Annotated in this window: 50 protein-coding genes and 1 other RNA gene (2 of these 51 running past the window's edge); 34 read left to right on the forward strand and 17 right to left on the reverse strand. The window is 71.6% G+C overall.

The genetic code is table 11. The features are described from left to right. The 3 genes from R9Z33_RS20145 to R9Z33_RS20155 form a co-directional block, all read right to left on the reverse strand. A protein-coding gene (locus tag R9Z33_RS20145; protein ID WP_318648354.1) for a M20/M25/M40 family metallo-hydrolase crosses the window boundary here: on the reverse strand, positions 1 to 593 show its start. Its footprint begins 835 nt before the window's first position; 593 of the gene's 1428 nt are visible here — the first part of the coding sequence; it begins with the start codon at positions 591 to 593; the stop codon falls past the left edge of the window. A 123-nt stretch (positions 594 to 716) separates the two neighbouring features. Next, entirely contained in the window at positions 717 to 3524 is a 2808-nt protein-coding gene (locus tag R9Z33_RS20150; protein ID WP_318648356.1) for an AsmA family protein, read from the reverse strand. After that, positions 3521 to 7135 (reverse strand): hydantoinase B/oxoprolinase family protein, encoded by a 3615-nt coding sequence (locus R9Z33_RS20155; RefSeq protein WP_318648357.1) that lies wholly within the window; start codon positions 7133 to 7135, stop codon positions 3521 to 3523. The genes R9Z33_RS20150 and R9Z33_RS20155 overlap by 4 nt, the downstream gene beginning before the upstream one ends. 137 nt (positions 7136 to 7272) lie before the next feature. Here R9Z33_RS20155 and R9Z33_RS20160 point away from each other — a divergent pair, with 137 nt between their 5' ends. From R9Z33_RS20160 to ftsZ, 20 genes are all read left to right on the forward strand, one after another. Next, positions 7273 to 8034 carry a TerB family tellurite resistance protein gene (locus R9Z33_RS20160; protein WP_318648358.1) on the forward strand — a complete coding sequence of 254 codons (762 nt, stop codon included), beginning with the start codon at positions 7273 to 7275 and terminating at the stop codon, positions 8032 to 8034. A gap of 586 nt (positions 8035 to 8620) precedes the next feature. Further along, on the forward strand, positions 8621 to 10123 hold the full coding sequence (locus R9Z33_RS20165) for a flavin-containing monooxygenase (protein ID WP_318648359.1): 1503 nt from the start codon (positions 8621 to 8623) through the stop codon (positions 10121 to 10123). Further along, on the forward strand, positions 10120 to 10800 hold the full coding sequence (locus tag R9Z33_RS20170; RefSeq protein WP_318648360.1) for an N-acetylmuramoyl-L-alanine amidase: 681 nt from the start codon (positions 10120 to 10122) through the stop codon (positions 10798 to 10800). Before R9Z33_RS20165 ends, R9Z33_RS20170 begins: the two co-directional genes overlap by 4 nt. A gap of 36 nt (positions 10801 to 10836) precedes the next feature. Further along, positions 10837 to 11254: RNase P RNA component class A (gene rnpB, locus R9Z33_RS20175), an RNA gene on the forward strand. Positions 11255 to 11665: 411 nt separating this feature from the next. Continuing rightward, a complete protein-coding gene (locus R9Z33_RS20180; protein ID WP_318648361.1) occupies positions 11666 to 12106 on the forward strand; it encodes a division/cell wall cluster transcriptional repressor MraZ in 441 nt (146 codons plus the stop codon). Next, positions 12103 to 13044 carry a 16S rRNA (cytosine(1402)-N(4))-methyltransferase RsmH gene (gene rsmH / locus R9Z33_RS20185; RefSeq protein ID WP_318648362.1) on the forward strand — a complete coding sequence of 314 codons (942 nt, stop codon included), beginning with the start codon at positions 12103 to 12105 and terminating at the stop codon, positions 13042 to 13044. The genes R9Z33_RS20180 and rsmH overlap by 4 nt, the downstream gene beginning before the upstream one ends. Continuing rightward, complete coding sequence (gene ftsL / locus R9Z33_RS20190; RefSeq protein ID WP_318648363.1) at positions 13041 to 13841, forward strand: cell division protein FtsL; 801 nt, start codon at positions 13041 to 13043, stop codon at positions 13839 to 13841. The genes rsmH and ftsL overlap by 4 nt, the downstream gene beginning before the upstream one ends. Then, the gene (locus R9Z33_RS20195) at positions 13838 to 15796 is read left to right on the forward strand and encodes a peptidoglycan D,D-transpeptidase FtsI family protein (RefSeq protein ID WP_318648364.1); all 1959 of its coding nucleotides are present in this window, start codon (positions 13838 to 13840) and stop codon (positions 15794 to 15796) included. Before ftsL ends, R9Z33_RS20195 begins: the two co-directional genes overlap by 4 nt. Next, complete coding sequence (locus tag R9Z33_RS20200) at positions 15783 to 17240, forward strand: UDP-N-acetylmuramoyl-L-alanyl-D-glutamate--2,6-diaminopimelate ligase (RefSeq protein ID WP_318648365.1); 1458 nt, start codon at positions 15783 to 15785, stop codon at positions 17238 to 17240. The genes R9Z33_RS20195 and R9Z33_RS20200 overlap by 14 nt, the downstream gene beginning before the upstream one ends. Next, positions 17237 to 18622 carry a UDP-N-acetylmuramoyl-tripeptide--D-alanyl-D-alanine ligase gene (locus R9Z33_RS20205; protein WP_318648366.1) on the forward strand — a complete coding sequence of 462 codons (1386 nt, stop codon included), beginning with the start codon at positions 17237 to 17239 and terminating at the stop codon, positions 18620 to 18622. Before R9Z33_RS20200 ends, R9Z33_RS20205 begins: the two co-directional genes overlap by 4 nt. Continuing rightward, positions 18619 to 19707, forward strand: a complete 1089-nt coding sequence (gene mraY / locus R9Z33_RS20210; RefSeq protein WP_318648367.1) for a phospho-N-acetylmuramoyl-pentapeptide-transferase — start codon at positions 18619 to 18621, stop codon at positions 19705 to 19707. The genes R9Z33_RS20205 and mraY overlap by 4 nt, the downstream gene beginning before the upstream one ends. After that, complete coding sequence (gene murD / locus R9Z33_RS20215) at positions 19704 to 21059, forward strand: UDP-N-acetylmuramoyl-L-alanine--D-glutamate ligase (protein WP_318648368.1); 1356 nt, start codon at positions 19704 to 19706, stop codon at positions 21057 to 21059. Before mraY ends, murD begins: the two co-directional genes overlap by 4 nt. Further along, the gene (locus R9Z33_RS20220; RefSeq protein WP_404830693.1) at positions 21056 to 22210 is read left to right on the forward strand and encodes an FtsW/RodA/SpoVE family cell cycle protein; all 1155 of its coding nucleotides are present in this window, start codon (positions 21056 to 21058) and stop codon (positions 22208 to 22210) included. Before murD ends, R9Z33_RS20220 begins: the two co-directional genes overlap by 4 nt. Positions 22211 to 22221: 11 nt before the next feature. Beyond that, the gene (gene murG / locus R9Z33_RS20225; protein WP_318648370.1) at positions 22222 to 23337 is read left to right on the forward strand and encodes an undecaprenyldiphospho-muramoylpentapeptide beta-N-acetylglucosaminyltransferase; all 1116 of its coding nucleotides are present in this window, start codon (positions 22222 to 22224) and stop codon (positions 23335 to 23337) included. Further along, a complete protein-coding gene (murC, locus tag R9Z33_RS20230; protein WP_318648371.1) occupies positions 23337 to 24779 on the forward strand; it encodes a UDP-N-acetylmuramate--L-alanine ligase in 1443 nt (480 codons plus the stop codon). Before murG ends, murC begins: the two co-directional genes overlap by 1 nt. Further along, positions 24776 to 25693 (forward strand): UDP-N-acetylmuramate dehydrogenase, encoded by a 918-nt coding sequence (gene murB / locus R9Z33_RS20235; RefSeq protein WP_318648373.1) that lies wholly within the window; start codon positions 24776 to 24778, stop codon positions 25691 to 25693. The genes murC and murB overlap by 4 nt, the downstream gene beginning before the upstream one ends. Beyond that, complete coding sequence (locus R9Z33_RS20240) at positions 25690 to 26643, forward strand: D-alanine--D-alanine ligase (protein ID WP_318648374.1); 954 nt, start codon at positions 25690 to 25692, stop codon at positions 26641 to 26643. Before murB ends, R9Z33_RS20240 begins: the two co-directional genes overlap by 4 nt. Next, positions 26633 to 27514, forward strand: a complete 882-nt coding sequence (locus R9Z33_RS20245) for a cell division protein FtsQ/DivIB (protein WP_318648375.1) — start codon at positions 26633 to 26635, stop codon at positions 27512 to 27514. The genes R9Z33_RS20240 and R9Z33_RS20245 overlap by 11 nt, the downstream gene beginning before the upstream one ends. After that, positions 27511 to 28815, forward strand: coding sequence for a cell division protein FtsA (ftsA, locus tag R9Z33_RS20250; protein ID WP_318648376.1), 1305 nt, complete (start codon positions 27511 to 27513; stop codon positions 28813 to 28815). The genes R9Z33_RS20245 and ftsA overlap by 4 nt, the downstream gene beginning before the upstream one ends. A gap of 104 nt (positions 28816 to 28919) precedes the next feature. Continuing rightward, the gene (gene ftsZ / locus R9Z33_RS20255) at positions 28920 to 30476 is read left to right on the forward strand and encodes a cell division protein FtsZ (RefSeq protein ID WP_318648377.1); all 1557 of its coding nucleotides are present in this window, start codon (positions 28920 to 28922) and stop codon (positions 30474 to 30476) included. A 60-nt stretch (positions 30477 to 30536) separates the two neighbouring features. Here the strand turns inward: ftsZ and nth are convergent, their stop codons facing one another. Further along, positions 30537 to 31178, reverse strand: a complete 642-nt coding sequence (nth, locus tag R9Z33_RS20260) for an endonuclease III (protein ID WP_318651680.1) — start codon at positions 31176 to 31178, stop codon at positions 30537 to 30539. Between the two features lie 100 nt (positions 31179 to 31278). Between nth and R9Z33_RS20265 the strand changes: the two genes are divergently transcribed. Genes R9Z33_RS20265 through R9Z33_RS20280 form a run of 4 tightly spaced genes read left to right on the forward strand, consistent with a single transcriptional unit; the run spans position 31279 to position 35720 of the window. Then, positions 31279 to 31758: a DUF2244 domain-containing protein gene (locus tag R9Z33_RS20265; protein WP_318648378.1), complete on the forward strand. Its 480-nt coding sequence runs from the start codon at positions 31279 to 31281 to the stop codon at positions 31756 to 31758. A 53-nt stretch (positions 31759 to 31811) separates the two neighbouring features. After that, entirely contained in the window at positions 31812 to 33332 is a 1521-nt protein-coding gene (gene gpmI, locus R9Z33_RS20270; protein ID WP_318648379.1) for a 2,3-bisphosphoglycerate-independent phosphoglycerate mutase, read from the forward strand. After that, positions 33329 to 34282: a glutathione synthase gene (gene gshB, locus R9Z33_RS20275; protein WP_450104030.1), complete on the forward strand. Its 954-nt coding sequence runs from the start codon at positions 33329 to 33331 to the stop codon at positions 34280 to 34282. The genes gpmI and gshB overlap by 4 nt, the downstream gene beginning before the upstream one ends. A gap of 1 nt (position 34283) precedes the next feature. Next, on the forward strand, positions 34284 to 35720 hold the full coding sequence (locus R9Z33_RS20280) for a DUF294 nucleotidyltransferase-like domain-containing protein (protein ID WP_318648381.1): 1437 nt from the start codon (positions 34284 to 34286) through the stop codon (positions 35718 to 35720). 47 nt (positions 35721 to 35767) lie between these two features. On the opposite strand, the gene R9Z33_RS20285 is transcribed toward R9Z33_RS20280, so the two are convergent. The 3 genes from R9Z33_RS20285 to R9Z33_RS20295 all read right to left on the reverse strand — a co-directional run bounded on the left by R9Z33_RS20285 (position 35768) and on the right by R9Z33_RS20295 (position 37754). Then, complete coding sequence (locus R9Z33_RS20285; RefSeq protein ID WP_318648382.1) at positions 35768 to 36466, reverse strand: 3'-5' exonuclease; 699 nt, start codon at positions 36464 to 36466, stop codon at positions 35768 to 35770. Positions 36467 to 36476: 10 nt separating this feature from the next. Beyond that, complete coding sequence (locus R9Z33_RS20290; RefSeq protein WP_318648383.1) at positions 36477 to 36758, reverse strand: hypothetical protein; 282 nt, start codon at positions 36756 to 36758, stop codon at positions 36477 to 36479. A 66-nt stretch (positions 36759 to 36824) separates the two neighbouring features. Further along, positions 36825 to 37754 (reverse strand): fatty acid desaturase, encoded by a 930-nt coding sequence (locus R9Z33_RS20295; protein WP_318648384.1) that lies wholly within the window; start codon positions 37752 to 37754, stop codon positions 36825 to 36827. Positions 37755 to 37831: 77 nt separating this feature from the next. On the opposite strand from R9Z33_RS20295, the gene R9Z33_RS20300 reads away from it, so the two are divergent. Next, a complete protein-coding gene (locus R9Z33_RS20300) occupies positions 37832 to 39262 on the forward strand; it encodes an NAD(P)/FAD-dependent oxidoreductase (protein WP_318648385.1) in 1431 nt (476 codons plus the stop codon). A 35-nt stretch (positions 39263 to 39297) separates the two neighbouring features. Continuing rightward, positions 39298 to 40131: a DMT family transporter gene (locus tag R9Z33_RS20305; protein ID WP_318651681.1), complete on the forward strand. Its 834-nt coding sequence runs from the start codon at positions 39298 to 39300 to the stop codon at positions 40129 to 40131. Here R9Z33_RS20305 and R9Z33_RS20310 read toward each other — a convergent pair. Beyond that, positions 40128 to 41096, reverse strand: a complete 969-nt coding sequence (locus tag R9Z33_RS20310; protein ID WP_318648386.1) for a Bug family tripartite tricarboxylate transporter substrate binding protein — start codon at positions 41094 to 41096, stop codon at positions 40128 to 40130. The two genes, R9Z33_RS20305 and R9Z33_RS20310, sit on opposite strands and share 4 nt — an antisense overlap. 163 nt (positions 41097 to 41259) lie before the next feature. Here R9Z33_RS20310 and R9Z33_RS20315 point away from each other — a divergent pair, with 163 nt between their 5' ends. Further along, positions 41260 to 42552, forward strand: a complete 1293-nt coding sequence (locus tag R9Z33_RS20315; RefSeq protein WP_318648387.1) for an LLM class flavin-dependent oxidoreductase — start codon at positions 41260 to 41262, stop codon at positions 42550 to 42552. Here R9Z33_RS20315 and R9Z33_RS20320 read toward each other — a convergent pair. Beyond that, the gene (locus tag R9Z33_RS20320) at positions 42549 to 43280 is read right to left on the reverse strand and encodes an aspartate/glutamate racemase family protein (protein WP_318648388.1); all 732 of its coding nucleotides are present in this window, start codon (positions 43278 to 43280) and stop codon (positions 42549 to 42551) included. The two genes, R9Z33_RS20315 and R9Z33_RS20320, sit on opposite strands and share 4 nt — an antisense overlap. 62 nt (positions 43281 to 43342) lie before the next feature. Here R9Z33_RS20320 and R9Z33_RS20325 point away from each other — a divergent pair, with 62 nt between their 5' ends. The 3 genes from R9Z33_RS20325 to R9Z33_RS20335 all read left to right on the forward strand — a co-directional run bounded on the left by R9Z33_RS20325 (position 43343) and on the right by R9Z33_RS20335 (position 45432). Then, the gene (locus R9Z33_RS20325; RefSeq protein WP_318648389.1) at positions 43343 to 44473 is read left to right on the forward strand and encodes a M20/M25/M40 family metallo-hydrolase; all 1131 of its coding nucleotides are present in this window, start codon (positions 43343 to 43345) and stop codon (positions 44471 to 44473) included. 120 nt (positions 44474 to 44593) lie between these two features. Beyond that, positions 44594 to 44854: a hypothetical protein gene (locus tag R9Z33_RS20330; RefSeq protein ID WP_318648390.1), complete on the forward strand. Its 261-nt coding sequence runs from the start codon at positions 44594 to 44596 to the stop codon at positions 44852 to 44854. Positions 44855 to 44952: 98 nt separating this feature from the next. Beyond that, the gene (locus tag R9Z33_RS20335) at positions 44953 to 45432 is read left to right on the forward strand and encodes a hypothetical protein (RefSeq protein ID WP_318648391.1); all 480 of its coding nucleotides are present in this window, start codon (positions 44953 to 44955) and stop codon (positions 45430 to 45432) included. On the opposite strand, the gene R9Z33_RS20340 is transcribed toward R9Z33_RS20335, so the two are convergent. Continuing rightward, positions 45387 to 46343, reverse strand: coding sequence for a TAXI family TRAP transporter solute-binding subunit (locus R9Z33_RS20340; protein ID WP_318648392.1), 957 nt, complete (start codon positions 46341 to 46343; stop codon positions 45387 to 45389). The genes R9Z33_RS20335 and R9Z33_RS20340 overlap by 46 nt on opposite strands. A gap of 106 nt (positions 46344 to 46449) precedes the next feature. Here R9Z33_RS20340 and R9Z33_RS20345 point away from each other — a divergent pair, with 106 nt between their 5' ends. Beyond that, the gene (locus tag R9Z33_RS20345) at positions 46450 to 47904 is read left to right on the forward strand and encodes a M81 family metallopeptidase (protein ID WP_318648393.1); all 1455 of its coding nucleotides are present in this window, start codon (positions 46450 to 46452) and stop codon (positions 47902 to 47904) included. 6 nt (positions 47905 to 47910) lie between these two features. Here the strand turns inward: R9Z33_RS20345 and R9Z33_RS20350 are convergent, their stop codons facing one another. Together R9Z33_RS20350 and R9Z33_RS20355 are read right to left on the reverse strand one after the other, a co-directional pair. Continuing rightward, on the reverse strand, positions 47911 to 48717 hold the full coding sequence (locus tag R9Z33_RS20350) for a transglutaminase-like domain-containing protein (RefSeq protein ID WP_318648394.1): 807 nt from the start codon (positions 48715 to 48717) through the stop codon (positions 47911 to 47913). 61 nt (positions 48718 to 48778) lie between these two features. Continuing rightward, complete coding sequence (locus tag R9Z33_RS20355) at positions 48779 to 50026, reverse strand: DUF3422 family protein (RefSeq protein WP_318648395.1); 1248 nt, start codon at positions 50024 to 50026, stop codon at positions 48779 to 48781. A gap of 76 nt (positions 50027 to 50102) precedes the next feature. On the opposite strand from R9Z33_RS20355, the gene R9Z33_RS20360 reads away from it, so the two are divergent. After that, positions 50103 to 50579, forward strand: coding sequence for a GNAT family N-acetyltransferase (locus R9Z33_RS20360; protein WP_318648396.1), 477 nt, complete (start codon positions 50103 to 50105; stop codon positions 50577 to 50579). Between the two features lie 24 nt (positions 50580 to 50603). On the opposite strand, the gene R9Z33_RS20365 is transcribed toward R9Z33_RS20360, so the two are convergent. Then, on the reverse strand, positions 50604 to 51137 hold the full coding sequence (locus R9Z33_RS20365; protein WP_318648397.1) for a TetR/AcrR family transcriptional regulator: 534 nt from the start codon (positions 51135 to 51137) through the stop codon (positions 50604 to 50606). A gap of 53 nt (positions 51138 to 51190) precedes the next feature. Between R9Z33_RS20365 and R9Z33_RS20370 the strand changes: the two genes are divergently transcribed. Beyond that, the gene (locus R9Z33_RS20370; RefSeq protein ID WP_318648398.1) at positions 51191 to 51544 is read left to right on the forward strand and encodes a DUF2306 domain-containing protein; all 354 of its coding nucleotides are present in this window, start codon (positions 51191 to 51193) and stop codon (positions 51542 to 51544) included. Here the strand turns inward: R9Z33_RS20370 and R9Z33_RS20375 are convergent. The 3 genes from R9Z33_RS20375 to gmd form a co-directional block, all read right to left on the reverse strand. Then, complete coding sequence (locus tag R9Z33_RS20375) at positions 51523 to 52377, reverse strand: ion transporter (RefSeq protein WP_318648399.1); 855 nt, start codon at positions 52375 to 52377, stop codon at positions 51523 to 51525. The two genes, R9Z33_RS20370 and R9Z33_RS20375, sit on opposite strands and share 22 nt — an antisense overlap. Before the next feature lie 79 nt (positions 52378 to 52456). Then, positions 52457 to 53131, reverse strand: coding sequence for an NnrU family protein (locus R9Z33_RS20380; RefSeq protein WP_318648400.1), 675 nt, complete (start codon positions 53129 to 53131; stop codon positions 52457 to 52459). Positions 53132 to 53183: 52 nt separating this feature from the next. Beyond that, positions 53184 to 54218 carry a GDP-mannose 4,6-dehydratase gene (gene gmd / locus R9Z33_RS20385; RefSeq protein WP_318648401.1) on the reverse strand — a complete coding sequence of 345 codons (1035 nt, stop codon included), beginning with the start codon at positions 54216 to 54218 and terminating at the stop codon, positions 53184 to 53186. A gap of 202 nt (positions 54219 to 54420) precedes the next feature. Here gmd and R9Z33_RS20390 point away from each other — a divergent pair, with 202 nt between their 5' ends. Further along, positions 54421 to 54675 (forward strand): hypothetical protein, encoded by a 255-nt coding sequence (locus R9Z33_RS20390; protein WP_318648402.1) that lies wholly within the window; start codon positions 54421 to 54423, stop codon positions 54673 to 54675. A gap of 81 nt (positions 54676 to 54756) precedes the next feature. Here R9Z33_RS20390 and R9Z33_RS20395 read toward each other — a convergent pair whose 3' ends face one another. Continuing rightward, positions 54757 to 55729: the 3' portion of an MFS transporter gene (locus R9Z33_RS20395; protein ID WP_318648403.1), read on the reverse strand. 719 nt of this gene lie beyond the right edge of the window; the window shows 973 of its 1692 coding nt (coding positions 720–1692); its start codon lies off the right edge, out of view; its stop codon occupies positions 54757 to 54759.

The following is a 55729-nucleotide window of genomic DNA, read 5'->3' on the forward strand; positions in this document are numbered from 1 at the left end:
GCATCGGCCGCCAGCAGCTTCGCGTTCGCGGCGACGAATTCGCGCAGCCCCTTGCTGCCGCGCTCCTCGGCCATCTCCAGCACCAGCTTCACATTGCCGCCGAGCTTGCCGCCACGGGCCTCCAGCACCGCTTCCAGCGCCATCAGGTTGATGATGTGCTGGCCCTTGTTGTCCGCCGTGCCGCGCCCGTACCAGAGGCCGTCGCGCTCGGTCACCGTCCAGGGCGTGAGGCCCGGGCTCCATTGCTCATCCATGCCGCGCACCGTGTCGCCATGGCCATAGAGCAGCACGGTCGGCCGCGCCGGGTCCTCGATGCGCTCGGCGGTGAGGATAGGGCCGAAGCCCTCCAGCGGGTTCGGATGAATGGTGACGGTGAAGCCCAGCCGCTCGACCCAGGGGCGGATCGCCTGGTCCAGATACTGGTGCAGCGCGGCGTCAAAGGCGGGGTCCTGCGCGGTGGAGGGGATGGCAACGAATTCCGTGAGCCGGGCCTTCAGCGCGCCCGTGTCGAACATTTCCGCCGCGCGGGCCAAGGCCCCCGCGCGGGAGGCCGCAGCGCGTGAGGCGGCGGGGCGGGTCTCAGTCTCGGTCATTCTGGATCACTCTCGGGGTTCTGGAACAAGCCGGCGCAGCCTGCCCCGGCCCGCGCCCGCCGTCCACGGGCTGCCAGGGCTGAGGGCCCAGGGGCTTAGAGCTTAGGGCTCAGAGCTCTGGGTTCAGGGCGGGTTCGCCGCCCGCCAGGCGCGCCAGGGCGCGAGGTCGGCGGCGCGGCGCGGGTTCAGGCTCGGCCCCGTGACCTCCAGCGCCACGGGCGGCGCGCCCTCCGGCACGGGCAGGGCAAGGCGCAGCGCCACGCGGTCCTCCGGGAGGTCCACCGTGCCGGAGAGGCCGAGGGCAAGGCCCGCCTCGGCCCCCAGCGCTGCCTCGGTGATGGTGAGCCGCCCCTCGGCCAGGGTGAAGGCGACGCGCCCGCGCTCGATCGGCGTCGCCCCGGATTCCAGCGCAGCGCCGAGCGCGGTGCCGGGGTCGGCCCAGCCGAGTGCCGCGGCGGCGGCGGGCGCGTCGAAGCCCTGCACCACACCGTCGCGCAGCGTCAGGCTGCCCTCGCCCGCGGCGCTGCGCAGCCAGGCGGCGGGCGTGGCGCCGCCCGCCTCCAGCCGCAACTCGCCCGAGAGCCGCCCCGCCGCGATGTCGAGCGGCCGGCCGGTGAGAGGCGCGGCGAGCACGATGTCGGTCATGCTGCCTTCCAGGGCGAGCCGCGGCCCCGCGCGCTCCAGGCGCAGCGCCGCCGCGAGGTTGCCACCCGCAAGGCTTGCGCGCCCGTCTTCCAGCCGCAGCGTGGCGGCATCGGCGCGCAGCCGCGCGGATGCCGCCTCCAGCAGCGGCAGCCCGCGCGGCGCCACGCGATCGGCCGTCACGGCGAGGTCAAGATCCAGCCCGGGCCAGGCGGTGAGGTCCAGGCCGCGCCAATCCGGCAGCGGCAGGCGCTCCAGCGCCAGGCGCCCGGCGATCGCCGGGCGTTCCCCCGCGAGGGTGACCTGCCCGCGCCCGCGCAGCTCGCCCGCCACCAGCTCGAAGCTCTCGGCGTTCCAGGCGCCCCGTCCATCGGCCAGGCGCCAGCCGAGATTGGCGATGAGCGAGAAGGATCCCTCGCCGATCCAGTCCGGCGGCGGGATGGCCAGCGCCTGGCTGAGCAGACGCGCCGCACCCGGATGCCGCGCGGTCAGCCGCGCCTGCACCCGGTCCTGCGGGACATCCACGGTGAGCTGCGCCTCCAGCCGCGCCTCGGCCAGGTCGATCTCCAGGCGCAGCGCCAGCGCATCGAGCGGCCCGGCGCCCGAGAGGCGGAGGCGCAGTGGCGCGGTGGCGAGGTCGGGCCGCACCACGCCGAGGCGGCCGAGCAGGGGGCCGGCGGGGCCTTCGGCCTCCAGCGTCATCTCGCTGAGACGGGCGGCAGAGCCGGTGCCCGAGAGCGTGCCGGCCAGCACCACATCAAGGCCGAGATGACGGCCGGCGAGGCGCCGCAGCAGGATGCGCCCGCCCTCCGTCGCGCCATCGAACGCGAGCCGCTCCCAGACGTCATCGCGCAGGCGGAGCCGGGCGAAGGAAAGGCGCAGTTGCAGGTCGGCCTCGCCCGCCGCCTCGCGCAGGGCGGCGGCCAGTTCCGCCTGGGATTGCGGCAGCGCCAGCTCGTCGAATTCCAGGCCGAGGGCGAGGTTGGGCCGTGCCCCGGGACGCCAGACGAAGCCGCCGCTGACCCGGCTCTGGCCGAGTTGCGCCGCGAGTTCCGTCACCGCGAAGGCGCCGCCCTCCCAGGAGAGGCGCAGGCTGCCGAGTGCCGGGCCCTCGGGCGGGGCAAGGCGCGGGGCAAGGCCCGCCGCCGCCAGCCATTCCGCCGGGCGGGCCGAGCGCCAGCGCAGGCCGAGCTCCAGCCGCGCGGCACCGCCGCCGCCGGACAGCTCCAGCGTCGTCTCGCCCGCCATGGCGGCGCTGACGCGGCCAAGCGTGAGATGCTCGTTCTGGAGATTGGCGGTGGCGCGCAGGTCGGTCATGCGCAGCGGGCCGAATTGCGCCGCCTCGGCCGAGAGGTCGAGCGAGACCGGCACGGCCTGCGCGCCGGCGCCGCGCAGCGCGGCGAGCCAGGGCTCCAGGTCGAGGCTGGGGGCGGTCAGCGTCAGTTCGAAGCGCGGCTCGGGCACCAGGCGCAGCAGGGCGCCCCCGCGCACGGCATCCGCGCCGAGGGTGAGTTCGAGCTGGTTCGCCACGATCAGCTCTGCCCCGGCGGCAAGGTTGGCGGTGGCGCGGAAGGCGGCGGCGGGGGCCGGGATCAGCGCGGAGAGATCCGGCCCCGCCGCCTCCAGCCGGCCGGCGAAGCCGCCCTCGGTCAGCAGCACGCCGCGCGCGCGCAGATTGGCCCCGGCGGCCGAGGCCGTAACGTCGAGCGGCGCCACGCCGGCATCGCCCGCACGGCCCAGCACGGCCTGGAAGCGCATGGGCCGGCCGCGCCAGGCGAGGCTGCCTTCCGCCGTCAGCGCCTCGCCGATCTCGCCCGCCATGAGGCGCGCATTCACGCCCTCGACGACCGCGCCGCCGATCTGGATGCGGCTTTCCTCCAGCCGCGCATCCAGCGCCGTCAGCCAGGGTGGCGGCGTGAGGCCCGGCAGGGAGGTGGGCGGCCAGGGCAGGCGGATATCGGCGCCGACAAGGGCGAGTTCGCGCACCTCCAGCCTGCCCAGCAGCAGCGCCCAGAGATCCAGCCGGAGGCGCAGGGCGCGGGCCGACATCTGGATCTCATCCGCCGCCTGGCCGATGACGATGCGCGATGCCTCCAGCCGCGGCTGCGGCAGCAGGACGAGCGCCACCTGGCCTTCGAGCGCGACGGGCCTGCCCAGCCGCTCGGAGGCGATTTCAGCAAGTGCGCCGCGGTGCCGGTCCCAGTCGAGCCACCGCGGCAGCAACCAGGCCGAAGCGCCGGCCAGCAGGAGCAGGCCGGCGGCGAGCGTGAGGAGAAGAAGCCGCCTCACCCTTCTCCCCAGCCACCGCCGCCGGGGGTTTCCACCACCAGCACGTCACCCACCGCGAGATCGGCCTTGCCGGCATTGCCGGGAATGGGCGTGATGCGGCCATCGGCGCGCTCCACCCATTGCCGCCCGGGCGCGCCATCGCCGCCGCCATGCAGGCCATGCGGGGCAACGTTGCGGCGGGAGGCGACCACCACCGCCTGCATGGGGCGCAGGAAGCGGATGCGCCGGCGCGAGCCGTCACCGCCATGCCACTTCCCCGTCCCGCCCGAGCCGCGCCGGATGGCGAATTCCTCGAGCCGCACCGGGTAGCGCATCTCCAGGATCTCAGGGTCGGTCATGCGCGTATTGGTCATGTGGGTCTGCACGGCGGAGGTGCCGTGGAAGCCCGGGCCGGCGCCGGTGCCGCCGCAGATGGTTTCGTAATACTGATAGGTATCATCGCCGAAGAGGCTGTTGTTCATCGTCGCCTGCGCGCTGGCGCAGGCGTCCAGCGCGGCCAGCAGCGCGTTGCAGGTCATCTGGCTGACCTCGGTGTTCCCGGCGACGACCGCGTGGCCGAAGGTGGGGGCGAGGAAGCTTGCCGGCGGGACGATGATCTCGATGGGCTTCAGGCAGCCGTCGTTGAGCGGGATGTCCTCGCCCACCAGCGAGCGGAAGCAGTAGAGCACCACGGCGCGGCAGACCGCCGTGGGGGCGTTGAAATTGTCCGGCCGCTCGGGCCCCGTGCCGGTGAAGTCAATCACGGCGCGGCGGTTCTCTCGGTCCACACGGACGGCGACGACGAGCGGCGTGCCATCATCCGTGGTGGTGGCGAAGGCGCCATCCTTCAGCGTGGCGAGCACGCGGCGGACGCTTTCCTCCGCATTGTCCATCACATGGCCCATATAGGCGCGGACGGTGGCCAGGCCGAATTCGCGCACGGCGCGGCGAAGTTCCTGCACGCCCATCTCATTGGCGGCGATCTGCGCCTTGATGTCGGCCACGTTCACATCGGGGCTGCGGGCCGGATATTTCGCGCCGGCCAGCAGGGCGCGGAACTCCGCCTCGCGGAAATGCCCGCCATCCACCAGCAGGAAATCGTCGATGACGACGCCCTCTTCCTCCAGCGTCGCGGAGCCCGGCGGCGTGGAGCCGGGGGTCAGGCCGCCGATATCGGCATGGTGACCGCGGCTGCCCACGTAGAAGAGGATATCCTTCCCGGTCGCCTCATCGAAGACGGGCGTGATGACCGTGACATCCGGCAAATGCGTGCCGCCATTATAGGGGTTGTTCAGCGCCACCACGTCGCCCGGCTTCAGCGTCTGGCCGCGCAGGCGGATCACGGTGCGCACGCTCTCGCCCATCGCGCCCAGATGCACCGGCACATGCGGCGCATTGGCGATGAGCTGGCCCTCGGCATCGAAGATCGCACAGGAGAAGTCGAGCCGCTCCTTGATGTTCACGGAGAGGCTGGTGTTCTGCAGCACCACGCCGGTCTGCTCGGCGATGGACATGAAGAGGCTGTTGAACAGCTCAAGCATCACCGGGTCCACGCGGCCGGTCTCGGCGGTGCGGGCGGCGGCGCGCGCCTCGATGCGATGGAGCACCAGGTGGTTGAGCGGCGTGACCCGCGCCTCCCAACCCGGCTCCACCACGGTGGTGGCGATGGCCTCGCGGATCAGCGCGGGGCCGCGGATCGCATCGCCCGCGCGCAGCGCCTCACGGTCATGCACCGGCGCGTCATGCGCGGCACCTTGGGCGAAGAGGGTGACGCGGCCGAGCTGGGGCACAGCCTCGCCCGGGGCGCGGGCCGCGAGCTTCTCCTCCTCGACGGCCTCGCCCGGCATGGTGATCTCGGCGAGTGCGGCTTCGACGATCACCTCGCGCTCGGGCGTCGCGAAGCCGAAGCGCGCGCGATGCGCCTCGGTGAATTCGTGCAGCACGGCGGCGTGGCTGCCGAAGGCCACGGGCAGGAAGGCATCCGTGCCGGCATAGCGCAGGTGCAGGCGATGCGTGGCGGCGAGGCGCGCGCCATCCGCACCCTGGCGGATGAGCTCGGCGCGGCCGGCGGCTTCGAGCTCGGCGAGCCTCTGTTCCAGCGCGGCCATGCCCGCGGCCGAGAGCGGCCGCTCGATCGCCGCCTCGCGGATCACGGACTGGTCGGCCAGGCCCATGCCATAGGCGGAGAGCACGCCGGCGAAGGGGTGGATGAAGACCGTCTCCATGCCGAGCTCATCGGCCACCAGACAGGCATGCTGCCCGCCCGCGCCACCGAAGCAGGTGAGGGCGTATTTCGTCACGTCATAGCCGCGCTGCAGCGAGACCTGCTTGATGGCATGCGCCATGTTGGAGACGGCGATGCGGAGGAAGCCCTCGGCCACGTCCTCCGGGCGCGGGTTCGTGCCGGTGCTGGCGGCGATCTCGGCGGCCAGCGCGGCGAATTTCTCGCGCACCACGGCGGCATCCAGCGGCTGGTCGCCATTCGGACCGAAGATTGCCGGGAAATAGGCGGGCTGCACCTTGCCGACCATGACGTTCGCATCCGTCACCGTCAGCGGCCCGCCGCGGCGGTAGCAGGCGGGGCCGGGCACGGCGCCGGCGCTCTCGGGGCCCACGCGATAGCGGGCGCCATCGAATTTCAGGATGGAACCGCCGCCGGCCGCCACCGTGTTGATCGCCATCATCGGCGCGCGCATGCGCACGCCGGCCACCACCGTCTCGAAGGCGCGCTCATACTGGCCGGCATAGAGCGCGACATCGGTGGAGGTGCCGCCCATGTCGAAGCCGATGATCTTCTCGAAGCCGGCCATGGCGGCGGTGCGGGCCGCGCCCACGATGCCGCCCGCGGGGCCGGAGAGGATCGCGTCCTTGCCCTGGAAGGACGAGGCCTCCGCCAGCCCGCCCGAAGACTGCATGAAGTAGAGCTTCGTGTTGCCACCGAGTTCATCGGCCACCTGCGCCACGTAGCGCCGCAGGATGGGCGAGAGATAGGCATCCACCACCGCCGTATCCCCGCGCGGCACGATGCGCGGCAGCGGGCTCGCCTGATGGGAGAGGCTGATCTGCGTGAAGCCTTCCTCCGCCGCGATCTGCCCCACGCGGATCTCATGCGCCGGATGCGCCCAGGCATGCATGAGCACGACCGCGACGGCGCGGATGCCATCGGCGTAGGCGGCCTTCAGCGCGGCCCGCGCGGCCGCCTCGTCCAGCGGCGCGATCTCGGTGCCGTCCACCGTGATGCGGCCGCCGATCTCGGCGACGCGCTCATGCAGCAGCTCGGGCAGCTTGATGTTGAGGTCGAAGAGGCGCGGCCGGGCCTGGTTGCCGATGCGCAGCATGTCGGCGAAGCCCACGGGCACCAGCAGCAGCACACGCTCGCCCTTGCGCTCCAGCAGGGCATTGGTGGCGACGGTCGTGCCCATCTTCACCGCCTCGACCACGCCCTCGGGCAGGGGGGCGCCGGGGGCCAGGCCCAGGATCTGGCGGATGCCGGCGACGGCCGCGTCCTTGTAGCGCTCCGGGTTCTCGGAGAGCAGCTTGGCGGTGGAGAGGCGGCCATCCGGGTGGCGGGCCACGATGTCGGTGAAGGTGCCGCCGCGATCAATCCAGAACTGCCACTTGCCCACCGACATGCATGCTCTCCTCAGGCCTTTCTTCCGTTTGCAGGGGTGGGGCGGGGCGCGCAAGGGGGATTGCGGCCGCTTTCCGGCAATGCCAATGCCAAAAGCCGCGCGGCATGCTATCTGGCGCAGGCTGGAGAGGGATCGGCTTGGGCTTCTGGGGCAAGATCATTGGCGGGGTGACCGGTTTCATGACCGGCGGGCCGATCGGCGGGCTGCTCGGCGCGCTGGCGGGGCACGCCGCGGATGGCCGCCCGCGCCTCGGCCCCAACGCCGCCAACCTCGCCGCCATGCTCGGCTCGAAGGAGCAGTTGTTCGCCATCTCGGTGGTGGTGCTCTCGGCCAAGCTCGCCAAGTCCGACGGCCCGGTGGTGCGGGCCGAGATCGACGCCTTCAAGCGGATGTTCCGCATCCCGCCCGAGAACATGCGCGACGTCGCCGCCCTCTTCGACGAGGCGCGGGAGACCGCCGAGGATTTCGAGCCCTTCGCCGACCGCATGGGCGAGGCCTTCGCGCATGACAAGGCGATGCTCGAGGATGTGCTCGGCGCGCTCTTCACCATTGCCCGCGCCGACGGCCCGCTGACGCGGGGCGAGGTGCGGTTCCTGCAGCGCGTGCAGCTCGGCTTCAAGCTGGAGGCACGCGAATGGGAGCGCGCGCGGGACGGCCAGGCGCGGCCCGGCGGCGCGGCAGCCCAGGCGCCGGGCATCGACGCCTATGCCGTGCTCGGCCTGCCGCCCCAGGCGAGCGACGAGGAGGTGCGCGCCACCTGGCGCCGCCTGATGCGCGAGAACCACCCCGACGCGCTGGCCGCCCGCGGCGTGCCCAAGGAACTGATCGACCGCGCCACCGGCAAGGTGGCCGAAATCAACAGCGCCTGGGACCGCATCAAGCGCGAGCGCAAACTGTAGGGCCGGGCCGGGCGGTCCCAGGCACTGCCAGACCCCGCTTCGCCAGCGAAGCGGTGGGGACCGCATCAAGCGCGAGCGCAAACTGTAGGGCCGGCCCGGGCGGTCCCAGGCACTGCCAGACCCCGCTTCGCCAGCGAAGCGGTGGGGACCGCATCAAGCGCGAGCGCAAACTGTAGGGCCGGCCCGGGCGGTCCCAGGCACTGCCAGACCCCGCTTCGCCAGCGAAGCTGGTGGGGACCGCATCAAGCGCGAGCGCAAACTGTAGGGCCGGGCCGGGCGGTCCCAGGCACTGCCAGACCCCGCTTCGCCAGCGAAGCTGGTGGGGACCGCATCAAGCGCGAGCGCAAACTGTAGGGCCGGGCCGGGCGGTCCCAGGCACTGCCAGACCCCGCTTCGCCAGCGAAGCGGTGGGGACCGCATCAAGCGCGAGCGCAAACTGTAGGCCCTCACCCTCCCGGAATGTCCGGGCGCGCCCCTTGCGGATGATTTACGCCCTTCGGTGTTCCCCGGCAGCCCGCTCATGCTCTAGCCTCTTGCCCCGAGGACACCCCAACGGCCGCCACGAGCCGGAACCGGAGAGCGCGCCATGCCCGACACCCTGCTCCAGCCCGAGACCGACCTCCGCACCGAGCATTTCGACGTGCTCATCGTGGGCGCCGGCATTTCCGGCATCGGCGGCGCCTACCACCTGACGACGCAGCGCCCCGGCACCAGCTTCGTCGTGCTGGAAAGCCAGCACAGCTTCGGCGGCACCTGGCTCACCCACAAATACCCCGGCATCCGCTCGGACAGTGACCTTTACACCTTCGGCTACCGTTTCAAGCCCTGGGTCGGCCCGCCCATCGCGGCGGCCTCGGAGATCCTGCGCTACATGGGCGAGGTGATCGAGGAGAACGGCCTCTCGCCCCATATCCGCTACAACCACCTGATCCACAGCGCCGCCTGGGACAGCGCGGCCAAGCTCTGGACGCTGCTGGCAACCGATACGGCCACGGGCGAGCGGCGGCGCTTCACCACCAACTTCCTCTGGATGTGCCAGGGCTATTACCGCCACGCCGAGGGCTACACGCCCGAATGGCCCGGGATGCAGGACTACAAGGGCCGCATCCTCCACCCGCAGACCTGGCCGGAAGACCTGGATTACACGGGCCAGCGCGTGCTGGTCATCGGCTCGGGCGCGACCGCGGCGACCGTGGTGCCAGCCATGGCGGGCAAGGCGGCGCATGTGACCATGCTGCAGCGCTCCCCCACCTGGTTCCGCATCGGCCGCAACGGCATCGACATCGCCGACCAGCTGCGCGAGCTGAAGGTGGACGAGAGCTGGGTGCATGAGATCGTCCGGCGCAAAATCCTCTTCGAGCAGGCGAAATTCACAGCCCGCAGCTTCAGCGAGCCGGACAAGGTGGCGGCCGAGCTGCTGCACGAGGTGAAGCGCATCGTCGGCCCCGACTACGATGTCGGCACGCATTTCACGCCGCGCTACCGCCCCTGGCACCAGCGCCTGGCCTATGTGCCGGATGGCGACCTGTTCCAGGCGGTGGCCGACGGCAAGGCCAGCGTCGTCACCGACGAGGTCGAGCGCTTCACCGAAAAGGGCGTGCTGACGAAATCCGGCCAGGAGCTGGAGGCGGACATCATCGTCACCGCCACCGGCTTCCACCTGAACGTGCTGGGCGACATCGCCTTCACCATCGACGGCAAGCCGCTCGATTTCCACGAGACGGTGACCTATCGCGGCATGATGTTCACCGGCATGCCCAACCTCGTCTGGGTCTTCGGCTATTTCCGCGCAAGCTGGACGCTGCGCGCCGACCTTGTCGCCGATTTCGTCTGCCGCCTGCTGGCCGAGATGAAGGAGCGCGGCGCGCGGCAGGTCGAGGTGGCGCTCAGGCCGGAGGACCACAACATGCCGCTGCTGCCGTGGATCGACCCACAGAACTTCAATCCGGGCTACCTGATGCGCGGCATGCACCTGCTGCCCCGGCGCGGCGACAAGCCGGAATGGCAGCACAACCAGGACTACTGGAGCGAGAAGGACCAGTTCCCGGGGATCGACCTGAAGGATTCCGCCTTCGTCTACAGCCGATGAGCCTTCGCATCATCGAGCACCCCTCGCCCAACCATGAGCCGCGCCCCGAGGGCGCGGTGGTGGACGTGCTGATGCTGCACTACACCGGCATGCAGAGCGGCGCCGCGGCCATCGCGCGTCTCTGCGAACCGGCAGCGGTCGTCTCCTCCCATTATGTGGTGGAGGAGGATGGGCGGGTGTTCCGCCTGGTGCCGGAGAGGCTGAAGGCGCGCCATGCGGGAGTCTCGCACTGGCGCGGGCAATCGGCGCTGAACGCGACCTCCATCGGGATCGAGATCGTGAACCCCGGGCATGAATGGGGCTACCGGCACTTCCCCGCGCTCCAGATGGCCGCGGTCGCGGATCTCTGCCTGGAGATCCTGGCCCGCCACCCCATCCCGCCGCGCAACGTCGTGGGCCACAGCGACGTGGCGCCCGACCGCAAGCAGGACCCGGGCGAGTTGTTCGACTGGGAGGGGCTCGCGGCCAACGGCATCGGCCTCTGGCCCGCCCAGGACGGCCCTGCGGAGGGCGATCCGCTCGCGCTGCTGGGCCGCATCGGCTACCGCACCGACCTTCCGCTGCCGGTGCTGCTGACCGCCTTCCAGCGCCATTGGCGGCCCGAACAGGTGAGTGGCGAGGCCGATGCCGGCACGCTTGCGCGCCTGCAGGCGGTGGCGGCGCTGGTCGAGGCTTGACCCGACGCGCCCTTGGGGCGCAACAAGCCCAGGATACCGGATGGCTGGACGACCGCTGGCGCCGCGAGAGATCGCGGTGCTGGAGGAAAGTCCGGGCTCCACGGAAATACGGTGCCGGCTAACGACCGGCGGGCGAAAGCCCAGGGAAAGTGCCACAGAAAACAAACCGCCGGCCCGGCCACAGGCGTGAGCTTGGGGCCCGTCCGGCAAGGGTGAAACGGTGGGGTAAGAGCCCACCGCGCTTCCAGCAATGGCGGCGGCACGGCAAACCCCACCGGGAGCAAGGCCGAATAGGGAGGGCCGTCACGGCGCTTCGGCGCTGGTGGCAGGGGCATTTCCGCCCCGTCCTCCGGGTTGGCCGCGCGAAGCCTGCGGCAACGCAGGCTCCAGAGGAATGGTCGTCCATGGCCCTTCGGGGCCAAGACAGAACCCGGCTTACAGGCCATCCGGTATCACCCCGCGGGACTCCGCGCCGCCTGGCGCGCAAGCCCATGCCCGCGCTTCCCGCAGCGTCAGCTTGGCATTGTTGCGCGATTGCCACACCGCCCCGGCAAACATGGCGCGCCGTTTCGCGGAATCCCGCTTAAATCACCATAACCTGTTGCACTCAAAGCTAAAAATGCCGATTTATCGCCCTTGGGCGATTTAGTGATATCCCTTGATCACCCATCCGAGACCATCTAAACCCAGATCAGCCCAATACGGATGCCGCAAGCTCGGGGGGGCGAGCGCATCTGGAACAGGGCTGGTCGGGCGAGCCGACGGGGTTCCGGGGGGGACCTCGTCGGCCGCTGCCCGAGACCTCTGAAGAGCACCCCCCAAACAGGCGACATCAGCTCAGAAACGGGGGGCATCCAGCGGCACGATGACCCAATTCCGGGGCAAGTTCATCAACGGTCTGGACAAGAAGGGGCGCTGCAGCGTGCCGGCCTCCTTCCGCGCCCGTCTCGCCGGTGATGGCCTGGTCCTGCGCCGCTCCGTCAGCCCCGATCACTGCTACATCGAAGCCTGGCCCATGGCGCAGTTCGACGCCGCCAGCCGGGACGCCAACCCGCTGAACCCCCTCTCGCCCGAGCAGAACGCCGAGGACTACGCCTATGTGGTGGACGTGGCCGAGGTCACGCCCGACCCCGAGGGCCGCATCATCCTCCCGCGCGACCTCATCGAATATGCCGGCCTGTCCGACGGCGTCGCCTTCCTCGGCCGCCTCAACTGGTTCGAGCTGTGGGAGCCGGCCGCCGCAGAACGCCGCATCGAGGAGGCCCGCCGCGCCCTCGCGGCGCGGGCGGCCGCGTCCGCCGCATGAGCCACATCCCCGTCCTCCTCGCCGAAGTGCTCGAGCAGCTGGCCCCCCAGCCGGGCGAGACGATCCTGGACGGCACCTTCGGCGGTGGCGGCTACAGCCGCGCCATCCTGGAAGCCGCCCCCTGCACCGTCTGGGCCCTGGACCGCGATGCCGAGGCGATCGCGCGCGGCGCGGCGCTGGCCGCCGCCCATCCGGGGCGCCTGCACCTCATCGAGGGCCGCTTCGGCGACATGCTGGCCCTGCTGGCCGCCCGCGGCGTCACGCAGCTGGACGGCGTGGTGCTCGACCTCGGCGTCTCCTCCTTCCAGCTGGACACGCCGGAGCGCGGCTTCTCGTTCCGGTTCGACGGCCCGCTCGACATGCGGATGGGCCAGACCGGCGCGACCGCGGCCGACCTCGTGAACACCCTGCCCGAGGCGGAGCTGGCGGACCTCATCTGGGAATTCGGCGAGGAGCGCCATTCGCGCCGCGTGGCCCGCGCCATCGTCAAGGCGCGGGGCGAGGCGCCCTTCACCACCACGCTGCAGCTGGCCGAGGTGATCCGACGCGCCGTCCCGCGCGACCCCTCGGGCATTCATGGCGCGACGCGCAGCTTCCAGGCGCTGCGCATCCGCGTGAATGACGAGCTGGGCGAGATCGAGCGCGCGCTGGAACAGGCCATGCGCCTGCTGGCGCCGGGCGGGCGGCTGGTCATCGTCTCCTTCCATTCGCTGGAGGACCGGTTGGTGAAGCGGGCCTTCCAGAAGGCCGCGGGCCGCAGCCCCGGCGCCTCGCGCCATGACCCGGCGATGCTGGTGGCGCCACGCGGCCCCGCGCCGTTTACCCTGCTGACACCGCGCTCAATTCGCCCGGGTGCTGACGAATGCGCGGCCAATCCGCGCGCCCGCTCCGCCCATCTTCGTGCCCTGCAGCGTTCGCCCGAAAGTCACGCCGCATGATCCACCCGCTCACGCTCGTCACCTTCGCCGCCTTCCTGGGCTCGGGCCTCTACGTCTTCCAGACCAAGGAGCAGGTCCGCAAGCTCGACCAGGAGCTGCGGACGATCCGCATGGAGACCGAAGCCGAGCGGGCCCGCACGCAGACGCTCTCGGCCGAATGGGCGCGGCTGAACGACCAGGACCGGCTGCGCCAGATGGCGGCGGCGCATCTGCGCCACATGCAGCCGATGGAGCCTGCGCAGTTCCAGCGCATCGAGGACGCGCAGCGCCGCATGCCGCAGGCCGTCGCCTTCGCGCCCGTCCCCTCGGGCTTCCAGCGCCGGGCCGATGCGCCCTCCGCCCCCGGCGAGGTGCTGGTCTTCACCCTGGCGAGCCAGCGGCGCGAGGCCGAGACGGCGCTGGCCCTGGCCGCGCCGCCCGCCCTGCCGCAGCCGCCCGCGCCGGCGCCGGTCGCCGCCGCGCCGGTGGTCCCCCAGCCGCCCGCACCCGTGGTGGCGGCCCCCGCACCCGCGCCCGCGCCCGCCATGGCCCCCATCCCCGTCGCCATGGCGCAGCCCCCGCGCCCGGCCGAGGCGCCGCGCCCCGCCCCGCGCCCGCGGCCCGAGGTCGCCGCCCTGCCGCCCATCGCCGGCCCCGCCGCCCCACGCACGCCGGTCGCCCAGGCGCCGGCACCCGCGCGCCCCGCGCCCGTGGCGCCGCCCGTCCGCACCGCGCTGCATGTGCAGCCCGCCTCAACCGGATCGCTGCTCGGCGTCGGCGCCGGCAGTCTGCCGCCCCCGGTGCCCTTCAACCGATGAGCGACCTTCCCCCCCCCTCCCCCGACTTCATCCCGCACAGCCGGGCCGAGGGCGCACGCCCGGCCGAAAGCGCCTCCCGCGCCGTGGTCCGCGTCACCGGCAGCCAGGCCACGCACCACCGGCGCATGCCGGGCCGCCTGCTCTTCGCCTCGATCGGCTTCGGCGTGCTCTTCATCGCGATCGGCGTGAAGCTGACGGACGCCACCATCATCTCGCCTGCGCCCTCGCGCCTGGCCCAGGCGCCGCGCCTTCCGCCCGCCGAGCCGCCGGTGAGCCGTGCCGCCATCACCGATCGCAATGGCGAGGTGCTGGCCGTGACGGTGCGCGGCACCGCGCTCTATGCGCGCCCCGCCGAGATCGACAATCCGGCCCGCGTGGCCGACCAGCTGGTGCGCATCCTGCCGCATCTGGAGCGCGACCGCGTGCTGGCCCGCATCAGCCCGCCGCGCCAGTTCGCCTACATCGACCGCTTCATCACGCCCCGCCAGCAGCAGGCGATCAACGACCTCGGCATCCTCGGCCTCTACTTCGAGACGGCCGAGCGCCGCACCTATCCGCGCGGCCGCGACGCCGCGCATGTGCTGGGCGCGGTGGACGTGGATGGCGAAGGCATCGCGGGCGTCGAGAAATGGTATGACGAACGCCTGCGCGTGACGCGGGATCCGCTCCGCCTCGCCATCGACATCCGCATCCAGCGCGAGCTGCGCGAGGCGCTGGAATGGTCCATCGAGCGCTTCAACGCGATCGGCGGCTCGGCCATCCTGATGGATGTCCACACGGCGGAAGTGCTGGGCATGGTCAGCCTGCCCGATTTCGCCGCCGCCAACCTCGCGACCGCGCCGGCCGAGCAGCGCTTCAACCGCGCGGTGACCGGCGTCTATGAACCGGGCTCGACCTTCAAGCTCTTCACCGCCGCGATGGCGCTGGAGGAAGGCCGCGTGACGATGACGGGCGGCTTCGACGCCTCGCGCCCCATCCGCATCGGCCGGCACGAGATCAACGACTTCAAGGGCAAGAACCGCTGGCTCTCCCTGCCCGAGATCCTGGCCTATTCCTCGAACCTCGCCAGCGCGCACATGGCGATGGCGGTCGGCCCCACGCGGCACCGCGAATTCATGGGCCGCATGGGGATGCTGAACCGCACCGGCGTCGAGCTGCCGGAATCGGCAGCGACGCTCGCCCCCTCGCAGCGCAACTGGCGCGACATCAACACCATGACCATCGGCTTCGGGCACGGGATTTCCGTGACGCCGCTGCACATCGTCAGCGGCGTCTCGGCGCTGGCCAATGGCGGTACGCTCCGCACGCCCACCGTCCTCGCCGTGCCGCCGGGCGTGGAGCGCGAGGGCACGCGCGTGATCAGCGAGCGGACCTCGGAGCAGATGCGCCGGCTGATGCGCGTGGCCGTCACCGACGGCTCGGGCCGGCAGTCGGACAGCCCCGGCTATTTCGTCGGCGGCAAGACCGGCACGGCGCAGAAGACCAATGAGCGCGGGCAGTATCAGGAGAACCGTCGCATCTCCTCCTTCGTCGGCGCCTTTCCGATGAACGCGCCGCGCTATGCCCTGCATGTGCTGGTGGATGAGCCCAAGCCGCGCGCCGACACGGGCGGCTATGCGACCGCGGGCGTGGTCGCCGCCCCCACCGCGCGCCGCGTGGTGGAGCGCGTGGCGCCGCTGCTCGGCATGGTGCCCGAGACCGATCGCATCGCGCAGATCCAGGCGACGATCGCGCTGCCGCTGAATGGCGGCCGGCCGCGCAGCGGAACCGCCGCCGCCCCCGCGCCCCGCCCCACCCCGGCGGCGCCCACGCCCGCCATGCTGCCGCGCACCCCCGCGCCGACGCTCGAACAGCCCGCTCCCCCCATCCGCCGCACCGATGCGCGCGACGGCATCGCGATGCCGCGCCTCGTCCTGGCGCCCATCTCCCCCGAGACAGGCCGTGCGGCGCGATGAGCTCCTCGCCCTGTTCCCCGGCCTGAGCGCCGAGGGCCTGACGGACATCCGGGGTGTCACGGCGGATAGCCGCGCCGTGCAGCCGGGCTGGCTCTTCGCCGCACTCCCTGGCGCGCGGGCGGATGGCACGCGCTTCATCGCCGATGCGGTGGCCGCCGGCGCCGCCGCGATCCTCGCCCCCGAGGGCACCGCCTGGCCGGAGGGCGCGCCACCTCGCCCGCTGCTCGCCAGCCCCGATCCGCGCCGCGCCCTGGCGCTCATCGCCGCCGCCTTCCATGGCGCGCAGCCCGAGCGCGTGGTCGCCATCACCGGCACCAACGGCAAGACCAGCACGGCCGATTTCCTGCGCCAGCTGATGGGAGAGAAGGCCGCCTCGCTCGGCACGCTCGGGCTTGTCGCACCCGGCTTCCCGCCCGGCGAAAGCCTGACCACGCCCGATCCGGTGAAGCTGCACGCCACCCTCGCCGCGCTGCACCGCGCCGGCATCAACGATCTGGCCATGGAGGCGAGCTCGCACGGGCTGGACCAGCGCCGGCTGGACGGCGTGCGCCTCGCCGCCGCCGCCTTCACCAACCTGACGCGCGACCACCTGGATTATCACGGCAGCATGGAGGCCTATCGCGCCGCCAAGCTGCGCCTCTTCGACACGCTGCTGCCGGCGGGCGCCCCTGCTGTGCTGCACACGGAGATGGATGCCGCGACGCTCGCCGCGCTGCGCGGGATCGTCGCGGCGCGCGGGCTGCGTGGCATCGAGGTGGGCGAAGCGGGGTGCCACCTGCGGCTCCTCTCGCAGCGCGCCCTGCCCGGTGGGCAGGTGCTGCTGCTGGAGGGCTTCGGCGCGCGCGCCGAGGTGACGCTCGCCGTGCCCGGCCGCTTCCAGGCGGACAATGCGATGGTGGCGGCGGCCTTGGCCATCGGCCTGGGCCATGCACCGGCCGAGGTGATCACCGGGCTTGCCCGCCTCGCGCCTGTGCGCGGGCGCATGGAGCTGGCCGCGACGCTGCCGAACGGCGCCGCAGTCTATGTGGATTACGCGCATACGCCCGATGCGCTGAGCCGGCTGCTGGCCGCGCTGCGCCCGCATCTGGGCGCGGGCGGCAAGCTGCATGTGCTGTTCGGCGCGGGCGGCGACCGTGATCCCGGCAAGCGCCCGCTGATGGGTGCCGCCGCCGCCGCGGGCGCCGACATGGTCTGGGTGACGGATGACAATCCGCGCAGCGAGGACCCGGCCGCGATCCGCTCCGCCATCCTCGCCGCCGCGCCCGGCGCGCGCAATGCGGGCGAGCGTGCCGGCGCCATCGCCCGCGCGCTGGATGCGCTCGGTCCCGGCGATGTTCTGGCGGTCGCCGGCAAGGGGCATGAGAGCGGGCAGACCATCGCCGGCGTCACCACGCCCTTCGACGATGCCGAGGTGGTGCGCCGCCTCGCGGGGGGGCGGGCATGAGCACGCTCTGGACCGCGGCCGAACTGCGCGAGGCGACCGGCGGCGCCTGCGCCGATGACCTCGCCGTGAGCGGCGTCTCGATCGACACGCGCACCATCGAGCCGGGCGACCTCTTCGTCGCGCTGCGCGACGCGCGCGACGGGCATGACTTCGTGGAACAGGCCTTCGCGCGCGGCGCCTCGGCCATGGTGGACCGCGACATGCCAGGGCGCGTGCTGCGCGTGGCGGACACGCTGGCCGGGCTGACGGCGCTGGGTGCCGCCGGGCGCGCGCGCATGGCGGGCCGCGTCATCGCCGTCACCGGCAGCGTCGGCAAGACGACGACGAAGGAGATGCTGAAGCGGGCGCTCGGCGCGCTCGGCCCCGCGCATGCCTCCGTCGCCAGCTACAACAACCAGTGGGGCGTGCCGCTGACGCTGGCCCGCATGCCGCGCGACACCGCCTGGGCCGCCATCGAGATCGGCATGAACCACCGGCATGAGATCGCGCCGCTGTCGCGCCTCACCCGGCCGCATGTGGTCATCGTCACCGCCATCGGCACCGCGCATATCGGCCATCTGGGCAGCCAGGAGGCGATCGCCGACGAGAAGGCCGAGATCGCCGCCGGAATCGAGCCGGGCGGCATCGCGCTTCTGCCGCAGGACAGCCCCTTCTTCGAACGCATGGCCGCCGTGGCGCGCAGCTGCGGCGCGGATGTGGTGGGCTTCGGCGAAAGCCCCGAGGCCTCGGCCCGGATGCTGAACTGGCGCGGCACGGACGCGGCCAGCGAGGCCGAGTTCGCCCTCTCCGGCCGGCATGTGACGGTGCGCCTCGAACAGCCGGGCAAGCACATGGCGCTGAACGCGCTGGCCGCACTCGCCGCCATCCAGGCCGCGGGCGGCGACACCGGCCTCGCTGCCGCCGCCCTCTCGGGCTTCGGCGCGGGTGCCGGGCGCGGCGAGATGCGGCGGATCGCCACCCCCGACGGCGGCACCGCGCTGCTGCTGGATGAGAGCTACAACGCCTCGGACAGCGCGATCCGCGCGGCACTCGCGGTGCTGGCGGCGCAGAAGGCCAAGCGGCGCATCGCCGTACTGGGCGACATGCGCGAGCTGGGCGAGTTCGGGCCAGACCTGCACCGCGCGCTGGCCCCCGATGCGGCCCGCGCGGCCGACCTGGTCTTTGCATGCGGCCCGCTGATGCGGCATTTGTTCGACGCGCTGCCGGCCGCCGCCCAGGGACTCCATACCGAGGACGCGGCCGGCCTCGCGCCGCTCATCGCGGCGGCGCTGCGCGATGGCGATGCCGTGCTGGTCAAGGGCTCGCTCGGCATGCGCATGGTCCAGATCATCGGCGCCCTGACGAACGCCAACGTCACCGGCCCCAAGAGGAATGACGAATGATTCCGCTGCTGCTCTCTCCGCTCGCGGATGATTTCATCCTCTTCAACCTCGCGCGCTACCTCACCTTCCGCGCGGGTGCGGCCTGCATGACGGCGCTCTTCGTGGCGCTGGTCTTCGGCAAGAGCGTGATCGAATGGCTCCGTAGCTTCCAGCGCGGCGGCCAGCCCATCCGCGAGGACGGGCCGGAGAGCCACCTGCTGACCAAGAAGGGCACGCCCACCATGGGCGGCGTGCTGATCCTGCTCTCCCTCTCGGTCTCGGTGCTGCTCTGGGCCGATCTGCGGAACGGCTTCGTCTGGGCCGTGCTCTTCGTCACGCTGGGCTATGGCGCGCTGGGCTTCGTGGATGACTGGCTGAAGGTGACCAAGCGCAACACCAAGGGCGTCTCGGGCCGGGCCAAGCTGGTGGCGCAGGGCGGCATCGCCTTCATCGCCGCGCTCTGGTTCATGTGGCTGCTGCCGGCGGGCCTGTCGGACAACATGGCCGTTCCCTTCCTGAAGGAGGTGCTGATCCCGCTCAGCATCGCCTTCCCCTTCGTGGCCGCCTTCGTGATGATGGGCTCCTCCAACGCCGTGAACCTGACCGATGGGCTGGATGGGCTGGCCATCGTGCCGGTGATGATCGCGGCCGCGGTCTTCGCGCTGATCGCCTATCTCGTCGGCAACCGCATCTTCGCCGATTACCTGCAGCTGCATGGCGTGCCGGGTGCGGGCGAGCTCGCCGTCTTCTGCTCGGCGCTGATCGGCGCCTCGCTCGGCTTCCTCTGGTTCAACGCGCCGCCGGCCGCGGTGTTCATGGGCGATACGGGCAGCCTGGCACTCGGCGGTGCGCTCGGCTCCATCGCCGTCGCGACCAAGCATGAGATCGTGCTGGCCATCGTGGGTGGGCTGTTCGTGGTGGAGACGCTCTCCGTCGTCATCCAGGTCTTCTGGTACAAGCGCACCGGACGGCGCGTCTTCCTCATGGCGCCGCTGCACCACCATTTCGAGAAGAAGGGCTGGGCCGAGGCCACCATCGTGATCCGCTTCTGGATCATCGCGATGGTGCTGGGGCTGATCGGGCTCTCGACGTTGAAGATCCGATGACCCCCTTCGCGCAGATGCGTGTCGCCGTCGTGGGGCTCGGCAAGGCCGGGCTTCCGGCCGCGCGCCGCCTGCGCGACTGGGGTGCGGCCGTGACCTGCTGGGATGACGGCGAGGCCGCGCGGGCCGAGGCCACGGCGCAGGGCCTGCCTGTGGCGGACCCCGCGCAGGGCTTCGAATTCGACGCGCTGCTGCTCTCGCCCGGCATCCCGCACCTGCTGCCCCGCGTGCATCCGGCCGCGGCCGCCGCGCGCGCTGCGGGGGCGCCGATCCTGGCCGATGTGGAGTTCCTGTTCCGCGCGGTGCGCGCGGCGGGCAGCAAGGCGCGCTTCGTCGGCATCACCGGCACCAACGGCAAGAGCACGACGACGGCGCTGCTGGCCCATCTGCTGGCCCGCGCCGGCGTGCCGGTCGAGGTCGGCGGCAATCTCGGCCCGGCGGCGCTGGACATGCGCATCCTGGGCGATGACGGCGTCTATGTGCTCGAAATGTCCAGCTATATGCTGGAACGAATCGCTGATCTTCGATTCAATGTCGCAGCGATGCTCAACCTCTCACCGGATCATCTGGACCGCCATGGCGACATGGCCGGCTACCGCGCCGCCAAGGCGCGAATCTTCGCGCGCCAGTCGCGCGAGGACGTGGCCGTGCTCGGCCAGGATGACGAGGCGACGGCGGGCCTCGGCGCGCAGCTCGCCGCGCGGCTGGTGCCCATCTCCGGCACCGCGCCACAGACGGGCGGCGTCTGGGCGGAAGGCCCGCTGCTGCGCGACGATCACGGCACCATCGCCGACCTCGCCGCCTGCCCCACCTTGCCCGGCGCGCATAATGCGCAGAACGCGGCGGCGGCCAGCGCCATGGCCCTGGCGCTCGGCCTGCCGCGCACGGCGCTGGCGGCCGGCCTTGCCAGCTATCCCGGCCTGCCGCACCGGCAGGAGCTGGTGGGGCGCATCGGCGCCGTCCGCTTCGTGAATGACAGCAAGGCCACCAATGCCGACAGCGCGGCGCGCGCCCTGTCCTCCTACGACCGCATCCTCTGGATCGCCGGCGGCACGGGCAAGGAGGGCGGCATCACGCCGCTCGCCGAATATTTCCCGCGCATCGCAGAGGCCTTCCTGATCGGGCGCGACGCGCCGGAATTCGCGGCCACCCTCGCCGCCCACGGCGTCGCGCACCGCCTGTGCGGCACGCTGGCCGAAGCGGTGCCCGCCGCCGCCGAGGCCGCGCGGCGCGGCGCGGCCGATGTCGTGCTCCTCTCGCCCGCCGCCGCCTCCTGGGACCAGTTCACCGGCTTCGACGCGCGCGGCGACGCCTTCCGTACCCTGGTCCGCGCCCTGCCCGGAGTCGAATTCTGATGGCCGTCTCCCGCACCGACACCTCGACGCTGGGCCGCTGGTGGTGGAGCGTGGACCGCTGGACGCTGGGCGCCCTGCTGGCGCTGATCGCCATCGGCTACGTCATGATGCTGGCGGCCTCGCCCGCCGTGGCGCAGCGCATCGGCGCCGCCTCCCGCCACATGTTCCTGGAACGGCAGGTCTTCTACTCGACGCTGGCCGTGATCGTCATGGTCGGCTGCTCGCTGCTCACGCCGCGCTGGGTGCTGCGCTTCGCCATGCTGGGCGCGCTGGGCGCGCTGGCGCTGACGGCGCTGACGCTGGTGGCCGGAACCGAGATCAAGGGCGCGCGCCGCTGGCTCTCGCTGCCGGGCATGTCCCTGCAGCCTTCGGAATTCCTCAAGCCCTGCCTCGCCGTGGTCTGCGCCTGGCTGATGGCGGAGGGCAAGCGCTCGCGCCGCTTCCCGGGGCTGATCCTCGCCTTCATCCTGATCGGCATCGTCGCCGTGCTGCTCAAGCAGCAGCCCGATATCGGCATGCTCGCCGTCATCGTCGCGGTCTTCCTCGCGCAGGTCTTCGTCTCGGGCATCAACCTGATGTGGGTGGTGGCCGGCGCTGGCGGCGTGGCCGGCCTCGCCGTGCTGGCCTTCATGCTGCACGGCCATGTCCGCTCGCGCGTGCAGCGCTTCCTCGACCCCGAGGCGGGCGACAATTTCCAGATCCGCATGTCGCTGGAGGCCTTCGGCAATGGCGGGCTCTTCGGCCGCGGCCCGGGCGAGGGCCGCGTGAAGGACGCCCTGCCCGACGCCCATGCCGACTTCGTCTTCCCCGTGGCGGCCGAGGAATTCGGCCTGATCGCCTGCCTCATCATCCTCGCCATCTTCGCCTTCGTGGTGATCCGCGGCCTGGTGCGCCTGATGCATGAGCGCGACATCTTCGTGGCGCTGGCGGCCACCGGCCTGCTCGTGCAGTTCGGGCTGCAGGCCTTCATCAACATGGGCTCCTCGCTGCACCTGATCCCGACCAAGGGGATGACGCTGCCCTTCGTCAGCTATGGCGGCTCCTCCTCCATCGCGCTCGCCATCGGCATGGGATTCCTGCTGGCGCTGACGCGCCGGCGCAGCGCAAGGGCGGAGGAGTCCCAGCCCTTCGCCCAGCCCGTGCCGACATGAGGGGCCCGGCCATGCGCCCCATCGCCATCGCCGCCGGGGGCACCGGCGGACACCTGTTTCCGGCGGAGGCGCTGGCCGCCGAGCTTTCCGCGCGCGGCGAGCGCATCGTCCTCTTCACCGATGCGCGCTCGGCCGCCTTTGACAGCCCGGCCTTCGCCAATGCCGAGCGCTTCGTGCTGAAGGGCGAGGGCATCGCCGGCCGCAGCCCGCTGCGCGCGGCGAAGGGCGCGGCGCTGCTGGCCTCCGGCATGCTGACGGCGCGGCGGCTGCTGAAGCGGCTCGATGCCGCGGCCGTGGTGGGCTTCGGCGGCTATCCGGCGATTCCGCCCGCGCTGGCCGCCCTCAGCCTCGGCAAGCGGCGTCCGGCCCTGATCCTGCATGAACAGAACGCCGTGCTGGGCCGCGCCAACCGTGCGCTCGCGACGCGCGCCGAGCTTCTGGCGCTGGCCTATGAGGAGACGGCCCGCGTGCCCGAGGGCGCGCGCACGCGCTGGGTCGGCAATCCAGTGCGCCCCGCGCTCGCCGCGCTGGCCGGCGGCGGCTATCCGCCGGCGGATGGGCCGCTCAGGCTGCTGGTCACGGGCGGTTCGCTCGGCGCGCGCGTCTTCGCCGACCTCGTGCCCGCCGCCATCGCCGCCCTGCCCGAGGCGATCCGCGCCCGGCTGCTCATCGCGCAGCAATGCCGCGTCGAGGATCTGGAGCGCGTGCGCGCCGCCTATTCCGAGACGGGCATCCCGGTGGAGCTTTCGCCGTTCTTCCCGGACATCGCCGGCCGGCTCGCGGGCGCGCATCTGGTGATCGCGCGCGCCGGCGCCTCGACCGTGGCGGAGATCGCCTGCGCCGGGCGGCCCTCGCTGCTGGTGCCGCTGCCCTCCGCGATCGACAACCACCAGGTGGCCAATGCGCGGGCGCTGGAGGCGGCCGGGGCAGCCCTGGTGCTGCCCCAGGCGACGACGAATCCGGCGCGGCTGACCCAATTGCTGGCGGAATGGCTGGGCTCGCCCGAGAGGCTTGCCGAAGCGGCCCGGCATGCGGCATCCCTCGCGCGCCCCCAGGCGGCGCGGGAGCTGGCGGACCTCGTTCTCGCCCACGCCGCCCGAACCCAAGCCCTCCAGGAATCCCGCTGATGCGCGCGCTGCCACTTTCCATCGGGACCATCCACTTCGTGGGCATTGGCGGCATCGGCATGTCGGGCATCGCCGAGGTGCTGCACAACCTCGGCTACGCGGTGCAGGGCAGCGACATCGCCGAGGGCTATAACGTGACCCGCCTGCGCGAGGCCGGGATTCCGGTGATGGTGGGCCACGCCGCCGAGAACCTGCGCAACGCCCAGGTCGTCGTCGTCAGCACGGCGGTGAAGAAGGACAATCCCGAGGTCCAGGCCGCGCGGCGCCGCCTGCTGCCGGTGGTGCGCCGCGCCGAGATGCTGGCCGAGCTCATGCGCCTGAAATGGGGCATCGCGGTCGGCGGCACGCATGGCAAGACGACGACGACGAGCCTGATCGCCTGCGTGCTGGAGCAGGCGCGGCTCGATCCCACCGTCATCAATGGCGGCATCATCAATGCCTACGGCACCAACACCCGCATGGGCACGGGCGAGTGGATGGTGGTCGAGGCCGATGAGTCCGACGGCAGCTTCCTCCGCCTGCCCAGCACCGTCGCCGTCGTCACCAACATGGATGCCGAGCACCTGGACCATTGGGGCACGGAGGAGGCGATGCGCGAGGGCTACGCGCAGTTCGTCGGCAACATCCCCTTCTACGGCTTCGCCGTGCTCTGCGCCGACCATCCGGCCGTGCAGGCGATGATCCCCAAGCTCGATCGGCGCCTCGTGACGTATGGCTTCTCGCCCCAGGCCGATGTGCGGGCCGAGAAGGTGCTGACCAACCGCATGGGCGCCAGCTTCGAGGTCACGGTGCAGGACCGCGTGACCGGCCGCGCGCGCACCATGCAGCCCTTCCGCCTGCCCATGCTCGGCCAGCACAATGTGCAGAACGCGCTGGCGGCCATCGCCATCGGCGTCGAGATGGATGTGCCGGAGGATGTGATCCGCGCGGCACTCGCCGGCTTCAAGGGCGTGAAGCGCCGCTTCACCCGCGTGGGCGAGACGGGCGGCATCACCGTGATCGACGATTACGGCCACCATCCGGTGGAGATCGCGGCCGTGCTGAAGGCGGCGCGCCAGGCCGGCGCGCGGGATGTCATCGCCGTCGTGCAGCCGCATCGCTATTCGCGCCTGAACCAGCTCTTCACCGAGTTCTGCACCTGCATGAACGATGCCGGCAGCGTGATCGTGGCCGATGTCTATGCGGCGGGTGAATCGCCGATCGAGGGCGCGGACAAGGATGCGCTGGTGGATGGGCTGCGCGCGGCCGGCCATCGCAGCGTGGTGCCCCTGCCCGAGCCCGCGAGCCTGGCCGAGATGATCAATGCGATGGCCAAGCCGGGCGACTACGTGATCTGCCTGGGCGCGGGCACCATCACCAACTGGGCGCATGCGCTGCCGGCACAGCTGGCCGAGCTGCAATCCCAGGCGGGGGCGCGCGTCTCGCCGCTCAAGCGCGCATGAAGCCGATGGCCGCCACCCGCGCCATGCCGGTAATCCGCGGCCGCGTGGAGGCGGCGGCGCCGCTCGCCCCCTTCACCTGGTTTCGCGTGGGCGGGCCAGCCGAATGGCTCGCGCGCCCGGCGGATGCCGAGGATCTGCTGGCGCTGCTGGCGGCGCTCGACCCGGCGATGGAGCTGACGGTGCTGGGGGCCGCCTCCAACCTCATCATCCGCGATGGCGGCGTGCCGGGTGTGGTGCTGCGGCTGCCGGCACGCGGCTTCGGCGGCGTGACGGTCGAGGCGGATGGCGTCATCGCGGGCGCGGCCGCGCTGGATGCGACGGTGGCCGAGCATGCGGCGGCGGCCGGCCTCGCGGGGCTGGAGTTCCTCAGCGGCATTCCGGGCAGCATCGGGGGCGCGATCGCCATGAATGCCGGCGCCTATGGGCGCGAGATCGTGGACGTTCTCGACTGGGCCGAGATCGCGACGCCAGAGGGCCTCCTGCGCCTCGATGGCGCGGCACTGGCCTTGTCCTATCGCCATGCCTGCCTGCCGCCGCGCGGCGTGGTGACGCGGGCGCGGCTGCGTGCCGCGCCCGGTGACGCCGCCGCCATCGCCGCCCGCATGGCCGAGATCCGCCAGGCGCGCGAGGCGACGCAGCCCGTGCGCGCCCGCACCGGCGGCAGCACCTTCCGCAACCCCGAGGGCCACAAGGCCTGGGCCCTGATCGATGCCGCCGGTTGCCGAGGCCTGAGGCGCGGGGCCGCGCAGGTGAGCGAGAAGCACTGCAACTTCCTGCTCAACACCGGCGGCGCCACGGCGGCCGAGCTGGAAGGCCTGGGCGAGGAGGTGCGCGCGCGCGTGCTGGCCCATTCGGGCGTGGATCTGCATTGGGAAATCAAGCGCATCGGCCAAAGGGGGAAAGCCACGGCATGAACGCGATCACGCCCACGCGGAACGCCGCGCGCACCCATGTCGCCGTGCTCTATGGCGGGATCTCGGCCGAGCGCGAGGTCAGCCTCTCGACCGGCGCGCAGGTCATCGCGGCGCTGCGCGAGGCCGGCTTCGAGGTCTCGCCCATCGAGGTGACGCAGGACCTGCCCGCCACCATCGGCGCGCTCGCCGCCGCCCGGCCCGATGCGGTGTTCAACGCGCTGCATGGCCGCTTCGGTGAGGATGGCTGCATCCAGGGCGTGCTGGACTGGATGGGGCTGCCCTACACGCATTCGGGCGTGCGCGCCTCTTCCGTCGCCATGGACAAGGCGGCGGCCAAGGCGGTGTTCTCGGCGCATGGGTTGCCGGTCGCCGCGCATCGCGTCATCTCGCCCGAGGAACTGGCCGAGGCCGACCCGCTGCCGCTGCCCTATGTGGTGAAGCCGGTGGATGAGGGCAGCAGCGTGGGCGTCACCATCCTGCGCGAGGGCGACAACCGGCGCGAGGAGATCGCGCGCAGCTGGCGCTTCGGCCGCCGCATCATGGCGGAGAGCTTCATCCCCGGCCGCGAACTCACCGTCGCCGTGATGGGCGAGGAGGCGCTGGCCGTCACCGAGATCGCAACCGGCAACCAGTTCTACGACTACGAGGCGAAGTATGCCGATGGCGGCAGCCAGCACGTGCTGCCGGCGCCCATCCATCCGGAGATCGCGGCCGAGGCGAAGCGCATCGCCGTCGCGGCCCACCGCGCGCTCGGCTGCCGCGGCGTCTCGCGTTCCGACTTCCGCTATGACGACACGGCGGGCGAGCCGGGGCGGCTCTATCTGCTGGAGGTGAACACGCAGCCGGGCATGACGCGCACCTCGCTCCTGCCGGAGCAGGCGGCGCATCGCGGCATCGGCTTTCCGGACCTCTGCGCCTGGATGATCGGGGAGGCGCGCCATGGCCCGTAAACCCGCCGAACCCACCACGCGCTCGCGCTCGGCGCCGCCACCCAAGCGGCCCTCGGCCACGCGGCTCTGGTTCAAGAAGCGCCGCGCCTGGCTGCGCGGCATCGGCATGGCGACCCTCGCCGCCGGCACGCTCGGCATCGGCGTGCTCGGCGTTGTCGCGCTCGACCCCATGGCGCGGCTGCGCGACACGACGGCCTGGCTCGCCGAACTCGGCCGCGGCCCCGGCCTTTCCGTGCAGGAGATCCGCATCGAGGGCCGCGAATTCGCCCCGCGCGAGGCGCTGCTCGCCGCCATCGGCATCACGCCGGGCGAGGCGATCCTGGATTTCGACCCGAGCGTGGCCAAGCAGCGGCTGGAGCAGATCGCCTGGGTGGAGAGCGCGCATGTGGAGCGCCGCCTGCCCGGCACCATCCTGATCCGCATCACCGAGCGCCGGGCCTTCGCCGTCTGGCAGCGCGAGGGCCGCTTCTCCGTCATTGACCGCGAGGGGCGCGTGATGGCGACCGAGCGGCTGGAGGCCTTCGGCCCGCTGCCCCTGGTGGTGGGCCTCGGCGCCGAGCGCGTGGCGGCGCCGATGATCGACCTGCTCCGCAGCGCGCCGGAAATCTCCGACCGCGTGCAGGCCATCATCCGCGTCTCCGAGCGGCGCTGGAACCTGCGCCTGCAGAACGGCGCCGACATCATGCTGCCCGAGGGCCATGAGGAGGCCGCGATCACCCGCCTCGCCGAGCTCCAGGCGCGCGACCGCCTGCTGGACCGCCCGCTGGCCGCGGTGGACATGCGCCTGCCCGACCGCCTCGTCGTCCGCATGCAGACGCCGGGCCAGCCCGCCACCCCAACGCCAACCCCCGCCCGGAGCCAGCGCGGATGAACGAGATCGTTCGCTACCAGCCGCCCCACAGCGATGTGCCGACGCGCGGCATCAAGCTCGGCCGCGCGCGCCCCGGCGTCTTCGGGGTGCTGGACATCGGCTCCACCAAGGTGGTCTGCCTGATCGCGCGCATCGAAAGCGACGGCACGCCGCGGGCGCTGGGCTTCGGCTGGCAGAAATCGCGCGGCGTGAAGGCCGGCTCCATCGTGGACATGGAGGAGGCGGAGCGCAGCATCCGCGCCGCCGTCGCCTCGGCCGAGGAAATGGCGGACACGCTGCTCAAGGGCGTCATCGTGAACCTCTCCTGCGGGCAGCCGGAGAGCCGGACGCACAACATCCTCTGGCAGGTGGGCGGGCGGGCGGCCACCATGGCGGACCTCAACGGCATCATGACCGAGGGCGTGCGCCGCACCCAGGCCGAGGGGCGCGAGGCGGTGCACAGCTTCCCGCTCGGCTTCACGGTGGACGCCACGGGCGGCGTGGATGATCCGCGCGGCATGGTCTGCGACACGCTGGGCGCCCGCCTGCACGTGCTGGATGCGGCGAGCCACGCGCTGTTCAACCTCGGCCAGTGCCTGCACCGCTGCGAACTCGAAGTCGAGGAAATGGTCTCCTCCCCCTTCGCCGCGGGCCTCGCCACCCTCGTGGATGACGAGCGCGAACTGGGGGCGGTCTGCGTGGACATGGGCGGCGGCACCACCAGCATCGCCGCCTTCGCCGAGGGCCGGCTGATGCACACGGCACAGCTGCCGGTGGGCGGCTGGCAGGTGACGAACGACCTGGCGCGGGTCCTCTCCACCCCCATCAGCCATGCCGAGCGGCTGAAGACCATGCATGGCAGCGTGCTCGAGGCCGCCGAGGATCGCGGCGAGATGCTGCCCGTGCCCATGGTGGGCGAGGATGACGACCAGATCGCCCGCGTCCCGCGCGAGATGGTGGTGAAGATCATCCGCCCCCGCCTCGAGGAAAGCTTCGAGCTGCTGCGCGACCGGCTGGAGGGCAGCGGCCTGCCCACCGAGATGCGCCGCCGCATCGTGCTGACGGGCGGCGCCAGCCAGCTCATCGGCGTGCGGGAACTGGCCGGGCGCGTCCTCGGGCGCGAGGTGACGGTGCGCCTCGGCCGCCCCCGCCTGGTGCGCGGCCTGCCCGAGACCGCCTCCGGCCCCGGCTTCGCCTCGGCCATCGGCCTGCTGGCCTGGGCGGCAGGCGAGGGCAAGCCGATCCTGGAGCTGGTGCCGGCCCCGGCCCATGCCCCGGGCCTGCTTCGCCGGGGCCTCGCCTGGCTGCGCGAGCGTTTATGAAGGATTCCCGAGCGACGGCCTGTGGAAAACGGGGACAAGTCGGCCTTCTCGGGCAGACACGAATCGAAACCGGTGGTCTAAGCTAGGTTGAGGAGAACCCGCCCATGACATTGAACCTGACGCTGCCGGTGACCCAGCACACGGATTTCTCGCCCCGGATCGCCGTCATCGGCGTGGGCGGGGGCGGCACGAATGCCGTCAACAACATGATCCACCTGGGCCTCGACGGCGTCGAGTTCATCGTGGCCAACACCGACGCCCAGGCGCTGGTGAACAGCCGCGCCGAGCGCCGCGTGCAGCTCGGGCCCCACCTGACGCAGGGCCTGGGCGCCGGCGCCAAGCCCGAGATCGGCCGCGCCGCCGCCGAGGAAGCGACCGACGAGCTGGCCCGCCACCTCGAGGGCTGCCACATGGTCTTCGTGACCGCCGGCATGGGCGGGGGCACGGGCACGGGCGCGGCCCCGGTCATCGCGCGCATGGCGCGCGAGCGCGGCATCCTCACCGTCGGCGTCGTCACCAAGCCCTTCGACTTCGAGGGCCCGAAGCGCCGCAAGTCGGCCGATGCCGGCCTGGATGAGCTGCAGCAGTTCGTGGACACGCTGATCGTCATCCCGAACCAGAACCTGTTCAAGCTGGCGAATGACCGCACCACCTTCGCCGAGGCCTTCAAGATGGCCGACAATGTCCTCTACATGGGCGTGCGCGGCGTGACCGACCTGATGGTCAATCCGGGCCTGGTGAACCTCGACTTCGCCGATATCCGCACCGTCATGGCCGAGATGGGCAAGGCAATGATGGGCACGGGCGAGGCCGAGGGCGAGGGCCGCGCCACCCAGGCCGCCGATTCCGCCATCAACAATCCGCTGCTGGAGGATACCTCCATGCGCGGCGCCAAGGGCGTGCTGATCAACATCACCGGCGGCCTCGACATGACGCTGTTCGAGGTGGACGAGGCGATGGCCCGGATCCGCCGCGAGGTGGATGAGGATGTGAACATCATCTTCGGCTCGGCGATTGACGAGACGATGAATGGCCGCGTGCGCGTCTCCGTCGTCGCCACCGGCATTGACGTCGCCTCCATGGGCGCCGCGATGAACCCGGGCGGCCCGCGCCTCGCCGTGGTGAACCAGCCCGCCCCGGCCCCCGCGCCGGCCGCGACGCGCGCCCCCTCGGGCCCGCTCGGCGCCCCCGTGGTGCCGGCGCCGCGCCGCCCCGTTCAGGTGGGCGGTGGTGCCGGCCTGCTGCGCCAGCCGGCCGCCGCGGCCGGTGCCGCGACCGCCCTCGCCCCCGCCGCCCCGCCGGTGGCGCAGGAGCAGGCCTATATGGAGGAGATGCCGCAGCCGGTGGTGGTGCAGCCCGCTACGCCGCAGCCCGTCTCCTACCAGCCGCCCATGCAGCAGCCCTCGCTGCCCGAGGTGGCGCCCGCGCCCCAGGGGCAGGTGGCTGGCCAGGGTGCCGGCTGGCGCGGCCTGTTCCGCAACGCGACGGGCCTGATGCGCCGCAATGTGGAGGAGGCGCCCGCCGCCGCCGCCCCGCGCATGGAGCCGGTGGCCAGCCAGCAGCCCAAGCCGCCGCAGCCCATGCGCACCGCCCAGCAGCAGCCGCAGCCGGACGAGATGGGCCTGGACATCCCGACCTTCCTGCGTCGCCAAAGCAACTAGGCGCGCGCCACAGGTCACGCATGACGCCTCCGGCGGGAGACCGCCGGGGGCGTTTTTCGTTCAATCCGGGGCCTTCACCTTGTCCTTGTAGTTGCAATGCAGGGCCGCCACGCAGCGCCAGCATTCCGGCGCGCGCGCCTTGCAGATGTAGCGTCCGTGCAGGATCAGCCAGTGATGCGCGTCCCGCAGCAATTCGGGCGGGATGCGCTTCACCAGGCCATCCTCCACCGCGCGCGTGGTCTTGCCCGGCGCAAGGCCGGTGCGGTTGCCCAGACGGAAGATGTGCGTATCCACCGCCATCGTCGCCTCGCCGAACATCACGTTCAGCACGACATTCGCCGTCTTGCGGCCAACACCGGGCAGCGCCTCCAGCGCGGCGCGGTCGCGCGGGACCTCGCCGCCATGGCGCTCCACCAGCATGGCCGAGAGCGCGGCCACGTTCTTCGCCTTGGCCTGCCAGAGGCCGATGCGGCGGATGAGCTGGCCGATCCCCTCGGCCCCAAGCGCCGCCATGGCCGCGGGCGTGGGGGCCGCGGCGAAGAGGCCGGGCGTGACCTTGTTCACCATCGCATCCGTGGTCTGCGCGGACATGACCACGGCGACCAGCAGCGAGAAGGCGTCGGTGTAGAGCAGCTCGGTCTCGGGCGCCGGATTGTCCTGGGCGATGGCGCGGATGAAGAGGCCCGCCTGCTCGCGGGACATGATCCTGGCGCGGCGCGGCTCGGTCGCGGTGCCATGGATGGGCTTGGCGCGGGGTTTTGCAGGGGTTTTCACGGGCGAATTCATCCTATCTGATGCAGGGATGCCAGAAACCCCGGTGATTTTCGAGGCCCGCTCCGCCCCCCTGAACAGCATGGGCGAGGCGGGATTCCGCATCGTGGCCGGCATCCTGCTCGCGGGCTTCACCTTCACCGGCACGGTCTTCACCATCCTCGGCGCCTGGCCGGTGCTGGTCTTCGCCGGGGCCGAGACGCTGATGGTGATCGGCATGCTGGCGCTCTACCGCAGCCATGCGCGGCGCAGCGCCGAGATCATCACCCTCGCCGCCGGGCAGCTCACCATCCGCCGGCGCGAGGGGCGGCGCAGCGAGGAAGCGCGCTTCGACCCTTTCTGGGCGCGGCTGCGCTGGGAGGAGGCGCGGCTCTTCATCGCCCATCGCGGCACCGCGATCGAGATCGGCCGCTTCCTGACGACGGAAGAGCGCGAGGACCTGGCGCGCAGCCTGGGCGAGACCCTGCGCCGCTACCGCGAGCCGGTCTTCGATAATCCTCAGCTGCGCTAGCAGCTCCCCGGCCGCGCTAGTCGCCCGCCGCGGGGCGCGGTAAACCGCGAGGCATGACGACCCCTCCGCGCCCCGTGATGCTGGTGATCCTCGATGGCTGGGGGCACCGCGAGGACCCCGCCGACAATGCCGTGGCCCAGGCGCGGACGCCGCGCTTCGACGCGCTCTGGCAATCCTGCCCGCATGGCTTCCTGCGCACCTCCGGCCTCGATGTCGGCCTGCCGGACGGCCAGATGGGCAATAGCGAGGTGGGGCACCTGAACATCGGCGCCGGGCGCGTGGTGATGCAGGACCTGCCGCGGATTGACGCCACCATCACCGATGGCTCGCTCGCGCAGATGCCCGCGCTGCGCGACTTCGTCGCGAAGATGAAGGCGAGCGGCGGCACGGCGCATCTGGTGGGCCTTGTCTCGCCCGGTGGCGTGCACAGCCACCAGCGGCATGCGGCCGCACTGGCGAGGATCCTGATGGCCGAGGGCGTGCCCGTGGTGATCCACGCGCTCACCGATGGGCGCGACACGCCGCCCCGCTCGGCCGCCGAGGCGCTGGCCAGCCTGCCGCCCGAGGCGCCGATCGGCACGGTGATCGGCCGCTACTGGGCGATGGATCGGGACAATCGCTGGGAGCGCGTGCGCAAGGCCTGGGCCGCCATGGTGCTGGCTGAGGGCGAGGCGACGGCGCCCGATGCGCAAACCGCAGTGGCGCAGGCCCATGCGCAGGACGTGACCGATGAGTTCATCCCCGCCACCGTCCTGCCAGGCTATGCGGGCATGCAGGATGGCGACGGGCTGCTCAGCTTCAACTTCCGCTCCGATCGCGCGCGCGAGATCCTGACCGCGCTGCTGGACCCGGGCTTCACCGGCTTCGCGCGCGAGCGCAGCCCGCGCTTCGCGGCCTCGCTCGGCATGGTGGAATACGCGGCCGAGCTGAACCCCTTCATCGCGACGCTCTTCGCGCCGCAATCCATGTCGGACATCCTGGCCGAGGTGGTGAGTGCGGCCGGCCGCACCCAGCTGCACATGGCCGAGACGGAGAAATATCCACACGTCACCTACTTCCTGAATGGCGGCGAGGAGCGCGCCTATCCCGGCGAGACGCGGATCATGGTCCCCTCCCCCAAGGTCGCCACCTATGACCTGCAGCCCGAGATGAGCGCGCCCGAACTCACCGAGCGCGCCGTGGCGGCGATCCGCGAGGGCAAGCAGGACCTCATCGTGCTGAACTTCGCCAATGCCGACATGGTAGGCCACACCGGCAGCCTGGAAGCGGCCACCAAGGCCGTGGAGGCGGTGGATGCGGGGCTCGGCGCCATCGCCGATGCGGTGCGCGAAGCGGGCGGCGCGCTGCTCGTCACCGCCGATCACGGCAATGCCGAATTGATGCGCGACCCGGCGACCGGCGGGCCGCACACCGCGCACACCACCAACCCCGTGCCCGCCTTCCTGATGGGCGGCCCGCCCGGCGCGCGGCTGCGCGACGGGCGCCTGGCTGACCTCGCCCCCACGCTGCTGGCCCTGATGGGCCTGCCGCAACCCGCCGCGATGACCGGCCAGAACCTGATCGAAGGAGCCTGAACATGGCCTTGCGCGTCGCGGTCCAGATGGACCCCATGGAGAGCATCGGCATTGACGGCGACAGCAGCTTCGCCCTGATGCTGGAAGCCCAGGCGCGCGGCCACGCGCTCTGGCACTATCACGTGAAGCATCTCTCGATGCAGGCGGGCCGCGTGATCGCCCATGGCCACCCGGTCACGGTGCGGCGCGAAAAGGGCAACCACTTCACCTTCGGCGCCCCGGTCGAACTCGACCTCGCGAAGGATGTGGACGTGGTGCTGATGCGTCAGGATCCGCCCTTCGACATGGCCTATATCACGGCCACGCATCTGCTGGAGCACATCCACCCGAAGACGCTGGTGGTGAACGACCCGGCCAGCGTGCGCAACGCGCCGGAAAAGCTCTTCGTGCTGAATTTCCCGGAGCTGATGCCGGAGACGCTGGTTTCGTCCGACACGCGGGAGATCAACAAGTTCCGCATGAAGCATGGCGACATCATCGTGAAGCCGCTCTTCGGCAATGGCGGCGCAGGCGTGTTCCACCTGCAGCCCAATGACCCGAACCTGAACTCGCTGATCGAGATGTTCACCGAACGCTCGCGCGAGCCGCTGATGGTCCAGCAATACCTGCCGGCCGTGCGCCAGGGCGACAAGCGCATCATCCTGGTGGATGGCGTGGCGATGGGCGGCATCAACCGCGTGCCGGCGGCGGGCGAGGCGCGCAGCAACATGCATGTGGGCGGCCGCCCCGAACCCACGAAGCTCACGGATCGCGAGAAGGAGATCTGCGCCGTGATCGGGCCGGAACTCAAGAAGCGCGGCCTGATCTTCGTGGGCATCGACGTGATCGGCGGCTACCTCACCGAGATCAACGTCACCTCCCCCACCGGCCTGCAGGAGCTGGCGCGCTTCGACGGCATCCATCTGGAGCGCGCCATCTGGGATGTGATCGAAGAGAAGCGGCGCGGGTGAGATGACCGGGGCCTCGCCCGCGCTGCGCCTGGCTTTGGGCGTCGCGGCGGCGATGGCCCCGCCGCCGCCAGCCTTCCCCGCCGAGACCCCGCTCGGCCACGTCATCGAGGGGCTGCGCGCGGCGCGGGATTCGGCCGTGCTCGCGCTCGATGATGCGGGCCGGCCCATCGGCATCCTGACCGAGCAGGATATCGCCCGCCGCGTGGCCTTCCGCCTGCCGGAGGAAGCGCCGCTTTCCGCCGCCATCTCCGCACCCCTCATCACCTGCGCCCCGGATGCAGGCCTCTGGCGCGCCGTGGCGTTGATGCGCGCGCATCGGCTGCGGCATCTGCCGGTGGTGGATGCGGCGGGGCGCTGCATCGGCATGCTGCATCGCGCCGATGTGCTGGCCGCCGTCTCGGGCCGGATGCTGCAACACCTCGATGCGCTGGCCGGCGATGACGCGGCGGTGAAGGCCGCCCAGGCCGGGCTCGCCACCGCGCTGCTGCATGAGGGCATCGAAGCCCCCGCCCTCGTGCGCCTGGTCAGCGAGATCAACCTCGACCTGCATCGCCGCGTCCTGGCGCGTGCCCTGGCCGAGGGCCCGCCGCCGCCCATCGGCTTCACCCTGCTCGTCATGGGCAGCGCGGGCCGTGGCGAGAGCCTGCTGCGCCCGGACCAGGACAATGGCCTGATCCTGGAGCCCTATCCCGACGCCTCGCACGATCAGCTGGATGCCTGGTTCCGCCCGATGACCGAGCGCCTCAATGCCGGCCTCGCCGCGGCGGGCTTTCCGCTCTGCCCAGGCGGGATCATGGCGCGCAACCCGCTCTGGCGGAAAACGCGAGCGCAGTGGGAGGCGCAATTCGCGCTCTGGGCGCGGCGGCGCAGCGGCGCCGCGCTGCTCTTCGCCGACATCGCCTTCGATTTTCGCGGCGTGGCGCGGATCGGCGCGGTGGAGGGCGACCCCGCGGCGGCGCTGCGCGCGGCCATCGCACCCATCCTGGCGGCGCATCCGGCACTGCTCGGCGCGCTCGCCGCGCAGGATCAGCGGCTGCGCGTGGGCCTCACCCTCTGGGGCGGCTTCGCCGATGACGAGCCGGGGGCGGGCACGCGGACCGACCTCAAGCTGCATGGGCTGATGCCGCTGGTGGCGGCGACGCGGCTTCTGGCCCTGCAGCACGGCGTGGCGGAGACGGGCACGGCCGAGCGCCTGGCGGCGCTGGCGGAACGCGGCGTGGTAAGCCACGGGCCGGGCTTGCAACGGGCCTTCACCCTGCTGCTGGACGCGCTGCTGCGGCAGCAATTGGCCGATCACGCGGCGGGGCAGAGCCCGGGCAATCTGGTGGATACGGCCGCCCTTCCCAAGCCCGTGCGGGCGGAACTGCGCGAGGCGCTGCGGGAGATCCGGCGCTTTGCAAAGGCTTGCTTCGCGGGGTTCACCGGGGAGCTTTGGTAGAGGAAAAAAGGGCCTCCGGCGGCTGGGGCCGTGGGCCCCGGACCCCTTCAGAAATGCGCCGCGGATTCCGCCATCTGGGATTCCATCCGGCTGCGCCGCGCGAGGTCAGCCAGGTCCGCCACGCCGCGCGCGCCGGCGCGGGCCAGCAGGCGGACCCAGAGCTCCGCCGTCGCGCGCGCATCGCCCAACGCCTCGTGCCGGCCCGTGATGACGATCCCCTCGCGCCCGCACAGCCCGTCCAGCGAATGATCCCCCTCCTGCGGGTCGAGCCAGCGCGAGACGAGCAGGCTGCACAGGAAGGGGTTGGGCAGGGCCGGCGCGCCGCGATGCTCCTCCATGTAGAGCAGGCTGCGGTCGAAGGCGGCGCTGTGCGCGACGAGCACGGCACCCTCGGCGAAGTCGCGGAAGCAGGCGATGGCCTCGGGCGCGCGGGGGGCGCCGGCCAGCATCTCACGCGTCAGGCCATGATAGCGCGTGGATTCCGGCGGAATGGCGCGGCCGGGTTCCACCAGGGTCTGAAATTCCGCGACGGGGGCGGCGTCTTGCAGCCGGACAGCACCGATGGAGAGCAGCACATCGCCGCGGCTGGGCTTCAGGCCGGTCGATTCCAGGTCGAAGACGACATAGGGCTGCGCGGCGATGGGCCCCGCGGGCCAGGGGGCATGGAAATGCGCGCGGGCCTGGAGGAAGGCCTGGCCATCGGGTGCGAGCGCCCGGCGCAACCAGTCCCCGATGCGCCGCGCCATGGGCGGGGCCTCAGCGGCGCCGGAACACGCCGCGCACGCGCTCGATCTGCCGGTCGCCCCATGCCATGGCCTTCACTTCCCGCGCCTCGATGCCCGGGATCAGATGCGGCCAGCGGCGGTCGATCACGCCGACGCCACGATGCGCCCAGATATACTGGTCGCGCAGGATGAAGGTGCCGAGGCCCACGAAGATGAAGCCGGGCAGGATCGGCAGGATCAGCCCAACCGGGCCGAGGCAGAGGCAGCCGATTCCAATGGCCTTGCGGCGGCGTGAGGGGCGAAGTTCGATCATTTCCTTGCACTTGGCATCACGGACCCCGCCAGACAAGCGGAATTACGCGAAGGACAGGTTAACGCCTCACCGCGCCGGGTGGATGGGCACGAAGACCGGGCGCAGCAGCCAGCGCCGGGCGATGGCGAAATAGCCGGGAAAGACGAAATGCCCGTTATGGGTCAGCAGCTTCTCGCGGTTGCGGCGCCAGAAGCCCGGGATCTCGAACCAGGGCATGGTCGGGTGCAGGTGGTGCACGATGTGCAGGTTGTTCCAGAGGAAGAGCAGCCCGAAGATCCAGTTGCTCTCGACCGAGGCGGTGCGCTCGCCCGGCCGCTCGCCCCAGCGATGCTCGATGAAGGCGCGCAGCAGGCCAAGCGAGATGCCGGGCAGCACCCAGACCAGGTAGTAGTGCCAGACCGACATGTGCGCGACCTGCGTCACGAACCAGAGCACGCCGGCCAGCCCCACGAAGAAGCCGAGCCAGGCCGGCACGTCCGAGAAGTCGCCCCGCCGGAGCTTGCCCCCCTCCACCAGCACCAGCTTTCGCAGGCGCAGGATGGGCCCGACGGTGAGGCGCCCCAGCAGCGTCTGGTTGAACAGGAGGACGGCGCGGAAGGCCGGCGTATAGCCGCTCCAGTCCTCGCGCTTGTGATACTGCGTCTCGGTGTCCTCGCCGGGATAGGTCAGGTAGGTGTTGCGGTGGTGCTTGCTGTGGCTGCGCTTGTACAGCTCGAAGGGCCACCAGCCGCCGATGGGCGGCCAGACGATGGCGGTGCGCAGCCAGGCGGGCAGGCTGCGCCAGCCATGGATCGCCTCATGCTGCAGCGAGAAGTGCCAGGCGAGGATATAGGCGGCCAGCAGCGCCTCGATCGGCCAGGGGACCGATTCGTGGTAGATCAGGAGCGTCGCCCAGCTGGCATAGATGGCGATGGCCACCGCCCAGGTCGGCAATTCCCAGCGGCGCCAGAAGGCGCGGGTTTCGCCGGCATCAGTCAGGGTCGCGGTCTTGGCCATGATGGAAATCCTGCCATATCGCATCGCAGTGCAGCAATCGCGTTGCGCGCCCCACGCTCCCTGCCTAGGCTTTCGCCATGCCCGCACCCCGCACCCTCGCCGAACTCGAAGCCGATGTGGCGCGGGATCTCGACCTGACCGGCCACCCCCGCGCGCCCTGGCTTGCGGAAAAGCGGGTAGCGGGCGCGGCGGCGCTGGATGTCCTCATCATCGGCGGCGGTCAATGCGGCGTGGCGGTGGCGCATGCGCTGAAGCGCGACAAGGTGGACAACATCCTCGTGCTGGACCGCGCCGGCCAGGGCGAGGAAGGGCCCTGGACCACCTATGGCCGGATGCGCACGCTGCGCAGCCTGAAGGACATGACGGGCCCCGACCTGCGGCTGCCCAGCCTCACCTACCAGTCCTGGCACGAGGCGAATTTCGGCACGGATGACTGGGCCGCGATGCGCTTCATCCCCAAGGAGCTCTGGAACGACTACCTGCTCTGGTTCCGCCGCGTGACCGGCGTGCCGGTGAGGAACGGCGTGGAGGCGGGCCTGATCTCCCCCGCCACGACGGAGGATGGCCTGCCCGCCTTCCGCGTCGAGACCAGCGCGGGGCCGCTGCATGCGCGCAAGGTGGTGCTGGCCACCGGGCAGGAGGGCATCGGCGGCTGGTGGATGCCGGAGCACATCGCCGCCCTGCCCCGCGCCTTCCGCGCCCACACCAACGAGGTGATCGATTTCGCCGCGCTCCGCGGCAAGGTGGTGGCCGTGCTGGGCGCCGGCGCCTCCGCCTTCGACAATGCCGCCGTCGCGCTGGAGCAAGGGGCGGCGGAGGTGCACATCTTCTGCCGCCGCGCGGAACTCATGGTGGTGCAGCCCTATCGCTGGCTCACCTTCGCGGGCTTCCTGCGCCATATGGGCGAGATGACGGATGAATGGCGCTGGCGCTTCATGTCCCATGTGCTGGGCATGCGCGAGGGCTTCGCGCAGGACCATTATGACCGCGTGAAGCGCTTCACGAATTTCCGCCTGCACACCGGCGCCGAATGGCAGGCCGCGCGCGTCGAGGGTGGCCGGGTGGTGCTGACCACGCCGCAGGGCGAATTCACCGCCGATTACTGCATCACCGGCACGGGCGTGCGGATGGATGCCAGCCTGCGCCCCGAGCTCGCCCTCTGCGCCGGCAACATCGCCACCTGGGGGGACCGCTACACGCCACCCGCGGCCGAGGCCAATCCGCGCCTCGCCTGCTACCCCTACCTGAACGCCGACAGCGCCTTCGAGGAGAAGCGCCCGGGCGAGACGCCCTGGATCTCGGGCATCCATCTCTTCGGCATCGGCACGACGATGAGCTTCGGCCCGGCGGGCAGCTCGATCAACGCCATGGCGATCTCGGCGCCGCGGGTCGCGGCCGGCATCACGCGCAACCTCTTCGCCGAGGACATGCCGCGCCTCTATGCCGAGCTCTGCGCCTATGATGAGAAGCAGGTGCATGTGGACGCGGCCCGCCTGGCCGCGGAGTAGCCGCCCTGGCCCCTGACAACCGCAAAGGCCTGCTGCTGATGGTGGCGGCCATGTTCGTCTTCGGCTGCCAGGACGCGATCTCGCGCTACCTCGCCGAGGTCTATTCGGTGCTGGGCATCCTGCTCATCCGCTACTGGTTCTTCGCGGGCTTCGTGGTGCTGCGCGCGGTGCGCGCGCCGGGCGGCCTGCCGCGCGTGATCCAGAGCCGGCGGCCCTACCTGCAATGCCTGCGCGGCGTGATGCTGGTGGTGCAGGTCTGGATGATCGTGAACGCCTTCATGCTGCTCGGCCTCGTCGAGACGCATGCGATCTTCGCCTGCTACCCGCTGATCATCACCGCACTTGCCGGCCCGGTGCTGGGTGAGCGCGTCTCGCTCATGCGCTGGCTCACCATCCTGGCGGGCGCGCTCGGCGTGCTGCTGATCCTGCGGCCGGGGCCCGGCATGTTCTCGCCCGCCGCACTGCTGGTGCTGCTGGCGGCGCTGAACTTCGCGGCCTATGGGCTGATCACGCGCCTCGTCGCGCGCGATGATCCGCCGGATACGAGCTTCTTCTACACCGGCCTCGCGGGGGCGGCCGCGGTCACGCTGCTCACGCCCTGGATCTGGACGCCGATCGCCTTCGCCGATTGGGGCTGGATGGCGCTGCTCTGCGTCTCCGGCACGCTCGGCCACTACTTCCTGATCCGCGCGCTGGATCTGGCGGAGGCGAGCCGGCTGCAGCCACTCGCCTATCTCCAGCTGGTCTTCGCCGCGGCCCTCGGCGTGCTGGTGTTCGCCGAGCCGCTGCCCTGGACGACGGTGCTGGGCGGGGCGATGGTCGTCGTCGCGGGCCTCGTGAACCTGCGGCTCACACGGCTGGGGCGTTAGCCTGGCGTGACGTTGTTCGCGCGGATCACCTCGCGCCAGCGCGCCACCTCGCGGCCGACCAGCGCGGTCATCATCGCCGGGTCCATGTTCGTGCCCTCGACGCCGAGGCCCGAGAGGCGCTCCGTCACCTCGGGCATGGCCAGGACGGCGCGCAGCTCGGCGACCCAGCGCACCGCGATGGCGGGGGGCAGGCCGGCGGTGGCGCAGAAGCCGAACCAGTTCATGCCCACCGCATCGGCGAGGCCAAGCTCGGGGAAGCAGGGCACATCGGGCAGCGCCGCGCTGCGCTCGGGCGAGCTGACGGCCAGGGCGCGCAGCCGGCCGGCACGGATATGGCCGATGGCGGCACTCAGCGTGTCGAACATCACGGGCACCGTGCCCGCGATCACGTCCACATGCAGCTGGGCCGAGCCGCGATAGCCGACCAGCGTGGCATCCATCCCCGCCGCCTTCTGCAGCGCGAGGCCGATGAGGTGCGAGGCGGTGCCGGTGCCGCCATAGCCGAGCGTGAAGGCGCTGCCCTGGGCGCGCGCCATGGCCAGCAGCGCCCGCGCATCCTGCGCCGGAAAGCTCGGATTCACCGCCAGCACCATGGGCAGCGCGCCCAGCAGGCCGAGATGGGTGAAGTCCCGCTGCGCGTCATAGGTGATGTTGGGGAAGAGCGTGGGCGAGGCCGCGTGCGGCGCGAAATTGCTCACCATCACCAGGTATTGGTCGCCGCGCGCCTGGGCCAGGAGGTTGGCCGCCACGGTGCCGCCGGCGCCCGCGCGATTGTCCACCACCACGGGCTGGCCGAGGCGGGGTGCGACACGCTCGCCCAGCAGCCGGGCCAGGATGTCGGCCGTGCCGGCCGGCGGGAAGGGCACCACCCAGCGGATGGAACGCTCGGGCCAGGCGGCCTGGGCGCTGGCGCCGCCGCTGGCCGCCGCAAGCCCGGCCGCCGCCAGCAGGCTGCGGCGCGGCACGCCGCGGGATCGTGCATCTGCCGGATTTGGCGGCAGTGGCAGGTGCTGGCGCATGCGGAATCCCCTGGGATGAGGTGGCTGACATCCAGGATCAGCAAGCCGCGTGCCGCGCTGGTCACCTTCTTGCTAGGCAAGCGGGAAGCACCTCATGACGGGAGCGCCCATGCGCCAGATGCACCTCGGCCTCTTCCTGCTCGGCACCGGCAGCCATGTGGCCGGCTGGCGCATGCCGGGCGCCGTCACCAGCTTCCAGGACATCGCCGCCATCCGCGCCATGGCCGCGCAGGCCGAGCGCGCCTGCTTCGACCTGATCTTCATGGGCGACAACCTCTACGCCGACCCCGACGCCCACCCCTCCTACACGCTGCGGCTCGAGCCGCTGACCATGCTGGCCGCACTCGCGATGACGACCACGCATATCGGCCTCGGTGCCACCGTCTCCACCACCTACAGCGACCCCTGGAGTGTCGCGCGCGCCTTCGCCTCGCTCGATCACATCAGCGGCGGGCGGGCGGCGTGGAATGCCGTCACCACCTCCAGCGCGCTGGCCGGTGCCAATTTCGGCCGCGTCCACCCGAACCATGCGGAGCGCTATGCGGTGGCGGGCGAGTTCCTGGACGTGGTGATGGGCCTCTGGGATGGCTGGGCGGATGGCGCGCTGGTGGCCGACCGCGCGACGGGCCAGTACCTGGACCCCGCCAAGCTGCGCGTGCTGAACCACAATGGCCCGCATTTCCAGGTGAAAGGCCCGCTGAACATCGGCCGCACGCCCCAGGGAAGGCCGGTGATCCTGCAGGCCGGCGGCTCCGAGCCTGGTCTCGATCTCGCGGCGCGCAGCGCGGATGTGGTGTTTTCCGTCGTGCAGGATCTGGGCGAGGCGCGGGCGCAATATGCTGCGCTGAAATCCCGCCTGGCGCGGCATGGCCGCCGCCCGGAGGATGTCTCCGTGCTGCCCGGCGTGATGCCCGTGGTGGGCCGCACCGAGCGCGAGGCGCTGGACAAGCTCGCGGTGCTGCAAGGCTTCATCAACCCGCAGAACGCACGCATGCTGCTGGCCGAGCGGCTGGGCGTGAATCTCGACGCGCATGAGATGGACGCGCCGCTCAATGCCGTGCCGCTGAAGGAGGGCAGCCACGGCTTCACGCAGTCCCTGCTGAACAAGGCGCGGCGCGACAACCTGACCCTGCGCGATGTCTACAACCTGCTGGGGGCCGCGCGCGGCCACTGGGTGCTTTGCGGCTCGGCCGAGCAGGTGGCCGACACCTTGCAGGCCTGGTTCGAGGGCGGGGCCGCGGATGGCTTCAACGTGATGCCCTCGCATTTCCCCGACGGCTTCGAGGATTTCATCGAGCTCGTCGTGCCCATCCTGCAGGCGCGCGGGCTGTTCCGCACCCGCTATGCCGGGCCCATGCTGCGCGACCAGCTGGGACTCGCGCGGCCGCCCAGCCCCTTCTAGCCCTTCAGCATCGCCGCCAGCTCGGGCGAGAGGCCGATGGAATTGCGCCCGCGCGGCGCGGCGAAGCTGCCGGCGGAAGGCTTGGGGAGTTTCAGCGTGACCAGCATCTCGGCCAGCTTCACGCCGCAGGCCATGCCGTCCAGCAGCGGCACGGCAGCCTCCGCCTGCATCCGCGCCGCATAGCCGGCGAGTGCGGCACCACCCAGGATCACGCTCTCCGCCCCTTCCGAGACGGCGCGCGCGATGCCGGAAGCGACCTTGCGCTGCACGCCCTCAGGGTCGCGCACGCTTTCCTGCGGGGTCGCGTCCACGCCCACCAGCGAGGCGAGGCGCCCGGCCAGCCCGTGCTGCGCGATGCGCTCGCGATAGGTGTCCACGCCACCGAAGGTGACCAGGCCGAAGCGCCCGCCCACCAGGCAGGCGGTGAAGCAGGCGGCCTCGGTCATGCCCACCACCGGGCAGGGCATGAGCTGGCGCGCCGCCTCCAGCGCCGTGTCATGGCTGACGGCCAGCACCACGCCATCCACCTGGCCCGCATGCTCGGCGAGAAGGGCCAGCAGCGCATGGCCCGCGATGATGTTCTCGGCGCGGCTGCTGATCACCTCGGGCCCGAAGCGGGGCGTGGCGGCGATGATCTCGGTGCCCGGGCTGGCCGCGGCGCGGGCGGCCTCGGCGCACATCGCCGTGATGGCCTGGGTGGTGTTGGCATTGGCGATCAGCAGACGCATCCTGTGTTCCCTGTTCCCATTTCGCGCGGCGATCCCGCCATGCGACACGAAAAGAGGACTCCATGGAAGCCAAGCTCGACCTGCCCTTCGACAATGAAGCGATGCTCGCGGGGCTTCGCACCTGGGTCGAGTGCGAAAGCCCGACGCATGATGCCGCCGCCGTGAACCGCATGATGGCGCTGGCCGCGCGGCACCTGGCGCTGATGGGTGCGACCGTCGAGACGATTCCCGGCCGCATGGGCTTCGGCGACTGCGTCCGCGCCCGCCTCCCGCACACGAGCAACGAGCCCGGCATCCTGGTGATGGCGCATCTCGACACGGTGCACCCGGTCGGCACGCTGGCCAATGGCCTGCCCTTCCGCCGCGAGGGCGACAAGGCCTATGGGCCCGGCATCCAGGACATGAAGGGCGGCACCTATCTCGCGATCGAGGCGATCCGCCAGCTCGCCATCGCCGGCATCGCCACCTCCAAGCCCGTGACCGTCCTGCTGACGCCCGATGAAGAGGTCGGCAGCCCCTCCACGCGGGACCTGATCGAGGCCGAGGCGGCGCGCCACTCGGTGGTGCTGGTGCCCGAGCCCGCGCGGCCCGATGGCGGCGTCGTCACCGGCCGCTATGCCATCGCGCGCTTCAACCTGCGCACCACCGGCAAGCCCTCCCATGCCGGCGCGCGGCTGGGCGAGGGCCGCAGCGCCATTCGCGAGATGTGCAAGCAGGTCATCGCCATCGAGGAGATGACGACCGAGGCCTGCACCTTCTCGGTCGGCGTCATCCATGCCGGGCAATGGGTGAATTGCGTGGCGACCTATTGCGACGCCGAGGCGCTCTCCATGGCCAAGCGCCAGGAGGATCTGGATGCGGCGGTCGAGATCATGCTGAACCGCAAGGCCACCGGGAATGACGTGTCGCTCGAGGTCACGCGCGGCGTGACCCGCCCCGTCTGGGAGCCGGATGCCAAGGTGATGGCGCTGCACGCCAAGGCCGAGGCCATCGCCAAGCGCCTGGGCTTCGCCCTGCCGCACCAATCCTCGGGCGGCGGCTCGGACGGCAATTTCACCGGCGCCATGGGCATCCCGACGCTGGATGGCCTCGGCATCATCGGCGCCCAGGCGCATACGCTGGAGGAGCATGTGATCGTCAGCAGCATGGCGCCGCGGGCCAAGCTGTTTGCCGGGCTGCTCCAAAGCGTCTGATCGGCAACACCTATCGTGATGATCGTTTCTTCGGTCTCACGCCTATCGAAGTCCTGGCGATAAATCTTCTCTCACCGGCGGGGGATCACCCCCCGCCCCGCAGAGAGAAGGACCACCGCCATGCGCCGCACCGCTTTCGCCGCCGCCCTGCTGATCGCCGGTTTCGCGGGCGCCACCTCTGCCTCCGCGCAGGGCATCGCCCCCAATGGCGCGGTGTTCGGTCAGGCCTGGAACCTGCCGCAGGACTTCTCCTCGATGAAGGCCATGGAGACCAAGCAGGGCTCCGGCTCCACCGCTGACCGCGCGGCCCGCGCCGCCCGCCAGGCGCAGTTCAACCAGAACTTCCCCGGCACGCCGATCCGCCGCACGGCAGCCCACTGACCAGGGATCCCATGGGGGGCCCCGGCGGGGGGCGCGGAAACGAGGTGGCGCGGCCCGGCGGCTGCGTTACCCTGCCGCACAGGAGGAGAACCCGAAGCATGAGACGGACTGCCCTCACCCTCATCCTGCTGCTGGCGCCCCTGGCGGCGCCGCAGGCCCAGGGTGTCGCGCCCAATGGGGTGATCTTCGGCGATGGCCGGGACACCAGCCAGGACCTGACCCGCCCGGGAGAGGCGCGGGCGCGGCCCGATCCCACCTCCTCCGAGCGGGCCCGCCGGGCGGAGCGGCAGCGGCAGATGAACCAGAATTTCCCGGGGACGGGCCGGCCCGTCGCGGCGCCGCCCGCGCCCGCGACGGCACCGCCCACGCCGGTCGTCGCACCGGCGGCCCCCGCCGCCGCGCCGCGCGCCGCCGCGCCCACGGCCCCCAGCGCGCCGCGCCCGCAGCCCGCGGCCGGGCCCGCCGAACCCCGGGCCGGCACCGCGGCGCCACCGCCGGGGACGCGGGCGGCCCCGGTCCTGCTCCAGCCCGGTCAGTCCACCGGGGCGGCCAGGGGGGCGACGCCGGCCTCGCGGTAGAAGCGCAGCGCGCCCGGGTGGAAGGGCAGCACGCGGTTGTGCACCGCATTCGCGGCCCGAGTCGTCGCCGCCACGGGGCCGATCTCCCGCGCCGGATCGGCCACGGACAGCACCAGTCGCGTGATGGCATAGGCCGTGGCGTCGCTCAGCGCGCGATTGGCGACGATGAAGTTCCAGGCCGCGAAGCTCTCGATCGGCGCGGTCTGGCCGGGATAGGTGCCGGGCGGCAGGGTGGTGGGCGCCAGCATGGGCAGGCGCTGCGTGACCCGCGCCGCCACCTCCGCCCCCGGGCCGAAGACCACGCCAGGGGCGCGGGCGAGTGCCGCCAGGATGGAGGGGATGGGCACGATGGCCCCCTGCCAGAGCGCGTCCATCCGGCCCGCGAGCAGCCCTTCGGTCATCTCGGCCGGGCTGCCGCTGACGATCTGGATGCGGATGCCCGCCGCCTCCGCCGCCGCCTGCAGGAAGGTCTCGGCCGGGCCGCGCGCGGGGCCGGCACCCACGCGCTTGCCGTCGAGCTGCGCGAAGCGGGTGAGGCCGCTGGCGGTCAGCGCCGCCACCTGGAAGCTCGTCTCATACATGGGCCAGAGGGCGCGCACGCGCGTGTGGCGCCGGCCGCCCGCCGCCGGCGTGCCCTGCACCGCATCCCAGGCGGAGCCGAGGAAGGCGGTGCCCAGCGCATTGGCATTGTCCTCCACGGCCGTCAGGTTCTGCAGCGAGCCGGTGCTGGCCGCCACCGTCGCCGTGATGCCGTGGCGCCCGAGCAGTGCCGCGATGGCCTCACCATAGGTGACGAAGGGGCTGCCCTGCCCCGCCGTGTGGATCACCAGCGCAGGTGCGGCGGTCTGCGCCGAGGCGCCGCCCGCGATGGCGAAGGCGGCGGGGGAGGCGAGCAGGGAGCGGCGCATCATCCAGGTTGATCCTCGGTCGTTTCGGCGCGATGAAAGCACGATCCACCGCCGGCGAACCATCGGGTGGAGATGCATTTTTTCTGACACCCGCAACGCCCAGGACAGCATGCCCCAGATCGCCGCCGCCCGCCTCTGGTTCGAGGGCAACAGCTTCGCGCCCGAGCCCACGCCGCTTTCGGCCTTCCAGGGCCGCGAATGGCTCTCGGGGAGCGAGGCGCTCTCGCGCTATGCCGGCACAGCGACCGAGCTCGGCGCGCTGGCCGCCTTCGTGGCCGAGCGGCCGGACTGGCAGCTCGCCATGCTGCGCTGCGCCGCCGCCCAGCCCGGCGGCCCGATGAGCGACCTCGCCTTCGAAGCCTGGATGAGCGAGGTGGAGGAAGGCCTGGCCCGCAGCGAGTGGGACGGCGTCTATCTCTCGCTGCACGGCGCCTGCGTGACCGAGAGCGACCCGGAGGCGGACCTCACCATCATCCGCCGCGTGCGCGCGCTGATCGGCCCGCGCGTAAAGCTGGTGGCGAGCTTCGACTTCCACGGCAATGTCTCGCCGCAGATGGTGGCGCTGCTGGACGGCGCCTCGGTCTATCGGACCTATCCGCATGTGGACATGGCCGAGACGGCGCTGCGCGCGCTGCGCCTGCTGGAGCGCGCGCTGCAGGGCCAGCCCAACCATGGCGCGCTGATGAAGCTGCCATTCGTGCTGCACAGTTTCCACATGCGCGATGCGGAAGGTCCGATGGCCGAGGTCTGGGCCGAGGCGCGGGCCGCCGAGCACGCCCCGATCCTCGACGCCTCGCTCTTCGGCGGCTTTGCCTGGGGGGACAGCCCGCATGCCGGGCCGTCCGCCATGGTCTGGGCGGAGGAGCATGGCGCGGCGCGCGCGCTGGCCAAGCGCCTGGTGGCTGAGATCGAGGCGCGGCGGGCGCGCTTCGCCGTGACGCTCCCCTCGCCCGCGGCGGCGCTGGCCACCGCGCTGGCCGCCCCCCCCGGCCTGGTCGCGCTGCTCGACCCCGCCGACAATCCGCTCTCGGGCGGCGTGGCGGACACGCCCGGCCTGCTCCGCGTGCTGATGCAGGCGCGGCCCGAGGTGGAGACGCTGTTCTGTTTCCTGCATGACCCGGATGGCGTGGCAGCCGCCCGAGCAGCCGGTGTCGGCGGCGCCTTCACGCGTGATCTGGGCGGCCGCACGACGCCGCAATTCGGCCCGCCCGTGCCCTTTTCGGGCGTGGTGGAGGCGCTGACGCATGGGCGCTTCCTCAACACCGGCCCCATGGAGCATGGCGCGCCGGTGGATCTCGGCCCCACGGCGATGCTCCGCGCGGGCAAGCTGCGCGTGATCCTGACCAGCCGGAAGGAAGCGGCGGTGGACCCGGCCTTCTTCGCGCTGCATGGCGTGGATCTGGGCGGCGTGCGCCTGCTGGTGAACAAGGCGAAGAACCACTTCCGCGCCGCCTTCGCGCAGCGCTGCAGCGCCATCGTCGAATGCGACGTGCCGGGGCCGGCGGCGCTCGACCTCGCCGCCCTGCCCTTCCGGCACGTGCCGGCCGGCTGGCGCAGCGGCTGAGGCGGTTCAGCCCGCCTGCTCGTCCGTGAAGACCTGGAAGCCCGCCAGCGTGCAGGCGCCGAAGGTGGTGGCGATCGCGACATCGGTCGCATCGCGCCCGCGCGCCATGAGGATGCGCCCGATGCGCGGCGTGTTGTTGCGCGGGTCGAAGGCGTGCCAGCGGTCATCGAGATAGACCTCGAACCAGGCGGCGAAATCCATCGGGTCCGGATTGTGCGCCACGCCGATATCGCCGAGGTAGCCCGTGCAGTAGCGGGCCGGCAGGTTCACGCAGCGGCAGAGGGCGACGGCCAGGTGCGCATAGTCGCGGCAGACGCCCCGCTGCTCGTGGAAGGCCTCGGAGGCGGAGCGCGTGGCGCTCGCGTGGTGGTAGCCGAAGGTGATCCGCTGGTGCACCCAGTCGCAGATGGCCTGCACGCGGTTCCAGCCGGTGAGGTGGCCGAAGAGCGACCAGGCGATCTCTCCGAGCTTGTCCGTGTCGCAATAGCGGCTGCCCAGCAGGTAGATCAGTTTGTCGTCCGGCAGTTCCTCGATGGGGCGCTGCCAGGCGGCGGGGAGCACCGCATCGGGTGCGCCGGAATCACGGAGCGTGAAGCGCGTGCTGATGGTGATGCGCCCCTGGGGCGCGGTGATGCGGGTGCAGGTGTTGCCGAAGCCGTCCAGGTAGTCGCGATGCGGGACGGGCGGGTCGAAGCGCATCTCGTGCGGGCCCAGCAGGTCGGGCAGGCGCGAGGGATGCGGGCTGATCATCAGCAGCATCGGGGTGGGCTGGGGGCAGTCGTAGATGATCTGGCAGCCGGCGCTGATCTGCATGGAAACTCCGTTCAGCGCCCATAAACGCAGAACGGAGCCCCGGTTGCATGGTGATTCTGCGTCAGCTCTCGCTTTCCAGGCGCCGCTTGCGGAGGTTCAGCCAGACGAGCGCCGCGATCAGCGGCACCAGGACCGCGATGATGGTCTCCACCTTGGTGCCATAGGTCTCCCAGGGGAGCGGCTTCAGCAGGTAGCCCAGCACGGTCAGCAGGTAATAGGTGATGCCGGCGACGGAGAGGCCTTCCACGGTCTGTTGCAGGCGGAGCTGGGCGCGGCCGGTGCCGGCCAGGGTGGCGAGCTGCGCCTCGGCCTGCGCCTCCTGCGTCACGGCCACGCGGGCGCGCAGCAGGTCCACGAGGCGCGCGGTGCGGACCGACAGGGCCGAGATGCGCGCGCCAGTGGCCGAGACGGTCGCCATGGCGGGCTCCATCCGCCGGTCGAGGAAGCGCGTCAGCGTGGGCAGGCCGACCAGCGGCGTCTCGCCCAGTTCCGAGAGGCGGCGCAGCACGAGGCGGTGATAGGCCGCGCTGGCCGAGAATCGCTCGGCCGTCGCGGCATTGGCGCGCTCGATCTCGCCGCCGATCTGGGTGAGCTCCTCCAGCGCCTCGCGCTCGGAATCCAGGGTTTCCAGCGAGGCGAGGCGCTCGGAGAGGCGCGTCAGCTGCTCGGAGGCGGAGGCGAGGCCCGGGCCGATCGCGCGCGCCGCCGGCAGGGCGAGGAGCGCCAGCGCGCGATAGGTCTCGATCTCCCACAGCGTCTGGGCGAGGCGCCCGGCCACCATGGGCGAGGGATGCTCGGCCACCAGGATATGGGTCGCGCCATCGGCATGCAGGCGGAAATCGGTGAAGACCATGGCCTCGCCGCCGGCGACCGCCGCGCCCGAGAGGCTGTCGCCCGCGAAGCCGCACAGCTCGGGCGCGGTGTCCACCAGGGTGATGTGCATGGCGGCGATGGCCTGGCCCGGCAGCGAGGCGAGCCATTCGGGCGGGAGTGCCGCCAGCGCCGGATTCTCGAAGGGCCGTGTGGGGTCCGCGCCATCGGCCACGAAGTTCCAGCCGGTGAACTCCGTGTGGCGCTCGAAGCGCAGGCGGAAGGCGCCGAAATCGGCCAGGAACCAGGGAGCGCCGGGGGCGGGCGGCTGCACGCCGTGGCGCGCGCAGAGGGCGGCCAGATGCGCTTCCTCCGCCGCGCGGTCGGGGGCCAGCATGGCGAGCCGCGAAAGCCGGGCCGGACCCTGGATCGGGATGGCGGGGCGGGCGTGCAGCTCGCCGACGAGGGATTCGCGGGCGGGGTGGGTGGGGAAATTCATGCCAGCTCTACCTAGGGTGTGAGGGGGCCCGGTGAAACCCTCGTCAGGCCCGGAAACTCGTGCCAATCATGCGGATATGGAAATCCGGAACATCACCGCGGCCGACATCCCGGCCCTGCTCGCGCTCAACAATGCCGAGGCGGAGCGGGTGAATGCCCTGACCGAGAGTGCGCTGGCAGGGCTGCTGAACTTCGCCTTCGCCGCGCGCATCACGACCGACGGCCAGGCCTTCCTGATCGCCTTCGACCACGCGACCCCGCCACAGGGGCCGAACCACGCCTGGTTCACCGCGCGGGAGAGCTACTTCGCCTATATCGACCGCGTGGTGGTCGCCCCCGGCGCGCGGGGCAAGGGCGTGGCACGCGCCCTCTATGACGACCTCGCGAAGATCGCCAAGGCGGAGATGACCAACCTGCTGGTCTGCGAGGTGAATCTCGACCCGCCCAATCCCGAGAGCATGGCCTTCCACGAGAAGCTGGGCTTCAAGGCCTGCGGCGAGGCGGTGGATCGGCGCAACGGCAAGCGCGTGCAATACATGCGCAAGCCGATCTGACCCCGATCCTCCGCACGGCACGGATCAGCAGATCAGGCGGTTGATCAGCGCCTCCGGCTCGCCCGCATCCGGGATGGCGCGGTCGAGCATGAGATGCGCGAGGCCGTGCACCATGCCCCAGCTCCGCAAGGCCGCGTCCAGCTCCCCCGCGCCGGCCTGCAGCGCGCCAAAGGCGGCCCGGGAGGCGGCGAGCAGGGGCGGATGCGCGCCCGCGCGCGCCAGCAGCGGGCCGAACATCAGCCGGAAGCGGCCCGGCCGGGCGAGGGCGAATCGCAGATAGGCGCGGCCACGCGCCACATGGGGCGGAACATCGCCCCGCGCGACGGCGGCGGCCATGGCCGCGCCGAAGGCCTCGAACCCACGCAGCGCGAGGGCGGCGAGCAGCGCCTCCTTGTCGGCGAAATGGCGATAGGCGGCGGTGGCGGAAACGCCGGCCATCCGCGCCGCTTCGCGCAGGCTGACGGCGCCGTCGCCGCCCTGGTCGAGCAGCGCATCGGCGGCGTCGAGCAGCGCCGCGCGCAGATCGCCGTGGTGATAGGGCTTGCTGGATGTTGACATCGCTCACATGGACCTTATGTTGACGATGCTAACATGACAGGGACCCGGACGCCATGCTCGTCATCCATCTCGCTTTCTCGCTGCTGGCGCTCGCCGCCATCCTGGCCATCCTGCTGCTGCCCAAGGGGCGCGGCGCGCATCGCTGGCTCGGGCGCCTGGCGGCCGCCGCGCTGGCGCTGAGCGCGCTCTCCTCCTTCGGGATCCAGGCGCGCGGGCATCTCTCCTGGCTGCATGTGCTCTCGGTGGTCACGCTGGTGAACCTGGCCTGGGCGGTCTGGGCGATCCGCCGGGGGCGCGTCGCGGTCCACCGGCGCGCCATGCTGGCGGGCGCCGGCGGGCTCTTCGTGGCGGGGCTCTTCGCCACCTTCGCGCCCGGCCGCTATCTCTACGGCGTGTTCTTCGGCTGAGCGCGCAGCTCCGCCACCTCGGCCCTGAGGGCACGCACCTCCTGCACCAGGGCGCGCAGATCCGCCCGGTCGGCGCTCTTCGCCGCCGCCTCGGCCGCCGCCTCGCCCGCGCCGCGGTCGTCACGCAAGGTCTGGATGCTCTCGACGATCACGCCGATGAAGAGGTTGAGCACGACGAAGGTCGAGATCACGATGAAGGGCATGAAGAAGACCAGCGCCCAGGGCTCGGCCTCCATCGCAGGCTTCACGATGTTCGCCCAGTCATCCAGCGTCATCAGCTGGAACAGGGTGAAGAGGCTGGCGCCCAGCGTGCCGAACTGCTCCTCCATCTCGGTGCCGAAGAGCTTCGTCGCCATGACGGCGAAGACGTAGAAGAGCAGCGCCATCAGCAGCACGATGCTGCCCATGCCGGGCAGCGCGCCCAGCATCGCCTCCACCACGTTCCTCAGGCTCGGCACCACCGAGATCAGGCGCAGCACCCGCAGCACGCGCAGCGCGCGCAGCACGGCGAGCGGGCCGCTGGCCGGCATCCAGGCGATGGCGACGACGATGAAGTCGAAGATGCCCCAGGGGTCGCGGAAGAAGCGGCCGCGGAAGGCATAGATGCGCAAGGCGAGCTCGAGCGTGAAGAGGTAGAGCAGCACGGCATCCACCGCATGCAGCAGGGTGCCGTAGCCCGCCATGATGCTGTCGCTGGTCTCGAGGCCGAGCGTCACCGCATTCAGCAGGATCAGCCCGATCACCACCCGCTGGAAGATCGGCGCCAGCACCAGCCGCGCCACGCGGGCGCGCAGGTCATCGCCGGTGTCGAGGGCGGTCAGGGCTTCCTGCATGTCCGAATCTCCATATTGCGGACATGCAATGGCCGCACAGGCAGCTGGGATCAAGCCCCGCGCGTGCGGTGATTCGGGGTCAGAAAGGCAGCGCCGGGTAACCGAAGAGCCAGGGATGGCCCACCAGCAGCGCGATCCAGGCCACCAGGCTGATGATCCAGACCAGGCGCGGGATCTCCGCCGGCACGAACCGGTTCCGCCCGGCCAGGATGGCGCCGAAGGGCAGGATGGAGGTGACGGGTTCGAGGCGCGCCCAGAGCGCCGGCTGCAGCGCGGCCAGCTTGCGGTCGATCGAGGGCATGCCCACCAGCGAGGTCACCAGGAAGGCGCCGAAGAAGAAGACGCCCGAGAGATTCCCCTTGGCGATCAGGTGAAGCGCCGCCCATCCGGCGAAGGACCAGAGCATGGGGTGGCGCGTGATGCGCTGGATGCCGCGCGGCCCCGTCTCGTCCAGCTTGCCGCCCACGGCCGTCGGGTTCGGCGTCGCCACCGAGGCGACGAAAAGCAGCATGATCGGCAGCATGAGCAGCGCCATCAGCCAGCGGTACCAGTCCGGCGCGTCCCAGAGCGGGATGTAGGGCGCCGCCTGCCAGGCCATGACGAGCAGCGTGATGCTCACCACCGAGATCAGCGAATAGCCGATGCGGAATCCCACCTCGCCCAGGGACTGAACGAGGCGCGCGCGGACCGCCGTGCCCGCGATGCCGACATGGACGCCCACCCAGAGGATCGCGGCGGCAAGAAGCAGGACCATCATGCGCCCGAGCATAGCCGCGCCGATGGGCGGCATGCCACGGGAAATCGCCTCAGCCGGCCGAGAGCGCCGCGAGATCCGCCCGCACCATCTCGGCCACCATGGCGGCGAGGCTGGTGGTGGGGCGCCAGCCCAGCTTCTCGGCCGCCTTGGTGGCGTCGCCGATCAGCAGGTCCACCTCGGCCGGGCGGAAGAAGGCGGGGTCCACGCGGACCAGCGTGCGGCCTGTGGCGCGGCAGCGGCCCACCTCGTCCACGCCGCTGCCCTCCCAGGCCAGTTCCACGCCCAGCTCGCGGAAGGCGAGGGTCGCGAAGTCGCGCACGCGATGCGTCTGGCCGGTGGCGAGGACGTAGTCATCGGCCTCGGGCTGCTGGACCATGCGCCACATGCCCTCGACGTAGTCGCGCGCATGGCCCCAGTCGCGCTGCGCCTCGAGGTTGCCCAGTGCCAGGTCACGCTGGCGGCCGAGATGGATGGCGGCGGCCGCGCGGGTGATCTTGCGGCTGACGAAGCCCTCGCCGCGGCGCGGGCTCTCATGGTTGAACAGGATGCCGTTGGAGGCGTGCATCCCGTAGCTCTCGCGGTAGTTCACCGTGATCCAGAAGCCGTAGAGCTTGGCCACGCCATAGGGCGAGCGCGGGTGGAAGGGCGTGAGTTCGTTCTGCGGCACGGCCCTGACCTTGCCGTAGAGCTCGCTGGTCGAGGCCTGGTAGAAGCGCGTCCGGCGCTCCAGGCCGAGCAGGCGGATCGCCTCCAGCAGGCGCAGCGTGCCGAGGCCGTCGGCATCGGCGGTGTATTCCGGCACCTCGAAGCTCACTGCCACGTCGCTCTGGGCGGCGAGGTTGTAGAGCTCGTCCGGCTGGCTGTCCTGGACGACGCGGATGAGGTTGCCGCCATCCGTCAGGTCGCCCTCATGCAGGATCAGGCGGCCCTCATTCGCGGGCGTGATCAGGTGGGCGATGCGCGCCCGGGCGGCCGTCCCGCCCCGGCGCAGCAGCCCATGGACCGTGTAGCCTTTCTCGATCAGGAGCTCGGCCAGATAGGAGCCATCCTGTCCGGTGATGCCGGTGATGAGTGCCGAGGGCATGCGGGGCCTTGTCGCGGTTTGCCGGGCAGCCATACAGCAAGCCGCGCCGCGCACCAATTCCGGCGCCTTGCCCTTTCCGGGCGCGGGGTCATCTCAGGATGGCCGACGGAAATTTCCATGGGGCCATGCGCGAAGCGGGCCGGAATATTGCGGTCGCCCGGGGCGCGGAGAGACGCCGCCCCCGACCAAGGACCATCCATCCATGACCGAGCTGCGCCACGCGGACGCGAAGAACGCCGTGCCCCCTCCCTTCGCCTCCCGCACCGATGGCCGGTGGCCGGCACGCTCCATGATCCGGCAGGGGGTGGCCGGGCTGATCCTGGGGGCAGCGCTGACCTTCGGCGCGGTGGCCTGGTCCCAGGGGGTGCTGGGCTTCCTCGCGCTGGTCACGGTGCTCGGCAGCCTCGGCTGGATCGGCCTCGGCGTGGTGCGGCGCGCCGCGGCGCGCCTGCGCTGAGGGGGCCCTGGGACGGGCGGCCATGAAAAAGGCGCCGGGGGTTGCCCCCCGGCGCCGGTCATCCCTGCCCGGGATGTGGGATCAGTGCTTGAAGTCCGCGGCGTTGGCCGAGCCGTCCGCGTTCTCCGAGAAGATGTCCCGCTTGTAGGTCTCGGGCACCATGAAGATGCCGATGACCACGGTCGCGAGCGCGATGATGATCGGGTACCAGAGGCCGGCATAGACGTCGCCGGTCTGGGCGATGATCGCGAAGGCCGTGGCCGGCATCAGGCCACCGAACCAGCCATTGCCGATGTGATAGGGCAGCGACATGGAGGTGTAGCGGATGCGCGTGGGGAAGAGTTCCACCAGCGCCGCCGCGATCGGGCCGTAGACCATGGTCACGTAGATCACCAGCAGCGTCAGCATGGCGATCAGCACGGCCGGCTGCTCGCGGAAGACGTCGAAGGGACCGGACATCTTCACGACGGTCGGGTTGGCGGCCGTCGGGTAGTTCACCGCATTGAGCGCGGCCGTGAGCTGCGCCTGGAATTGCGGGTTGATGCGCGCCTGGCCGTTCTCCACCACGGTGGCGTTCACCACCGGCTGGTTCGCGACCTGCACGGTCACCGCCTGCTGGCCCGGCGTGTTCTGCACGCGGTAGTTCACCGAGGCACGCGCGAGCGCCGCCTTGGTCACGTCGCAGGGCTGGGTGAAACGGGCGGTGCCGGTCGGGTTGAACTGGAAGGAGCACCCGTTGGTGTCCGCCGAGACGACGACCGAGATGTTCGCGTGCGCGGCCGAGAGGGCGGGATTCGCCTCATGGCTGATCAGCTTGAAGATCGGGAAGTAGGTCACGGCGGCGATGAGGCAGCCGCCCAGGATGATCGGCTTGCGGCCGATCTTGTCGGACAGCCAGCCGAAGAAGACGAAGCCGCCCGAACCCAGCACCAGCGACCAGGCGATCAGCATGTTGGTCGTGAAGCCATCCACCTTCAGCACGGAGCCGATGAAGAACAGCGCGTAGAACTGGCCGGTGTACCAGACCACGGCCTGGCCCATGACGAGGCCGAGC

Origin of the sequence: Sediminicoccus rosea (assembly GCF_033547095.1) — a bacterium.
In the GTDB taxonomy this organism is placed as follows: Bacteria; Pseudomonadota; Alphaproteobacteria; order Acetobacterales; family Acetobacteraceae; genus Roseococcus; species Roseococcus rosea.

Coding starts and splice junctions, on each gene's coding strand:
- R9Z33_RS20245 (WP_318648375.1), top strand. CDS start 26,633: ATGGCCCGTAAACCCGCCGAACCCACCACGCGCTCGCGCTCGGCGCCG.
- rsmH (WP_318648362.1), top strand. CDS start 12,103: ATGAGCCACATCCCCGTCCTCCTCGCCGAAGTGCTCGAGCAGCTGGCC.
- R9Z33_RS20340 (WP_318648392.1), bottom strand. CDS start 46,343: ATGATGCGCCGCTCCCTGCTCGCCTCCCCCGCCGCCTTCGCCATCGCG.
- murG (WP_318648370.1), top strand. CDS start 22,222: ATGCGCCCCATCGCCATCGCCGCCGGGGGCACCGGCGGACACCTGTTT.
- R9Z33_RS20205 (WP_318648366.1), top strand. CDS start 17,237: ATGAGCACGCTCTGGACCGCGGCCGAACTGCGCGAGGCGACCGGCGGC.
- ftsL (WP_318648363.1), top strand. CDS start 13,041: ATGATCCACCCGCTCACGCTCGTCACCTTCGCCGCCTTCCTGGGCTCG.
- R9Z33_RS20280 (WP_318648381.1), top strand. CDS start 34,284: ATGACCGGGGCCTCGCCCGCGCTGCGCCTGGCTTTGGGCGTCGCGGCG.
- R9Z33_RS20170 (WP_318648360.1), top strand. CDS start 10,120: ATGAGCCTTCGCATCATCGAGCACCCCTCGCCCAACCATGAGCCGCGC.
- R9Z33_RS20355 (WP_318648395.1), bottom strand. CDS start 50,026: ATGAATTTCCCCACCCACCCCGCCCGCGAATCCCTCGTCGGCGAGCTG.
- R9Z33_RS20285 (WP_318648382.1), bottom strand. CDS start 36,466: ATGGCGCGGCGCATCGGGGACTGGTTGCGCCGGGCGCTCGCACCCGAT.
- R9Z33_RS20345 (WP_318648393.1), top strand. CDS start 46,450: ATGCCCCAGATCGCCGCCGCCCGCCTCTGGTTCGAGGGCAACAGCTTC.
- murD (WP_318648368.1), top strand. CDS start 19,704: ATGACCCCCTTCGCGCAGATGCGTGTCGCCGTCGTGGGGCTCGGCAAG.
- mraY (WP_318648367.1), top strand. CDS start 18,619: ATGATTCCGCTGCTGCTCTCTCCGCTCGCGGATGATTTCATCCTCTTC.
- R9Z33_RS20375 (WP_318648399.1), bottom strand. CDS start 52,377: ATGCAGGAAGCCCTGACCGCCCTCGACACCGGCGATGACCTGCGCGCC.
- R9Z33_RS20295 (WP_318648384.1), bottom strand. CDS start 37,754: ATGGCCAAGACCGCGACCCTGACTGATGCCGGCGAAACCCGCGCCTTC.
- R9Z33_RS20380 (WP_318648400.1), bottom strand. CDS start 53,131: ATGGTCCTGCTTCTTGCCGCCGCGATCCTCTGGGTGGGCGTCCATGTC.
- R9Z33_RS20350 (WP_318648394.1), bottom strand. CDS start 48,717: ATGCAGATCAGCGCCGGCTGCCAGATCATCTACGACTGCCCCCAGCCC.
- ftsA (WP_318648376.1), top strand. CDS start 27,511: ATGAACGAGATCGTTCGCTACCAGCCGCCCCACAGCGATGTGCCGACG.
- murC (WP_318648371.1), top strand. CDS start 23,337: ATGCGCGCGCTGCCACTTTCCATCGGGACCATCCACTTCGTGGGCATT.
- R9Z33_RS20390 (WP_318648402.1), top strand. CDS start 54,421: ATGACCGAGCTGCGCCACGCGGACGCGAAGAACGCCGTGCCCCCTCCC.
- gmd (WP_318648401.1), bottom strand. CDS start 54,218: ATGCCCTCGGCACTCATCACCGGCATCACCGGACAGGATGGCTCCTAT.
- R9Z33_RS20335 (WP_318648391.1), top strand. CDS start 44,953: ATGAGACGGACTGCCCTCACCCTCATCCTGCTGCTGGCGCCCCTGGCG.
- R9Z33_RS20370 (WP_318648398.1), top strand. CDS start 51,191: ATGCTCGTCATCCATCTCGCTTTCTCGCTGCTGGCGCTCGCCGCCATC.
- R9Z33_RS20180 (WP_318648361.1), top strand. CDS start 11,666: ATGACCCAATTCCGGGGCAAGTTCATCAACGGTCTGGACAAGAAGGGG.
- nth (WP_318651680.1), bottom strand. CDS start 31,178: ATGTCCCGCGAGCAGGCGGGCCTCTTCATCCGCGCCATCGCCCAGGAC.
- R9Z33_RS20290 (WP_318648383.1), bottom strand. CDS start 36,758: ATGATCGAACTTCGCCCCTCACGCCGCCGCAAGGCCATTGGAATCGGC.
- R9Z33_RS20315 (WP_318648387.1), top strand. CDS start 41,260: ATGCGCCAGATGCACCTCGGCCTCTTCCTGCTCGGCACCGGCAGCCAT.
- R9Z33_RS20365 (WP_318648397.1), bottom strand. CDS start 51,137: ATGTCAACATCCAGCAAGCCCTATCACCACGGCGATCTGCGCGCGGCG.
- R9Z33_RS20325 (WP_318648389.1), top strand. CDS start 43,343: ATGGAAGCCAAGCTCGACCTGCCCTTCGACAATGAAGCGATGCTCGCG.
- R9Z33_RS20360 (WP_318648396.1), top strand. CDS start 50,103: ATGGAAATCCGGAACATCACCGCGGCCGACATCCCGGCCCTGCTCGCG.
- R9Z33_RS20300 (WP_318648385.1), top strand. CDS start 37,832: ATGCCCGCACCCCGCACCCTCGCCGAACTCGAAGCCGATGTGGCGCGG.
- R9Z33_RS20240 (WP_318648374.1), top strand. CDS start 25,690: ATGAACGCGATCACGCCCACGCGGAACGCCGCGCGCACCCATGTCGCC.
- R9Z33_RS20330 (WP_318648390.1), top strand. CDS start 44,594: ATGCGCCGCACCGCTTTCGCCGCCGCCCTGCTGATCGCCGGTTTCGCG.
- R9Z33_RS20320 (WP_318648388.1), bottom strand. CDS start 43,280: ATGCGTCTGCTGATCGCCAATGCCAACACCACCCAGGCCATCACGGCG.
- R9Z33_RS20155 (WP_318648357.1), bottom strand. CDS start 7,135: ATGTCGGTGGGCAAGTGGCAGTTCTGGATTGATCGCGGCGGCACCTTC.
- gpmI (WP_318648379.1), top strand. CDS start 31,812: ATGACGACCCCTCCGCGCCCCGTGATGCTGGTGATCCTCGATGGCTGG.
- R9Z33_RS20195 (WP_318648364.1), top strand. CDS start 13,838: ATGAGCGACCTTCCCCCCCCCTCCCCCGACTTCATCCCGCACAGCCGG.
- ftsZ (WP_318648377.1), top strand. CDS start 28,920: ATGACATTGAACCTGACGCTGCCGGTGACCCAGCACACGGATTTCTCG.
- murB (WP_318648373.1), top strand. CDS start 24,776: ATGAAGCCGATGGCCGCCACCCGCGCCATGCCGGTAATCCGCGGCCGC.
- R9Z33_RS20265 (WP_318648378.1), top strand. CDS start 31,279: ATGCCAGAAACCCCGGTGATTTTCGAGGCCCGCTCCGCCCCCCTGAAC.
- R9Z33_RS20165 (WP_318648359.1), top strand. CDS start 8,621: ATGCCCGACACCCTGCTCCAGCCCGAGACCGACCTCCGCACCGAGCAT.